37 protein-coding genes (2 of these 37 only partly in view) are annotated in these 57,671 nt (G+C 66.6%); 16 read left to right on the forward strand and 21 right to left on the reverse strand.

Annotated features, from left to right (window positions below; translation table 11 throughout):
• The 11 genes from ACOAPY_RS11180 to fhuB form a co-directional block, all read left to right on the forward strand.
• Window positions 1-19 carry the final stretch of a phage baseplate assembly protein V gene (locus ACOAPY_RS11180; RefSeq protein WP_203792225.1) on the forward strand. The gene continues 494 nt to the left of window position 1, outside the view, so only the last 19 of its 513 coding nucleotides appear in the window; the start codon falls outside the window, past its left edge; the stop codon is at window positions 17-19.
• Between the two features lie 113 nt (window positions 20-132).
• Window positions 133-453 carry a hypothetical protein gene (locus ACOAPY_RS11185; protein WP_465153313.1) on the forward strand — a complete coding sequence of 107 codons (321 nt, stop codon included), beginning with the start codon at window positions 133-135 and terminating at the stop codon, window positions 451-453.
• A 2-nt stretch (window positions 454-455) separates the two neighbouring features.
• Window positions 456-824, forward strand: a complete 369-nt coding sequence (locus tag ACOAPY_RS11190; RefSeq protein ID WP_203792224.1) for a GPW/gp25 family protein — start codon at window positions 456-458, stop codon at window positions 822-824.
• A complete protein-coding gene (locus ACOAPY_RS11195) occupies window positions 821-3,391 on the forward strand; it encodes a putative baseplate assembly protein (protein ID WP_465153314.1) in 2,571 nt (856 codons plus the stop codon). The genes ACOAPY_RS11190 and ACOAPY_RS11195 overlap by 4 nt, the downstream gene beginning before the upstream one ends.
• Entirely contained in the window at window positions 3,391-6,174 is a 2,784-nt protein-coding gene (locus ACOAPY_RS11200) for a putative baseplate assembly protein (protein ID WP_465153315.1), read from the forward strand. The genes ACOAPY_RS11195 and ACOAPY_RS11200 overlap by 1 nt, the downstream gene beginning before the upstream one ends.
• A complete protein-coding gene (locus ACOAPY_RS11205) occupies window positions 6,171-8,249 on the forward strand; it encodes a hypothetical protein (RefSeq protein WP_465153316.1) in 2,079 nt (692 codons plus the stop codon). Before ACOAPY_RS11200 ends, ACOAPY_RS11205 begins: the two co-directional genes overlap by 4 nt.
• Window positions 8,250-8,258: 9 nt before the next feature.
• Window positions 8,259-11,423 (forward strand): DUF6519 domain-containing protein, encoded by a 3,165-nt coding sequence (locus tag ACOAPY_RS11210; protein WP_465153317.1) that lies wholly within the window; start codon window positions 8,259-8,261, stop codon window positions 11,421-11,423.
• 11 nt (window positions 11,424-11,434) lie between these two features.
• Window positions 11,435-11,929 carry a hypothetical protein gene (locus ACOAPY_RS11215; protein ID WP_465153318.1) on the forward strand — a complete coding sequence of 165 codons (495 nt, stop codon included), beginning with the start codon at window positions 11,435-11,437 and terminating at the stop codon, window positions 11,927-11,929.
• Window positions 11,930-12,033: 104 nt separating this feature from the next.
• The gene (locus ACOAPY_RS11220) at window positions 12,034-12,801 is read left to right on the forward strand and encodes an ATP-binding cassette domain-containing protein (RefSeq protein ID WP_169919953.1); all 768 of its coding nucleotides are present in this window, start codon (window positions 12,034-12,036) and stop codon (window positions 12,799-12,801) included.
• Window positions 12,801-13,658 carry an ABC transporter substrate-binding protein gene (locus tag ACOAPY_RS11225; RefSeq protein ID WP_465153319.1) on the forward strand — a complete coding sequence of 286 codons (858 nt, stop codon included), beginning with the start codon at window positions 12,801-12,803 and terminating at the stop codon, window positions 13,656-13,658. The genes ACOAPY_RS11220 and ACOAPY_RS11225 overlap by 1 nt, the downstream gene beginning before the upstream one ends.
• Complete coding sequence (gene fhuB / locus ACOAPY_RS11230; RefSeq protein WP_465153321.1) at window positions 13,655-15,670, forward strand: Fe(3+)-hydroxamate ABC transporter permease FhuB; 2,016 nt, start codon at window positions 13,655-13,657, stop codon at window positions 15,668-15,670. The genes ACOAPY_RS11225 and fhuB overlap by 4 nt, the downstream gene beginning before the upstream one ends.
• A 109-nt stretch (window positions 15,671-15,779) precedes the next feature.
• Here the strand turns inward: fhuB and fhuF are convergent, their stop codons facing one another.
• The 11 genes from fhuF to ACOAPY_RS11285 form a co-directional block, all read right to left on the reverse strand.
• The gene (fhuF, locus tag ACOAPY_RS11235) at window positions 15,780-16,529 is read right to left on the reverse strand and encodes a siderophore-iron reductase FhuF (protein WP_465153322.1); all 750 of its coding nucleotides are present in this window, start codon (window positions 16,527-16,529) and stop codon (window positions 15,780-15,782) included.
• Between the two features lie 16 nt (window positions 16,530-16,545).
• Window positions 16,546-17,841: a lysine N(6)-hydroxylase/L-ornithine N(5)-oxygenase family protein gene (locus ACOAPY_RS11240; protein WP_465153323.1), complete on the reverse strand. Its 1,296-nt coding sequence runs from the start codon at window positions 17,839-17,841 to the stop codon at window positions 16,546-16,548.
• Window positions 17,842-17,989: 148 nt separating this feature from the next.
• Window positions 17,990-18,988: a GNAT family N-acetyltransferase gene (locus tag ACOAPY_RS11245; RefSeq protein ID WP_142134096.1), complete on the reverse strand. Its 999-nt coding sequence runs from the start codon at window positions 18,986-18,988 to the stop codon at window positions 17,990-17,992.
• Entirely contained in the window at window positions 18,978-21,161 is a 2,184-nt protein-coding gene (locus ACOAPY_RS11250) for a TonB-dependent siderophore receptor (protein ID WP_465153324.1), read from the reverse strand. The genes ACOAPY_RS11245 and ACOAPY_RS11250 overlap by 11 nt, the downstream gene beginning before the upstream one ends.
• Window positions 21,162-21,269: 108 nt before the next feature.
• Window positions 21,270-26,651: an amino acid adenylation domain-containing protein gene (locus ACOAPY_RS11255; RefSeq protein ID WP_465153325.1), complete on the reverse strand. Its 5,382-nt coding sequence runs from the start codon at window positions 26,649-26,651 to the stop codon at window positions 21,270-21,272.
• Complete coding sequence (locus tag ACOAPY_RS11260; RefSeq protein ID WP_465153326.1) at window positions 26,648-37,435, reverse strand: amino acid adenylation domain-containing protein; 10,788 nt, start codon at window positions 37,433-37,435, stop codon at window positions 26,648-26,650. Before ACOAPY_RS11260 ends, ACOAPY_RS11255 begins: the two co-directional genes overlap by 4 nt.
• A gap of 23 nt (window positions 37,436-37,458) precedes the next feature.
• Window positions 37,459-38,184, reverse strand: a complete 726-nt coding sequence (locus ACOAPY_RS11265) for a thioesterase II family protein (protein WP_465153327.1) — start codon at window positions 38,182-38,184, stop codon at window positions 37,459-37,461.
• On the reverse strand, window positions 38,184-38,387 hold the full coding sequence (locus ACOAPY_RS11270) for an MbtH family protein (protein WP_076426670.1): 204 nt from the start codon (window positions 38,385-38,387) through the stop codon (window positions 38,184-38,186). The genes ACOAPY_RS11265 and ACOAPY_RS11270 overlap by 1 nt, the downstream gene beginning before the upstream one ends.
• Window positions 38,388-38,513: 126 nt before the next feature.
• A complete protein-coding gene (locus tag ACOAPY_RS11275; RefSeq protein WP_465153328.1) occupies window positions 38,514-40,184 on the reverse strand; it encodes a multidrug ABC transporter permease/ATP-binding protein in 1,671 nt (556 codons plus the stop codon).
• 22 nt (window positions 40,185-40,206) lie between these two features.
• Window positions 40,207-40,773, reverse strand: coding sequence for a sigma-70 family RNA polymerase sigma factor (locus tag ACOAPY_RS11280; RefSeq protein WP_465153329.1), 567 nt, complete (start codon window positions 40,771-40,773; stop codon window positions 40,207-40,209).
• Window positions 40,774-40,904: 131 nt separating this feature from the next.
• Window positions 40,905-41,927: a zinc-dependent alcohol dehydrogenase family protein gene (locus ACOAPY_RS11285; RefSeq protein WP_076578678.1), complete on the reverse strand. Its 1,023-nt coding sequence runs from the start codon at window positions 41,925-41,927 to the stop codon at window positions 40,905-40,907.
• A 184-nt stretch (window positions 41,928-42,111) separates the two neighbouring features.
• Between ACOAPY_RS11285 and ACOAPY_RS11290 the strand changes: the two genes are divergently transcribed.
• The 4 genes from ACOAPY_RS11290 (at window position 42,112) to ACOAPY_RS11305 (ending at window position 49,006) form a co-directional block, all read left to right on the forward strand.
• Window positions 42,112-43,029: a LysR family transcriptional regulator gene (locus ACOAPY_RS11290; RefSeq protein WP_076578676.1), complete on the forward strand. Its 918-nt coding sequence runs from the start codon at window positions 42,112-42,114 to the stop codon at window positions 43,027-43,029.
• 159 nt (window positions 43,030-43,188) lie between these two features.
• On the forward strand, window positions 43,189-44,430 hold the full coding sequence (mexE, locus tag ACOAPY_RS11295) for a multidrug efflux RND transporter periplasmic adaptor subunit MexE (RefSeq protein ID WP_465153330.1): 1,242 nt from the start codon (window positions 43,189-43,191) through the stop codon (window positions 44,428-44,430).
• A gap of 11 nt (window positions 44,431-44,441) precedes the next feature.
• On the forward strand, window positions 44,442-47,621 hold the full coding sequence (locus ACOAPY_RS11300) for an efflux RND transporter permease subunit (protein WP_465153331.1): 3,180 nt from the start codon (window positions 44,442-44,444) through the stop codon (window positions 47,619-47,621).
• Window positions 47,618-49,006 carry an efflux transporter outer membrane subunit gene (locus ACOAPY_RS11305; RefSeq protein WP_465153332.1) on the forward strand — a complete coding sequence of 463 codons (1,389 nt, stop codon included), beginning with the start codon at window positions 47,618-47,620 and terminating at the stop codon, window positions 49,004-49,006. The genes ACOAPY_RS11300 and ACOAPY_RS11305 overlap by 4 nt, the downstream gene beginning before the upstream one ends.
• Window positions 49,007-49,091: 85 nt before the next feature.
• Here the strand turns inward: ACOAPY_RS11305 and ACOAPY_RS11310 are convergent, their stop codons facing one another.
• The 4 genes from ACOAPY_RS11310 to gorA are packed head-to-tail and all read right to left on the reverse strand — an operon-like array spanning window position 49,092 to window position 52,396.
• Entirely contained in the window at window positions 49,092-49,745 is a 654-nt protein-coding gene (locus ACOAPY_RS11310) for a paraquat-inducible protein A (RefSeq protein WP_465153333.1), read from the reverse strand.
• On the reverse strand, window positions 49,732-50,391 hold the full coding sequence (locus ACOAPY_RS11315; protein ID WP_465153334.1) for a paraquat-inducible protein A: 660 nt from the start codon (window positions 50,389-50,391) through the stop codon (window positions 49,732-49,734). The genes ACOAPY_RS11310 and ACOAPY_RS11315 overlap by 14 nt, the downstream gene beginning before the upstream one ends.
• A gap of 15 nt (window positions 50,392-50,406) precedes the next feature.
• Window positions 50,407-51,030, reverse strand: a complete 624-nt coding sequence (locus ACOAPY_RS11320) for a trimeric intracellular cation channel family protein (RefSeq protein ID WP_076426661.1) — start codon at window positions 51,028-51,030, stop codon at window positions 50,407-50,409.
• 7 nt (window positions 51,031-51,037) lie between these two features.
• Entirely contained in the window at window positions 51,038-52,396 is a 1,359-nt protein-coding gene (gorA, locus tag ACOAPY_RS11325; RefSeq protein ID WP_465153335.1) for a glutathione-disulfide reductase, read from the reverse strand.
• A 78-nt stretch (window positions 52,397-52,474) separates the two neighbouring features.
• Between gorA and ACOAPY_RS11330 the strand changes: the two genes are divergently transcribed.
• Entirely contained in the window at window positions 52,475-52,897 is a 423-nt protein-coding gene (locus ACOAPY_RS11330) for a VOC family protein (protein WP_465153336.1), read from the forward strand.
• Window positions 52,898-52,942: 45 nt separating this feature from the next.
• Here ACOAPY_RS11330 and galU read toward each other — a convergent pair whose 3' ends face one another.
• The 6 genes from galU to ACOAPY_RS11360 all read right to left on the reverse strand — a co-directional run.
• On the reverse strand, window positions 52,943-53,782 hold the full coding sequence (gene galU, locus ACOAPY_RS11335; protein ID WP_076426659.1) for a UTP--glucose-1-phosphate uridylyltransferase GalU: 840 nt from the start codon (window positions 53,780-53,782) through the stop codon (window positions 52,943-52,945).
• Between the two features lie 132 nt (window positions 53,783-53,914).
• The gene (locus tag ACOAPY_RS11340) at window positions 53,915-54,880 is read right to left on the reverse strand and encodes an OmpA family protein (protein WP_076426658.1); all 966 of its coding nucleotides are present in this window, start codon (window positions 54,878-54,880) and stop codon (window positions 53,915-53,917) included.
• A gap of 115 nt (window positions 54,881-54,995) precedes the next feature.
• Window positions 54,996-55,586, reverse strand: a complete 591-nt coding sequence (sigX, locus tag ACOAPY_RS11345) for an RNA polymerase sigma factor SigX (protein WP_021699863.1) — start codon at window positions 55,584-55,586, stop codon at window positions 54,996-54,998.
• Between the two features lie 84 nt (window positions 55,587-55,670).
• Window positions 55,671-56,495: a mechanosensitive ion channel family protein gene (locus ACOAPY_RS11350; RefSeq protein WP_021699862.1), complete on the reverse strand. Its 825-nt coding sequence runs from the start codon at window positions 56,493-56,495 to the stop codon at window positions 55,671-55,673.
• A 2-nt stretch (window positions 56,496-56,497) separates the two neighbouring features.
• Window positions 56,498-56,734, reverse strand: a complete 237-nt coding sequence (locus ACOAPY_RS11355) for a CrfX protein (RefSeq protein ID WP_076578662.1) — start codon at window positions 56,732-56,734, stop codon at window positions 56,498-56,500.
• A 55-nt stretch (window positions 56,735-56,789) separates the two neighbouring features.
• Window positions 56,790-57,671: the 3' portion of a zinc transporter ZntB gene (locus ACOAPY_RS11360; RefSeq protein WP_465153337.1), read on the reverse strand. 99 nt of this gene lie beyond the right edge of the window; 882 of the gene's 981 nt are visible here — the last part of the coding sequence; its start codon lies beyond the right edge, outside the window; its stop codon occupies window positions 56,790-56,792.

The following is a 57,671-nucleotide window of genomic DNA, read 5'->3' on the forward strand; positions in this document are numbered from 1 at the left end:
CGCGCTGACGGTGATCTAGGCCGCCCATGCGGGCGGTCGATTGCAGTTCCCGTGGAATGTGGAACAAGGAGGCAGATATGGACAGACACGCAACGCAGCAGCATGCCCCGTGGCTCACGGAGGCTTGCTGAGATGCCCGGCCCCCTCCTGCATGTCGGCGCCAGCGTGCTCTGCGCCCACGGCGGCACCGCCACCCCCACCGCGCCCAACCCGCGGGTACTGGTCAGCGGCCAGCCGACCGTGCTGATGAGCGCGCTCTACCTGGTCGCCGGTTGCCCGTTCAATGTCTCCGGCAGCCCGGTGCCCTGCATCACCGGGCAATGGGTGGTGGCGGCGCTGCGGGTCATGTCCAACGGCCAGCCGCTGGTGCTGATGGACAGCCAGGCGGTCTGCGCGCCCAACGGCACGCCGCTGCTGCAGGTAGCGGCGCAGACCCGCGTGATAGGGAGCTGAGCATGACCCAGCGACTGCACTTTCCCTATTGCTTCGATGGCCATGGCCGCAGCCGCGAGGCGGACGAAGCCAGCTGGATTCGCGGGCTGATCGAACAGGTGCTGTTCACCACACCCGGCGAGCGGGTGATGCGTCCGGACTTTGGCAGTGGCCTGCGCGAACTGGTGTTCGCGCCTAACAGCCCAGAACTGGCGGCCACCGTGCAATTTCTCGTGCAGGGTGCCCTGCAGCAGTGGCTGGCCGACCTGATCCAGGTCGAATCGGTCGAGGTCAGCGCTGTGGATGCACGTCTGATGGTTCAGGTGCAGTACCGCATCCTGCGCACCAATCAGCGCCGTGCGGACAGCTTCGTGCAGGGAGTACCGGCATGATCTACCACTGCTGCGAGGAAAACCGCCGGGCTCTGGTGGACGCCCACCCGAGCCTCAACGGTATCGACCATCTGGAGGTACTCGACCTCGACGCGCCATTAGGCAGCCCGCGCCAGCGCACCCTGCTGGTACGTCTGCTGAAGCCGGTGCCGGCCGGGCTCAGCCCGGACAATCTGAGCATCACCGGCGGCGAGCGTATCCGCCAGGTCAACGTCGAATGGGTCGGCATCGCCGGCACGCCACCGGCCCAGGCCAGCGCCGCAGAGCAGGCACTGTTGCTGGCGCTGGATGAGCCCGACCATGTGCTGGTAGTGCGCACTGACAGCGACGGCGATCACTCCACCTACAGCCTGCGCCTGCGCCAGGCCGGCTCACTGGACACCCCGCTGGCAGACTTCGACCCGCGCCTGTCGGCGGTGGATTTCGCCTTCAAGGTCGAGTGCCCCAGCGACTTCGACTGCAAGCCGCAACACGACTGCCCCGAGCCGGTCACCCCGGCGGCCGACATCAACTACCTGGCCCGCGACTACGCCAGCCTGCGCCGCCTGGTGATGGACCGCCTGGCCCGGCAGATGCCGGGCTGGCGCGACCGCAGCCCGGCGGACCTGGCCACCACCCTGGGCGAGCTGATTGCCTATGTCGGCGACCTGCAGCACTATCAACTCGATGCCGTCGCCACCGAGGCCTACCTGCACACGGCGCGCCGGCGCAGCAGTCTGCGCCGCCACGCGCTGCTGGTGGACTACCAGCTACACGAAGGCTGCAACGCCCGCGCCTGGCTGCACCTGCAGGTCAGCGGCGGCCCCTTCCCGCTGCCCGCCGGGCTGCGCTTCTACACCAAGGTGCCCGGCGTGCCGGCGCGCATCCTCGCCGACTCGCCACAGGAGCGTCAGGCGCTGCAGGCCACGCCACTGGTGTTCGAGCCGATGCACGAGATCAGCCTGCGCGAGGCGCACAACCAACTGTTCTTCCATACCTGGAGCGACGCCCGCTGCTGTCTGCCACAGGGCGCCACCGCCGCCACCCTGCGCGGCCACCTGCCCGACCTGGCCGTGGGCGATGTGCTGCTGCTGCAGGAAGTCATGGGGCCGCTCACCGGCGAGGCGGCCGATGCCGACCCGCAGCGCCGCCACGCGGTGCGCCTGACCCGGGTACGCGCCTTCGACGGCAGCGACCCGCTGCTCGACCCGCTGGACGACAGCGAGATCACCGAGATCGCCTGGCATGCCAGCGACGCCCTGCCCTTCGCCCTGTGCATCTCCAGCGAGACGGACGAGGCCCACGGCCAGGTGCAGCTGGCCGATGTCAGCGTTGCCCTGGGCAACATGCTGCTGGTCGACCACGGCCGCAGCGTGCTCGACGAGGTGCTGGCCGAGGTGCCGCAGCCACGCCTGCAGTACCCTGCCAGTGGTGGCGGCTGCCAGCTGCAGGCTGCCGAGCCGCTGCCGCCGCGCTACCGACCGCTGCTGGCCGAGGGGCCGGTGACCCACCGGGGCCGGGTCCAGCGTCGGGTGCTGGACGGCGGCCTGCTGCGCCGCGAATGGGTACTGTTCGACCCGGAAGCCGCTGCCAGCGCGGCCCTGCACTGGCGCAGCGCCGACGCGCTACCCGCCCTGCGTCTGGAAAGCGGTCCGCAGGGCAGCCCGGACCACTGGGGCGTGCAGCGCAACCTGCTGGACAGCAAGGCCGAGGATCGCCACTTCGTGCTCGAAGCGGAGAACGACGGCAGCGCCCGCCTGCGCTTCGGCGACGACCGCCATGGCCGCCGGCCCAATGTCGGCGACGACTTCCGGGCCTACTACCGGGTCGGCAACGGCCCAGCCGGCAATGTCGGTGCCGCCAGCATTGCCCATGTGGTCAGCGCCGAAGCGCGCATCGTCGCGGTGAGCAACCCGCTGCCGGCCACCGGCGGGCTCGCCGCCGAGCACCCCGCCGAGCTACGCCGTGCCGCGCCCCAGGCCTTCCGTACCCAGGAGCGAGCCGTCACCCCCGAGGACTACGCCGAGGTCACCGAGCGCATGGCAGGCGTGCAGCGCGCCGCTGCCGGCCTGCGCTGGACCGGCAGCTGGCACACGGTGTTCGTCACCGTCGATCGCAACGGCGGCGCCGCGGTCGACCCGCCCTTCGCCATGGCCGTGGTGGAGCACCTGGACCGCTACCGCATGGCTGGCCACGACCTGCGGGTCAACCAGCCGGTGCAGGTGTCGCTGGAGATCGACCTGCTGGTCTGCGTCAGGGCAGGCTACTTCCGCAGCGACGTGCGCAGTGGCCTGCTCGACGTGCTTGGCAATCGCCGACGCGCCAACGGTACCCGCGGCCTGTTCCACCCGGACAACTTCAGCTTCGGCCAAACCTTCTACCTCAGCCCCCTATACGCCGCAGCACGTAACGTGCCTGGCGTGGCTTCGGTGCAGGTGACGCGCCTGCAACGCCAGGGCCAGACCGATCCCAAGCCGCTGGCCGACGGTTTCATCCGCCTCGGTCGCCTGGAAATCGCCCGCCTGGACAACGACCCCAACTTCCCCGAGCACGGTGTGCTGCGGCTCAATCTGCATGGAGGCAAGTGATGACCCGCCAACCCGACTGCGACTGCTGCGCCGGCGTCGACGCCGACACCCCGCGGCGTATTGCCAACCCGCCCGGCCTGCCGGCCATCGACTACCGCATCGGCCGCTACGCGGACTTCTACGACAGCCTGCGCGCGCGCCTGTCCAGCGCCGATTACCCCGCCCTGGCCGCCCTCACCAGCCGTGAGGCCAGCGACTTCACCCTGGCCCTGAGCGACGCCCTGGCCTGCAGCCTGGACGTGCTCGGTTTCTACACCGAGCGCTACGCCCAGGAGCATTACCTGCGCACCGCCACCGAGCCGCTCTCGGTACGCCAGATGGCGCGCCTGATCGGCTACCGCCCGGCGCCCGGGGTGGCCGCCTCCACCCACCTGGCCTTCACCCTGCAGAGCGCGCCAGGCATGCCGGTGGAGCCCATCGTCATCCCGGTGGGCACCAAGGTGCAGAGCGTGCCCGGCCAGGACGAGCAGGCGCAGACCTTCGAGACCCTGGCCCCGGCGCCGGCCCGCGCCGAGTGGAATGCCGTGCCGGCCCTGGCCAGCCGTGCCTGGCGGCCGCGCAAGGGCGACACCGAACTGTGGCTGGACGGCCTCGCCACCCAGCTGCAGCCCGGCGACGCCATCCTCATCGTCGGCGCCGAGCGCGAGCAGGACCCCGGCAGCGAGCGCTGGGACGTGCGCGTGCTGGCCCGGGTCGAGCCGGACAACGACAACGGCCGCACCCGCCTGTCCTGGAACCACCCGCTGGGCAGCGGCTTTCCGGCGATGAACCCGAGCGGCGCGGGGGCCAAGGTGTTCGCCCTGCGCCAGCGCACCGCGCTGTTCGGCCACAACGCGCCCGACCCCAACCTGCTCGGCGAGGACAACGCGCAGATCGGTAATCAGATCGACAAGAGCACCAGCAGCGACTGGCGCTGGAAGAACTTCGTCATCAGCCCGACGGCCGTCGACCTGGATACCGACAATGCCAAGATAGTGGCAGGCAGCTGGTTCGCCCTGGTATCCAACGACCCCGCCTACGGCAGCGCCGACCTGCCGGGCTATGTCGAGCTGTTCCGCGCGGTACGGGTGATCCACCGCAGCCGCAGCGCCTTCGCCCTGTCCGGCAAGATCACCCGGCTCACCCCGGACACCGACGAGAACCTCAGCAGCAGCCTGTTCCCGCTGCGCCAGACCCTGGTGCTGGCACAGAGCGAGGCGCTGACGACCCGTGCCACGCCGCTGTTCCACCCGGTGTATGGCGACCTGCTTGACCTCGACCTGCGCGTCGACGGCCTGCAACCCGGCCAGCCCCTGGCCCTGAGCGGCCGGCGCCAGCGCATCGCCCTGCAGGCCAGCGGCCTGGCCCTGCAGCTCGACGAGGGTGGCAGCCTGGCCCTGGAGCATGGCGACCAGTTGTTCATGCTGGCCCCGGCCGAGCGCCTGTTCGGCAGCAGCCCGGTGGCGCTCGGCGCCGAGGAGTTCGCCGGCCTGCTCGGCAATGCTTCGGTCACCCTGCGCCTGCACCTGCTCGATCGCGACGGCCGCAGCGGCCTGCTGCAGGCCAAGGGCAAGCAGCTGCGCCTGGCGCCCGGGCAGAAAGCCGACCCATTGGTGCGCCAGATCGCCTTCATCGCCGACGGCGAGGACGCGCTGAGCCACGACCGCGACCACACCAGCCTCAAACTCGGCGCGGCGCTGGAGCATGTCTACGAGCGGGCCACGCTGCGCATCAACGGCAACGTCGCCCCGGCCAGTCACGGCGAGACGGTGGAGACCATACTCGGTGACGGCAATGCGGCCCTGGCCAATCAGCGCTTCCTGCTCAACCAGGCGCCGCTCACCTACACCAGCGCCAGCACGCCGAGCGGACGCCTCTCCAGCCTGGAGCTGCGGGTCAACGACGTGCTGTGGAGCGAGCTGCCCACCCTCTATGGCGCCGCGGTCAACGCACGCAGCTACGAGACCAGCCAGGACGAGGCCGGCCTCGCCACCCTGCAGTTCGGCGACGGCCGCGAGGGCGCGCGCCTGCCCAGCGGCCACAGCAACGTGCGGGCGCGCTACCGCAAGGGCCTGGGCGTGGCCGGCAACCTGGCCGCCGGCAAGCTCACCACCCTGCTGTCGCGCCCGCTGGGCGTCGGCGAAGTGGTCAACCCGGTGCCGGCCAGCGGCGGCGAGGATGGCGAGTCCCTGGAGCAGGCGCGCGGCAACGCGCCGCTGACGGTGCTGACCCTGGACCGCGCCGTGTCCATCACCGACTACGCCAACTTCGCCCGCGCCTTCGCCGGTATCGACAAGGCCCATGCGCTATGGATTCCCAGCGGCCCGGCGCGCGGCGTGTTCCTCACCCTGGCCGGGGTCGCCGGCGCGCCGGTGAACCAGGGCGAGGCCACCCATGCCGCGCTGCTCGGCGCCCTGCTGGCCTATGGCGACCCGCTGATGCCGCTGCGCATGGTCAGCTACGTCGATGCGCGCTTCCGCTGCCGCCTGGCGGTCAAGGTGCTGGCGGACCACGACGGCGAAGTGGTGCTGCAACAGGTCGAGGCCGGCCTGCGTGAGCACTTCGGTTTCGCCCGCCGCGACTTCGGCCAGACCGTCTCGGTGGACGAGCTGGCCGCCGTGGCCCACCGCATCGCCGGGGTGCAGGCGGTGCAGATCACCCGCCTGTATCGCCAGGGCCAGCCGCCGGGTCTGGTACCGCGCCTGTATGCGGCACTGCCGGTGGCCGCGCCCAGCGGCCTGCCGCAGCCCGCCGAGCTGCTGACCCTGGCCGCCGCGCCCGTCGAGCTGGAGGTGCTGCCATGAGCCTGGACGCGCAATCCCTGTTCGCGCTGCTGCCAGCCATCCACCGCGTCCGCGACGCCGAACTGGCGCAGGCCGAGGGGCTGGCCCGGGGCCCGCTGGAGGAGCTGGTGGCGTTGCTGGCCGAGCAGCTGGGCGTGGCCGAGGAAGGCCTGGAGCAGCTGCACGACGACCTGTTCATCGAGACCTGCGCCGACTGGGTGGTGCCCTATATCGGCGACCTGATCGGCTACCAAAGCCTGCACCAGAGCGTGCCCGGCATCGCCAGCCCGCGCGCCGAGGTGGCCCACACCATCGCCCTACGTCGGCGCAAGGGCACGGCCACCGTGCTGGAGCAGCTGGCGCGCGACGTGACCGGCTGGGACGCCCGCGCTGTTGAGTACTTCCAGCGCCTGTGTGCCACCCAATACATGAACCATCCCCGCCCGCACGCCCTGCAGACGCCGGACCTGCGCCAGGGCCAGGCCCTGGAGTGGCTTGGCACAGCCTTCGAGACGGCCCAGCGCAGCGTCGACGTGCGCCGCATCGAATCCGGACGCGGTCGCCACAACATCCCCAACGTCGGCCTGCACCTGTGGCGCATCCAGGCCTACCCGCGCAGCCAGGCCCCCTGTCTGCGCGCCGGCCCGCGGCGCTACCGGGCCAGCCCGCTGGGTCACGATCTGGCGCTGTACAACAAGCCACAGGTGGAGGACGACATCGGCCACCTGGCCGAGCCGGACAACGTGCCCTGGCCGCTGTCGCGGCGGCGCCTCGAAGCACACCTGGCCCGCCACTACGGTGTGCGTGCCAACGCCACGGCAGCGCTCGACAACCCGGCGCCGAGCCTGCGGCTGTGGGTCGACGGCGTGCCGATCGAACGCGAGCAGGTCTGCGTCTGCCACCTGGGCGACGACGGCGCCGGCTGGGCCCATACGCCGCCGGCCGACGGCACCTATGCCATCGACCCGCTGCTGGGGCGCATCGCCCTGCCCGGCGATGCCCCGGACCCAGCCGATGTGCAGCTGACCTGGCACGAAGGCTTCTCGGCCGACATCGGTGGTGGCGAATACGAACGTGGGGCCGACTTGCCCGTGGTGCCAGCCGGCCGCGCGTTGGTGCGGGTGCCGGACGATCAGCCGAGCATCAGCGCCGCACTGAACGAGATCGCCGGCGATGGCGTGGTGGAGATCACCGACAATGGCCGTTACGAGGAGGCACTGGACATTCTCGTGGTGGTCGACGGCGCGGTGGAAATCCGCGCCAGCAATGGCCGCCGTCCGACCCTGGTACTGAGCGGCCTGAGCATTGCCGGCGCGGCGGACAGCGCCTGCCTGCTCAACGGCCTGCTGATGGCCGGCGCGCCGCTGCAGGTACCGACCGGGGCCGGCAATGCGCTGGCACGCCTGGAGCTGAGCCACTGCACCCTGGTGCCCGGCATCACCCTGGATGCCGCCGGCCAGCCCCAGCAACCGAACGCGGCCAGCCTGGTGCTGGGGATCCCGGGGCTGGCCGTGCAGATCGACCGCTGCCTGCTCGGTGCCATCCGTGCCCATGAGCACGCGCAGGTTTCGGCCCGCGACAGCCTGATCGACGCCACCGCCCGCGACGCCGTGGCCTTCGCCGCCATCGATGGCGCAGCTCCCGGCGCGGCGCTGTCACTCAGCGCCTGCACCCTGATTGGCAAGGTGCATACCGCCGAGGTTGGGCTGATCTCCAACAGCATTCTGTTCGCCGCCCTGGCCCCCGGCGACAGCTGGGCGGTGCCGGTGCGTGCGGCGCGCAAGCAGGTCGGCTGCGTGCGCTTCAGCTGGCTGCCGTTCAACTCCAGGGTGCCCAAGCGTCATCGCTGCCAGCCGGACTCCAGCAACAGCGCCCGGCACATCGCGCCACGTTTCACCTCGCTACGCTACGGCACCCCGGCCTACGGCCAGCTGGCCGCGTCCACCGCGCTGGAGATTCTCCAGGGCGCCGACGATGAGAGCGAAATGGGCGTCTTCCACCAGTTGTACGGCGCGCAGCGGGTCACCAACCTGCGCATCCGTCTCGCGGAATATCTGCGAGTCGGGCTGCGCGCCGGCATCTTTCACGAATCCTGAGGGCGCATCATGAGCTTCGATCTGAGTCGAATCCGCTTCGACGTCCGCCGCGACTTCCTCGGCGTGGTCATGCAGCAAGGACGGGTCCAGCTGGACGCCGACTGGAACGAGTGGGTGGCGCAACTGGCACGGCGCATCCAGGCGGGCGCGCTGGATACCTACGGCGGCAACGTGGTGCCGCGCATCACCCCGGATGGTTTTCGCATCCAGGCCGGCGGCGGCAGCTTCAGCATCGGCGTCGGACGCATCTATGTCGACGGCCTACTGGCGGAGAACCACGGCGCCGCGCCCAACGTCTGGGAGCCACGGCTGGCCGAGCCGGTCGGCAGCAACCCGTTGAACTACGCCAGCCAGCCCTATTACCCCAACCCGCCACCGCTGCCCCAGGGCGGCCCGCACCTGGTCTACGTCGATGTCTGGCAGCGCGAGGTGACGGCGGTACAGGCCCCCGACCTGGTGGAGAAGGCCGTGGGCGTGGACAGCACCGGCCGCCTGCAGACGGTGTGGCAGGTCAAGGTGCTGGCCAATGTCGGCAACAGCACCTGCGCCACCGAGGATGAAGACGTGCCCGGTTGGCTGGCCCTGACCGCTCCCTCGGCGGCGCGCCTCTCCACCAGTACCGGAGTACCGAACTTCGAGCCCGATCCCTGCCAGGTGCCGCCGGCCGCCGGCTATCGCGGCCTGGAAAACCAGTTGTACCGGGTCGAGGTGCACCGCGGCGGCGCGTTCGGCACGGCCACCTTCAAGTGGTCGCGGGACAACGCCACGGTGGCCTCGCGGGTCAGCCACATCAACCCGGCGCGCGACCGCATCACGGTCGAGAGCATCGGCCGCGACGATGTGCTGCGCTTCCACGACGGCGACTGGGTGGAGGTGACCGACGACTGGCGCGAACTGCACAACCTGCCCGGCGAGCTGCGCCGCATCCGCGTGGCCGGCGGTGTTGACGAAGGCGCGCGGACCCTGCAGTTCGACCTGGCCTTGCCCGTCGGCATGTTCCCCGCCAACGCCCAGCAGGCCACCGACCCGGCGCGCAACACCCGGGTGCGGCGCTGGGATCAGGCCGGCCTGGTACGCCGCGAGAACGGTAGCCAGGTAGCGGACCTCAACGCCCCCGGCGCGGCCGGCGATATTCAGATTCCCGCGGCCGGCACCCGCCTGTTCCTCGAGCACGGCATCCTGGTGGAGTTCGGCCTGGCGCCGGCCGGCGGCCAGTTCAAGAGCGGCGACCATTGGGTGTTCGCCGCACGCACCGTGGACGCCAGCATCGAGCTGCTCAACCAGGCGCCACCGCTGGGCATCCACCACCACTATGCGCGCCTGGCCATGGTCAACTTCCCCGACCAGGAGACCGACTGCCGCGTGCTCTGGCCGCCGATCGCCGAGGGCGAAGGCTGCGACTGCACCGTCTGCGTCAGTGCCGAGGGCCACAACAGCGGCGCCGCCACCGTCCAGCAGGCCATCGATTCGATCAAGGACGTCGGCGGCACCATCTGCCTCGGCATCGGCACCTACAACCTCCGTGAGCCGCTCGCGGTCGAGGGCGCCAACTCGCTGCGCTTTCGCGGCCAGGGCTGGGCCACGCTGCTGGTCGGCAGCGCGCCCGGCGCCATCATCGACATCAGCACCAGCAACGGCGTGGCCCTGGAGAACCTCAGCCTGGTCGCCTCGGCCACCAGCGCCAGCACCACGGCGGCACTGCGAGTGCGCAACACCATTGACCTGCGTGCCGAGCACATCAATGTGCTGTGCCTGGCAACGGGCGATGGCGCCAGCGCGGCCATCGGCCTGGGCGGCAATATGCTCGGCGTCAGCATCAGCGACTGTGCGCTGGTGGCCGAGCGCGGCATCGTGCGTATCGGCGAACACCTGCTCAGCGCCGAGCTGCGGGTAACGCGCAATCTGTTCTTCTGCAGCCAGCGGGCCGTCAATCTGGACGGCATCAGCCTGCACTACGGCAATACCCGCATCGACGGCAACCTGATGATCAACGGCAACCAGCCGGCGCTGTTAGCCAGCGGCGCCGTACTGCCGGGGTCACCGTTCAGCATCGAGGGCAACATCATCTACACCCAGGGCGATGGCATACGCGCCGGGGTAGACGGCTTACGCATCCGCGACAACGAAATCAGCGGTGGCGAACGTAGCGGCGAAGGCATAGTTCTGGAGGAAGGCCTGGACCCCGAGGGCATCCGCGATGCACGCATCGAGGGTAACCGCCTGCGTGGGCTGCAGGGCAATGCCATCGCCATCCAGCAGCCGCTGGAGCATGCTGCCATCGACGGCAACCTGATCGAGGACATCGGTCTGGGCGCGCTGGTGATGGGTGAAGATGGCGCGGTGCAGCACCTGAGCATGAACGGCAACCGCTGTCGCAACCTGGGCCTGCAGGCCAATGACCAGGGCAAGGCCTTCGCCGCCGTGCAGCTGCTGCGCGTGGCGCGTGGCGACTTCAGCGACAACCTGGTCGCCGAGGTGGCGCGCGACGCCCTGCTCTCGCCGGCCATCGCCGGCCTGCGCGCCTTGGCCGTCGGCCAGCTGCGCGTCGAAGGCAACCGCTTCTTCGGCATCGGGCCGGACCGCAGCAGCGGCGAGCTGGTGGCGATGCAGATAGTGCCGCCCTTCGACAGCGCCATGCTCGAAGGCAACCAGGTCGACCGGGTCGGCGAGGATCCGCAGCAGAAGCCGGAACCCGCCATCTGGCGCGCGATCCTAATTGCTCCGGCGGGGTTGCGTAGCCCCGGCAACTTCACCACCGGCTATCTGGTCGCCGCCCCGGACAACGCCTACCTGCTCACCGCCAGCCGTGCCTTTGCCATACCGCGTCGACCGGCTGATCTGGCAATCCAGAACAACCGCCTGCGGGCCATGTTGAGCAGCGTGTCGCTCAATCTGTGCGCAGGGCTCGACCACTGCCTGTTCGCCGGCAACCGCTGCGAAAGCCTGGGGGAAGCCAATGAAGGCGTACAGTCCGGCGAGTTGCAGGCGCGTACGCTCAATGCCAGCAACAACCGCCTGATCGGGCTGGGCGACAACGATACGCTGCACCTGACGCCCGATGAACAGATCGAGCAGGCCATCGTTATCGGCAACACCAGCACCGGAAACATCCGTGTCACCAACGGCAGCTCCATTCCTGCGGACATGGCACTGACCAATCTCATCGGTTTCTAGGAGTACACGACATGGCCGTCACCCCCTTTCGTGGCGAAAAGAATCTCGGCGAGCTGGCCGACAAGCTATTCAACCGTCTCACCCCGCGCCAGCGCGAGAAGGTCGAGGATGCCTTGCTCAAGGCCAACCCGCAGCTGGACCAGATCACCAGCCTGCGCGCCGGCACCTTGCTCAAGGTGCCCGATCTGCCGGAGCTGCGGGCCAAGGCCAAGCGCGCCGGCGATGGACCTGACGACCAGCTTGCGGCCCACCTGGCAGCCGAGTTGGAGGCTTTCGGCAAGCACCTGACTCAGCGCTTCGCCACGGCCCAGGAGACCGTGGCCAAGACCGAATCCGTGCTCAACGAAGCCGAGCTAAAGCGGGTGATCGCCAAGGAGCCGGCGCTGCGCGACCTGGCCAAGCAGATCGGCACACTCAATGGGGAGCGCAAGAAGCAGCTGGAGCAGCGCCAGGAGAAGCTCGCCGCGGCGCTGAAGCAAATGCAGGGTGATCTGCGCAAGGCGTAGGAGGCACTGGCAAAGGCATAAGCGAATCCATTGCGTTTGCCAGGGATTATCATTTTGGCTAAAGTCGCCGCCTTCGCGCATGTCCGGCTTGCCAAGGATTGTCCATGTTCCGACTCGATGCGGTCAGCTTCAGCCTGGCGGAGCGTACGCTCCTGCATCCGCTGTCACTCGATATCCCCCAGGGTCAGATGGTCGGCCTGATCGGCCATAACGGCTCCGGCAAATCCACCCTCCTGAAGATGCTGGCCCGCCAGCAGCCGGCGAGCGCCGGCCGCATACTGCTGGACGAGCAGCCGCTGGATGCCTGGAAGGACCGCGATTTTGCCCGTCAGGTCGCCTACCTGCCGCAGCAGCTGCCAGCCGCCGAGAGCCTGACGGTACGTGAGCTGGTGGGCTTCGGCCGCTATCCCTGGCACGGCCTGCTCGGCCGTTTCGGCAGGGAAGACCACGCCAAGGTGCAAGAGGCCCTGGAGCTCACCGACACCGCGCGCTTCGCCGAGCGTATGGTCGACAGCCTCTCCGGCGGCGAGCGCCAGCGCGTCTGGCTGGCCATGCTGCTGGCACAGGACAGCCGCTTCCTGCTATTGGACGAGCCAACCTCGGCGCTGGACATTGCCCACCAGGTCGATGTGCTGGGCCTGGTGCACAAGCTCAGCCAGCAACTCGGCCTGAGCGTCATCGTGGTGCTGCACGACATCAATATGGCGGCGCGTTACTGCGACCGCCTGATCGCCCTGCACAGCGGTCGCCTGCTCCTGGACGGCAGCCCGGCCGAACTGATGACGGATAGCAATCTGGAGGCCATCTATGGCCTGCCCATGCAGGTGCTCCGTCACCCGCAAGGCCAGCAACCCATCGCCGTGGTGGTGTGATGCGCTGGCTGCTCTGTGTGCTCGCGCTGCTGGCGGGCCTGGTCCGGGCCGATGTTCCCCAGCCGCGCATCGCAGTGATCGACTGGGGCCTGACCGAAACCCTGCTGGGCCTGGGCGTGACACCGATTGCCGTGGCCCAGACCGAAGGTTATCGGCGCTGGGTGCAAGCGCCCGAGCTGCCGACTTCGGTGGTCGACCTGGGCCTGCGGGTGGAGCCAAACCTGGAGCTGCTCAGCCAGCTCAAACCCGACATGATCCTGATCACCCCGCAGTTCGCCGCCAGCCGTCCGCAGCTGGAGCGCATCGCGCCGGTGCATATGCTGGCCATCTACACCCCGGAAGCCGAGGCCTATGCCGGCGCTCAGCGGGTGACTCGCGAGCTGGCCGAACTGCTCGGCCGTGAGGCGCAGGGTGAGGCGATGATCGCGCGCATCGACGCCGCGATGGCGCGGGTCAAACAGCGCCTGACCACGCGAGCATTGCCGCCTTTTTATGTACTGACCTTCCTCGACGAACGTCATGTGCGCCTGTTCGGCAAGCAGAGCATCTATCAGGGCGTGTTCGACCGCGTCGGCCTGCGTAATGCCTGGAACGGTCCGACCAACTACTGGGGCTTCAGCCAGCAGGGTATCGAACGCCTGGCCGAAGAGCCCGGCGCCGCCTTGCTCTACCTGGAGCCGATGCCGCCCGGCACCGTCGAGGGCCTGGCAGCCAGCGCCTTGTGGCAGCAGTTGCCGGCCGTGCGTGAGCAGCGCCTGTATGGCCTGCCGCCGGTATGGAGTTTCAACGGCCTGATGGCCGCCGAGCGTTTTGCCAACCTGCTGGAGGCGCGCCTGGCGCCGGAGATCGCGCCATGACCGACTTGCTGGCCCAGGGGCCACTGCCTACCCGCGCGCGTTTCAGCTTCTCCCGCCACCCTGGCTGGCTGTGTGGTCTGCTGTTGCTGCTGTGCCTCGGCCTGGCGCTGAGCGATCTCGGCCGCCGCTTGCCCCTTGGCGAGTGGCTGGCGGCCATCGCTCGCCCTGCCGAGGGCGATATGGCGCAGCTGATCCTGCACTTCAGCTGGCTGCCGCGCCTGTGCATGGCCCTGCTCTGCGGCGCGGCACTGGCCCTGGCCGGCACCCTGATGCAGCAGGTATTGCGTAACCCGCTGGCGTCGCCAACCACGCTGGGCGTATCCAGCGGCGCCCAGCTCGGCCTGCTGATCGCCACGCTGTGGGCCCCCTGGGCGCTGGACTACGGCCGCGAATGGGTGGCCCTGGCCGGTGGCGGCCTGGCGTCCCTGCTGGTGTTCGCCCTGGCCTGGCGCCGCGCCCTGGCACCGCTGACGCTGATCCTCGCCGGCCTGGTGGTGACCCTCTACCTGAGCGCACTGAACGTCACCCTGATGCTGGTCCAGCAGCAGGATCTGAATGCCGTATTCATCTGGGGCTCAGGTTCGCTGAGCCAGAACAGTTGGAGCGGCCTGCAGTTCCTGTTGCCACGCCTGGCCATCGGCCTGCTGCTCCTGCTGCCGTTGCTGCGCCCGCTGGCCCTGCTGGAACTGGACGACAGCGGGGTGAAGAGCCTGGGTGTGCCACTGCGCTTTCTGCGCATCGTCAGCCTGACCCTGTCCGTGTACCTAGCCGCCTGCGTGGTCAGCGTGGTCGGCGTGATCGGCTTCATTGGTCTGGCCGCGCCTGCCCTGGTGCGCCTGCTCGGCGCGCGCAGCTTTGCCCAGCGCCTGATCTGGGCGCCGCTGCTCGGTGGCCTGCTGCTGTGCGTCACCGACCTGGGCATCCAGCGCCTGGCTGGCAACCTGGCCGAGCTGGTGCCGACCGGTGCCGCCACCGCCCTGCTCGGCGCGCCGCTACTGCTCTGGCTGCTGCCGCGCCTGCACCTGCCCGGCGGCCAGCCCCACAGCGCTGCGGAGCACAGCTTCGCTCGCCATCCGTTCCCGGCCCGGCGCCTGCTGCCACTGCTGCTGGCATTGGCCACCGGCATCGTCCTGGCACTGGGCCTGGGGCGCGGACTGGAAGGATGGAGCTGGAACCTCAGCGATGCCGCGCTGCTCGACTGGCGCTGGCCACGGGTAATGGCCGCAGCATCCGCGGGCTGCATGCTGGCGCTGGCCGGCTGCATGATCCAGCGCCTGACCGGCAACCCCATGTCCAGCCCCGAGGTGCTCGGCATCAGTGCCGGTGCCGCGTTGGGCCTGATCGCCCTGCTGTTCCTGCTGCCGTACTCCGGCCCGCTGGCGCAGCTGGCACTGGGCGGCCTGGGCGCCGGACTGACGCTGCTCCTGCTGCTCGGCCTGTCGCGCCGCTCCGGGTTCGCTCCGGAGAAGGTGCTGCTGATTGGCATCAGCATCACCGCGCTGTTCGATGCCCTGCAGGTCATCCTGCTGGCGGGTGGTGACCCGCGCGGGCAGAACCTGCTCAGCTGGATGTCCGGCTCCACCTATTTCGTCGGTCCGCAGATGGCGCTGTGGGTACTGGTCTGTAGCCTGGTTCTGCTGGCTGCTGCCCTGCCCTTCGGCCGCTGGCTGGAGCTGCTGCCGTTGGGTGAAGGTACGCCACGCGCCCTGGGGGTGCCGCTGGGCCGTGGCCGCCTGGTGCTGCTTCTGCTGGCGGCACTGCTGACCGCCGGCGCCACGCTGATCGTCGGGCCGCTGAGTTTTATCGGCCTGTTGGCGCCGCACCTGGCGCGCCTGCTTGGCCTGGCCCGCGCCGTACCGCAATTGCTCGGTGCGGCGCTGCTCGGTGCGCTGGTGATGGTGGCGGCGGACTGGCTGGGACGTACCCTGCTATTCCCCGCGCAGTTGCCGGCTGGGCTGCTGGCCTCTCTGCTGGGGGGCGCCTACTTCATGCTGTGCCTGTATCGGCGCTGAAGACACCGGGCGCTATCGCGCCCGAATGTCTGTAGCCGGATGCAATGCGGGAAGCGAGCCGCCTGCATCCCGGATTGCGTCCGGGCTGCCTTTTAACTCGCTTACCTGATCAATCCAGTACAGCCACACCTTCCGCAGGAGGCTCTTCCAGCAGCGGGCAGTTGTCGCACATCACCATGCCCAGCTCGTTGCGGATGCAGCACAGCTTGCGCTGGCGCCAGGGCGCGCAGCCCTCGCCCTGCGGCACGTAGCTGACCGGCTCGAACAGCGGGTTGCGGCTGCCGTCCGGGCGCAGTTTGCTTTCCAGTATCTCGAAGCCCTGGGCCAGCATGGGCTTGGGGAACGGCAGGCCGCCGAGCGTCGACATGAACCACTCGAAGTAGTTGCCAGCGTTGCTCCACAGTACCCGGGCGGCAATCTTGCGATGGGCGCGCAGGCCATCGATGAAGGGCAGCAGGTTGTCGTCCAGCAGCCCCGAGAAACGCTCGAAACCGTTGGCCGGCGCCGCACTCCAGCGCTCACCGGCATGCGGCAGCTTGAAGGCTTCGGGCAGGCCGTCGGCACCGACCACCACCTGGATTTCGTCGAACGCCAGCGGCAGGCGCCAGTTGAGGATCAGGCCGGCAGCCAGTACCGGCGGGATCAGGCGCAGGAAATAGTACTTCGACCACAGTGACAGAAGCGCCCGCCGGTCACCCTCGGCATGCTCCGGGGCGAAACGCAGCATCTGCTCTTCCAGACGTCCGGCGCTGACGAACTCACGCCCGGACAGTGCCGGGCGTGGGTCATCCGCAAGGGTGAGGACATCGCGGTAATGGGCGAAAGGCCCTTGGAACAGCGGGGCAATGGCCGGGATCATCGGCCCCCCGCCTGGGTCAGGCACATGCGCTGGCGACTCCTGTCGATTGGCGGCGACGACTGTTGTCCAGCAGGGCGTCGACCACTTCCTGCGAGCGAATGGCAAGTACCGACAGCAGCGTGTCGCTCAGGCCGTGACTGGCCTCGCAGCAGCCCTGCAGGTAGATGCCTGCGCTCATCTGCGGTTGGCAGCACAGACGATAATCGCGTTCCACGCCCTCGCCAAGGTGCGCCTGCAAGCCGCCGAGCAGACGTTTGTAGCCATCACGGCGATAGCCGGTGGCCAGAACAACCGCGTCGAACAGGCGATCCTCGCGGCCTTCCGGGCCCTGCAGGGTCAGGCGCACACCTTCGGCCCCCGCCTGCACCGCCTCGATGCTGCGCTGCGGCAGCAAGCTGTGCGGCGCATGGCCGGTGACTTTCTGCTGGTACAGGCGATGGTAGATGCTCTCGATCAGGTCCAGGTTGACCACCGAATAGTTGGTCTGGGCATTGGCCTGCAGGAAGGCTTCACGCTCTTCCGGCGCCTGGCCGAAGACCACGTCGGTGTAGGCCGGATCGAAGATCTCGTTGACGAAGGGGCTGTCGTCGGCCGGGCGCATGGCCTGGCTGCGCATCACCATGCTCACCTCGGCGGTCGGGAAGCGCCCACACAGATCGGTGAAGATCTCCGCGGCACTCTGCCCGGAGCCGATCACGGCGATCCGCCGCGGCTCGGACACCCCCTGGATACGCTCCAGGTATTGGGCCGAGTGGATCACCCGGCCATCCTCGCGCAGCGGGCGGAACATTTCCGGCACCGCCGGCTCACCGCCGATGCTGACTACCAGGTTGCGGGTGATGCGCGCGCGGGTGCGGCCATCGGCCAGGCGAGAGATCACCTTGACCCGACTGACCTCACCACCGTCCATCACCGGCTCGACGGCAATCACTTCCTCGCCGTAGTGCACGCGGTCGGCAAAGTGGCCGGCGGCCCAGCCCAGGTAGTCGTTGTACTCCAGGCGCGAGGGCGTGAAGGTGCTGATGTTGATGAAGGCTTCCAGCCGGCGCTTCTGATGCAGGTAATTGACGAAGGTGTAGCGGCTGGACGGATTGCGCAGCGTCGCGAGGTCCTTGAGGAAGGAAATCTGCATGCGACTGTCGTCCAGCAGCATGCCGCCATGCCACTCGAAAGCCTGTTTCTTCTCCAGGAAGCAATAGCGCAGGCCGTTCTCACGCACGCGGCGATCTTCTTCCAGGGCCACCGCGATGGCCAGGTTGGCGGGCCCGAAGCCCAGTCCGATGACGTCGTATTCCAGTGTTTCTATGCTCATGTCAGGCCCCGATCCTGTGGAGTGGCTCGTGTCTGGGGCGGACGCAGTACGCATCCGCCTGCCCAACCTCATCAGTGGTTCACGGCCGCGCTCGGGCGCGGCTCTGTTGTTCTGTGGTCTCGCGGCAGATTGCCGCGAGCCGTGTTGCTCATGCCAGGCGGCAACGCTCGAAGAACACTTCGCGCGACTGCACCATGAGTGCCGCGCGCTTGTGCGGGAAATCGAACTCCTTGGCCTTGTGATAACCCTGCGCCTGCATGTGGCCGATCATCCGGGCGTTGTCCGCGCGGGGTTCGGCAACCACACGCTGAGTGCGTGGATCATCGAGAAACAGGTAGTGGGTCAGTGCGCTCAGCCAGCTCGCCACCTTGTGCGGACCACGATGACTCTCCTCACCCACCAGCATATGAATGCCGCGATCGTAGTCGCCAACCTCGTAGAACGGCGCGATGCGGTCTTCCTTGGCCCAATAGGCCTCGTAGTAGGCGAAGGGCTGGTCGTCAAAACAACCGATCAGGGTCAGCACACGTGGGTCGCAAGCCAGCTCCTCGAGGTAACGACGATGCTTGGCCAGATCGCCCTCCTCCTGCCAGAACGCCGCCACGCGGGCACTGTTCTGCCAACGGTTGAAGCGCTCCAGGTCTTCGTCGATGTCCAGGGTGCGCAGGGATATCCAGGCACCCAGCGTGGCATCGAAACGCCGGTAGACCTCGCCCACCGGCTTGGGCGCGCGGCGAGGGTGACGACGGCCCGTCGGGTGCATGACCATCTGCTGCGGGTAGCCGGCACTGCTGGCAGTGCGCAGAAAAGGGCCCGGCAGCTGCCAGAACGACGAGCGCTCGATGCGCAGCTCGCTGCCCTCGCCAACCAGCAGACCGCTGGCCAGCAGGGACGGCTCGGCCGAGCCCAGCTGCAGGCGCACGGCCTGCAGCTGGGTGTCGTTGGCGAAGCACCAGTAGGCCAGCGCCCACAGCGCCTCGGCCTGCTCCTCGGCAGCCAGCTCCAACGGCACCAGCAGCCCATCCTGACGACGGGCGCGCAGCAGCGCGCGCTCGTCCAGGTGCAGGGCCAGGCTGGCGCCGTCGTCGCGACCGAGCAGGCGCTGCCCGGTGGGCAGCGGCAGTTGTTGCAGCGGATTAGAAGTCATAACTCACACTGGCAATGACGTTGCGACGGTTGCCGTACCAGCAGTAGTAGTCACAGGCGGTGACGTACTCTTTGTCGGTCAGGTTGTTGGCGTTGAGCTGCAGGCGCACGTCCTGGATGCGATAGCTGATCATGGCGTCCAGCAGGGTGTAGGACGGCACTTCCAGGGTCTCGGTGTTGTCGCCATAGCTGGAGCTGGTGTGGCGTACGCCGGCACCGAATTCCAGGCCGTCCAGCGCACCGCCGATGAACTGGTACTTGCCCCACAGGGAAGCCATTTCGTCGGCGACGTTGGCCGGCTTCTTGCCCTTCTCCGCCTCGACGGTGCTGTTGGTGGTCTCCGGGTCCAGCTTGGTATAGCTGGCAATCAGGCTGATGTTCTCAGTGACATTGGCCTGGGCTTCCAGCTCGATGCCACGGCTACGAACCTCGCCCAACTGTGTGGGAACTCCATTGCGGTTTTTAGTGACGTTTTCCTGAGTCAGTTCAAAAGCGGCAGCGGTAAACATCGCATCCAGACCTTCCGGCTGGTACTTGATACCGATTTCCTTTTGATCGCCTTCCTGCGGTTCGAACGGCTTACCGGTGACACGATTGATGTCGGTGACCGGCAGGAAGAACTCGGAGTAGCTGATGTAGGGCGTCAGGCCGTTGTCGAACACGTAGGCCACACCACCGCTCCAGGTGAAGTCCTCGTCACGTACGTTGTGGCTGGCGCCGGTGGTGCGGTTGTCGAAGTCGGTGCGCGAGGTGTCGTAGCGACCGCCGAGCAGGAACACCCAGTTGTCGTACTTGAACTGTTCCTGCAGGTAGTAGCCCATCTGGTCGGCGCGGGTATCCTTGTCCTCAACGGCGAAATCACCAATAGGGGCGTCATTACCGACCGGGACAAAGCCGAACAGAGGTGCATTGTTGCTTGGATTGAAGATATCCAGCGGGGGGATTACGCCAAAGTTCGGGTAGCCGTTGGGGCTGCGGTCGTTGATCTTCAGCTGCTGGTAGTCGGCACCCAGCAGCAGGGTGTTTTCCCAGCGGTCACCGAACCAGTTGCCGAGCAGGCGGTTGTCCACCGACAGGTTGTCGGCCTTGCCGTCGTTGTAGGTCAGGCCACGGTTGATCACGCGATCAGTGAGGTTGCCGTAGTAGAACAGCTGGCGCAGTTCCAGCTCCATGTGGCCGTAGCGCAGGTTCTGCTGGAAGTCCCAGTTGTCGTTCAGACGGTGGTTCAGCTCGTAGCCCAGGGTGTACTGGTCGCGCTCGAAGGTCTCGTAGCTCGGGTCGCCCACGGCGGTGTCGGTGTCGATCTTGCCGTTCGGGTTGTGCTCGATGGTGCCGCTGGACGGCAGGAACTGCAGCTGGGGATCGGAACGATCCTTCTGCATGCTGGCCAGCAGCGTCAGCGAAGTGTCCTCGTTGAAGTTGATGGTCATCGAGGGGGCCAGCAGGATGCGCGCGGCATCCACGTCATCGACCTGGGTGCCGGTATCGCGACTCAGGGCCACCACGCGGTACAGCAGGTTGCCCTCTTCATCCAGCTTGCCGCCGACATCGGCATTGATCTGCTTGCGGTCGAAACTGCCGAACTGCACACCCACTTCGTTACGGGCGTCGGCGGTCGGGCGCTTGCTCTGCAGGTTGATCAGGCCGCCGGGCGGCGTCTGGCCGTACAGCACCGAGGCCGCCCCCTTGAGCACCTCGATGCGCTCGAGCATGTAGGGGTCGATCTGCCAGCTGTAGAACGCACTGGAGTAAATGCGCGAGCCGTCCATGAACAGGCCGTTGTTGGCCTGCTTGAAGCCGCGGATGATGAACCAGTCCTGCTTGTTGTCCTCACCGTAGAAACCGGCCTGCACGCCACCGGAGTAGCGCAGCGCCTCGCTGATGGTCTGGACGTTGCGGTCCTTCATCTGCTCTTCGGTGACGACCGAGACCGAACGCGGGGTTTCACTGAGCGGAGTATTGATCTTGGTGGCGCTGCGGCTGTTCTTGGCCACGTAGCCCTGGTCCTCACCGACCGGGCTGTCCAGTTCGCCACTGATATTGGTGGTTTCCAGCTGGATCGCTTCTTCAGCCTGCAGCCCCATGCTGAATGCACCCAGTGCGCAGGCCATGGCCAACGGCAGACGCGCCTTGGCGAACGGAATTCGGGCCAGGCTCTTCGCTTGCTGTTCCATCAATACTCCCCAATGAAATCAAATTAGAAGGATTCGCATTTGTGTAACTTGCCTGTACTAGACGTACGGGCCCGCAGAAAATTTACGAACCCCTGACACTTTTTGTTTTCAGCCCACCAAGGATGAGAGCTCGGCCAGCACCTGTGGATGGCGGACGATGCCCTGGTGATCGGTATCCACCAGGCGATGGCTGGCTGCACGGCCTTGCACCTGCTCCAGGCCACGCTCCAGCAGCGCCGCGCGCCCGGCCGGCTGCGCCGCCCACCAGCAGTGCGGACGTACCTTCACCGAGGGCAGTGCGTAGCCGGCACACAAGCGGCGCATATGCTGTTCCAGCGCCCAGGCGAACAGCAGCTCCTCCAGGCTCTGGCGGGTCATGCCGTCCAGCGCCTGGCCGGCGAACCAGGCGTTGGCAACCTGCGGCCAGTCCAGCGGCTCCAGCAGTAGCAACCGTTCGAACAGGCCATCCCAGGCCTTGGCGGGAAGCTCCGGCGCCAACAGCTGCAGATGCTCGACCAGCTTGGCTCGCGCCTGCGGATGGCGGGCGTCGTCGCCAGCGATCTCGGTGCCCGGCACATAGCAGTCGAGCAGGCCGAGGAAGGCCACCTCTGCGCCCCGAGCCTCCAGCCGCGCCGCCAGCTCCAGGGCCAGGCTGCCGCCCAGCGACCAGCCGACCAAGTGATACGGACCCTGCGGCTGCTGCTGGAGCAGCGCGGCCAAGTAGGCATCGGCCATCTCGGCCAGCGAAGCATCGCGCCAGCTCGGGTCGAGGAAGCTGCGGCACTGCAGGCCGAAGACCTCGCGCACGCCGTCCAGACGTGCCGCCAGCGGCTGGTAGCCCGTGACCCGTCCGGTGACCGGGTGCGGGCAGAACAGCGGGGCTTTGTCAGCCTGCTGACGGGTCAGGCGCAGCAAGGGCGACGGGCCCTGCACGAACTGGCCGCGCGCCAGCTCCAGCAGGCCAAGCAGCTCCCGGCGATAGTCCGCAGCCAGGGATTCGATGGTCTCGCCGCGATACTGATTGGTCGCGTACTCCCAGGACAGCTGCAACTGGCCGTCGAACACCTGGCCATTGACCGCCAGACGCGCCGCCAGTGGGTTGTCCACCGCCACCGCCGCACCACCGCCGCTGGCCGGGCGAAACCAGTCCGCCGCCGCGCCGGCCTGATACTGGCCGAGGTAGTTGAAGATCACTTCGGCGCTCGGCAGCTCGGCAAGTGAAGCCTGCGCCTGCGTATCGCCCAACCAACGCAGCACGCCATAGCCCTGGCCGCCATGCTCGACCTGCTGCAGATGCTGCTGCACGCGCTGCAGTTGCAGCTGTGGATCGTCCAGGTGCGGCAGCTGCAGCGGATACAGGCTGGTGAACCAGCCGACCGTTCGCGTCAGATCATGGTCGCCGGCCAGCGCATCGCGGCCGTGGCCTTCGAGGTTGACCCGCAAGCCGGAGTGGCCGCTCCAACGGCACAGGGCGCGTGTCAGCGCGGTAAGCAACAACGCATCGATACGCACGCCCAGCTGCGCCGGAGCCTGCAGCAGGCGCTTGGTCTCGCCTGCGTCCAGGGCCAAGCGCACTTCGCGCTTGTCACCATGGCTGGCGCTGATGCCGTCGAGCTCGCGTGGCAGGGCAAGCGCCGGGCCGCTCAGGCGGCTGCACCAGGCGTCCAGCTCGACCTGCGCCGCCGCGCCGCGCGCCCACTGCTGCAGGGATTCGCTCCAGCCTTTGTAGGACAGGCTCTTGCCCGGCAGGCGCACGGTCTGCCCCGCTTCCAGCTGGCGATAGGCCGCCAACAGGTCTTCCAGCAGGATGCGCCAGGAGACGCCATCCACCACCAGGTGATGGACGGCGAGTAACAAACGGTTCGCCTTACCCGCCTGGCGCAGGTGCAAGCCGCGTAGCAGTGGCCCTCGGGCCAGGTCCAGGCTGCGCTGCGCCTCGTTGCACAGCGCTTCGGCCTGCGCGTCGTCAGCCGCCTCGCGCTGCCAGAGCAGCGGCTGATCGGCTTGTATCTCGCCGTAGTGCTGGGTCCAGCGACCGTCGCGCTGCTCGAAACGCAGGCGCAGGCCATCGTGATGCGCCACCAGCGCCTGCAGAGCCTGTTCCAGCAGCTCTGGATCAAGCGGACGCAGCAGCTCCAGATTCAGCGCCTGGTTCCAGTGCGCCGGCTCCGCCTGATTCATGTCGAAGAAATGCGCCTGGATCGGCGCCAGCGGCAGTTCGCCGGTGACCGGCGCCTGCGCGATTTCCTCACCGGCAGCGCGGGCGGCCTGGGCCAGCTCGGTCAGGCGGGGGAACTGGAACAGCTCGCGCGGCGACAGCTGCAGCCCCTGTTGGCGCACGCGGCTGACCACCTGCAGGGCGACGATGGAGTCGCCGCCCAGCTCGAAGAAGTGATCCTGGCGCCCTACCCGCTCCACACCCAGTACGTCGGCCCAGATGGCGGCGAGGATGCGCTCGTTATCGGTTTGCGGGGCCTCGTAGTCCTGGCTCTGCCAGGTCGGTTCCGGCAGCGCGGCGCGATCCAGCTTGCCGGCCGGGGTCAGCGGCAGCTTGTCCAGGGCAATGATCTGCGCGGGGACCATATAGTCCGGCAGGACTTTGGCCAGCTCGCCGCGTAGAGCATTGGTATCAGTGTTGTCGCGAGCGACGACATAGCCCACCAGCTGCTTGCCGGTCGGCGTCTCACGGGCGATCACCGCCGCTTCCTGTACGCCTTCGACGGCCAACAGCTGGCTCTCGATCTCGCCCAGTTCGATACGGAAGCCGCGAATCTTCACCTGATGGTCGACGCGGCCCAGGTAATCCAGGGTGCCGTCTTCGCGCCAGCGCACCAGGTCGCCGGTGCGGTACATGCGCTCGCCAGCGGCGCCGAACGGATCAGGCAGGAAGCGTTCGGCGGTCAGTTCCGGACGCTGGAAGTAGCCACGAGCCAGGCCGACTTCGCCGCCGATATACAGCTCACCGGCCACGCCGATGGGCAGCAGATTCAGCTCGGCATCCAGCACATACAGGCTGCGCGGACCGACCGGATTGCCGATGGGCGCGTAGGCCGCCTCGAAACTGTCGCCCGGATAGGCTTCCCAGATCAGTGGAGTGACCACCGTCTCGGTCGGGCCGTAGCCGTTGATGACCCGTTGCGGCTGCAGCACCTTCTGCAGGCGCTCGTAGGTTTCTCGGGTAAAAGCTTCGCCACCCAGGGTCCAGGAACGTACAGGCAGCTTCAGGTTCTGACTTTCCACCCAATCCAGCAGTTGTTGGGCATAGCTCGGCGGCAGGCAGGAAATGGTCACGCACTCGTCGGCGATCACCTGGCAGGTCTTCTCCGCGCTCCACAGTTCCTGGTCGCGAATCACCAGGCGGCTGCCGAAGGCCAGCGGAACGGTCCAGCGCTCCAGGGCGCCGTCGAAGCTGATCGAGGCGAAGTGCAGCTCGACATCATCCGGTGTCATGCCGTAGCGCTTACCGATGGTCTGCACATGCATGGTCAGACCGAGGTGGTTCACCGCCACGCCCTTGGGCTGGCCGGTGGAGCCGGAGGTGTAGATCAGGTAGGCCAGATTCAGCGGGTGCAGCTGTACCTCAGGCGCTGAGGAATCAAACGCGGACAGATCCAGCTGATCCAGATACAGCGGTTCAACCGCAGAGGACAGCGGCAGACGCTCGGCCAGATTAGAACTGGTGATCAGCCACTTCAGCCCCGAATCATCGACCATGTAGCTCAGGCGCTCACGCGGATAGTCCGGATCGAGCGGCACAAAGGCGCCGCCGGCCTTCAGCACCGCCAGCATCGCCACGATCATCGCATTGCCGCGCTCAAGGGATACGCCGACACGCGACTCCGGCTGCACGCCGTGGGAAACCAGCAGATTGGCCAGGAGATTGGCACGCGCCTCCAACTCGGAGAACGAAATACGTTCGGCACCATGCACCAAGGCGATAGCCTCGGGACGCAGGCGGGCCTGTTCGGCGATCAGCGCGGGCAGCAGGCGGGCGGCATCGAAGGACTGGCGCGGAGTGTTCCACTCGGCCAGGCGTGCCTGATCGCCGGCATCCAGCAGTGGCAGGCTCACCAGCGGCTGATCCGGCGTAGTGCTGACCTGCTCCAGCAGGCCCAGCAGATGGTTGGTCATCTGCTGCATTTGCGCATCGTCCAGCCGCTCGCGGGCCCAGGTTAGGGTCAGGCGCAGCTGGCCGGCGCTGTCTTCCAGGCTGTCCAGGGCCAGGTCGAACAGGGCATGCGGTACGCCCTGCGCCAGCGGCTCCAGGCGCAGGCCGGGCAGTTGCAGGGCGCCAAGGTCGCGCTTCTGGTGGTTGAACAACACCTGGAACAGCGGCGTCTGGCCCAGACTGCGTTCCGGCGCCAGGGCCTCCACCAGTTGGTCGAACGGCAGGTCCTGCTGGTCCTGGGCGTCCAACGCGTGACGGCGCACCTCGGCCAGCAGCTGACGGAAACTCATGCCGGCATCGAACTCGGCGCGCAGCACCTGGGTATTGACGAAGAAGCCCACCAGCGGCGCGGTCTCGGCGCGCTGGCGATTGGCTACCGGCACGCCGACGCGGATATCACGCTGGTTGCTGTAGCGCGCCAAGAGCAGCTGGAAGGCGGCCAGCAGCAGCATGAACAGGGTAGCGCCCTCGCCCTGGGCCAGCTGGCGCAGGCGTTCGGCCAATGCCTGCGGCACAGCGATGGCCTGGCGCGCGGCATGGCGCTGGCCGGAGGCATCCAGCTTGTAGGGCAAGGCCAGCACCGGCTGCTCGCTACCCAGGCGCTCGCGCCAGTAGCCGAGCTGGCGCTCGCGCTCGCCGGCCTCCAGCCAGGCGCGCTGCCACTGGGCGTAATCGGCGTACTGGATCGGCAGCTCGGCCAGTTGCGGCGCCTGCCCCTGGCGCAGCGCGGCATAGGCGCGGCCCAGTTCCTCGGCGAACACGCCGATCGACCAGCCGTCGGAGACGATGTGGTGGCAGACGATCTGCAAGCGCCAGCGCTGCTCGTCCAGACGCAGCAACTGCACGCGCAGCAGCGGCCCTTCGATCAAGTCGAAGGCCCGCGCCGCATGGGCATCGGCCAGGGTCTGCACGGTCTCGGTCTCGCCGCGCAGGTCGCGCTCCTCCAGGGCCAGCGGGCCTGGCGGGTCAATGCGCTGGCATAGCTGGCCGTCGTGTTCGTAGAAACGGGTGCGCAGCGCCTCGTGGCGCTCGACAATCAGCTCCAGAGCCGCCATCAGCGCGGCACGATCCAGCTCACCCTCCAGGGCGAAGGCGCCGACCATGTGGCAGGCGCTGCTGTCTGGCTCCAGCTGCGCCACCAGCCACAGGCGCTGCTGGGCATGCGAGGCTGACAGATGCTCGCCACGAGGCGCCGGCACCAGCGGCAGACGGTCGAAGCGGATGCCCTTGCTGGCCAGCAGTTCGAGGAAACGCTTCTGTTCTGCTGGCCCTAAGGCGAGGAAACGCCGCGCCAGGGCGGCCTTGTCGATGGGCGCGGTCACAGGGCCTCCAGTTCGTCGAGCAGCGCGGCCATGTCGCGCAGGTCTTGGTCTTCTTCCTCGGCAGCGGCCGGAGCCTGACCATCGAGGTTGGCGGCCAGGGCCGCCAGGTTCTCCGCCTCGAAGAAGGCGCGCAGCGGCAGTTCCAGCCCCAGGCGCTGGCGCAGCAGGGCCACGGCCTGAGTAGCCAGCAGTGAATGCCCGCCGAGTTCGAAGAAGTTGTCGTCGAGGCCGACCTGGGCCACCTCCAGCACCTCCTGCCAGATAGCCGCCAGGGCGATCTCCCGTTCGCTCTGTGGCGCCCGGTAAACCCGTGCCTGCCAAACCGGCTCGGGCAGCGCACGGCGCTCCAGCTTGCCGTTGGGCGACAGCGGCATGCGCTCCAGGCGCATCAGGATCGAGGGCACCATGTGCTCGGGCAGCTCGACCTTCAGCGCGGCCTTGATCCCGGCCAGCCAGGCGGACTCATCCGCCGGCAGCGGATCGGCCACCACATAGCCGACCAGCTGCTTGCCGATCTGGCTGTCGCGGGCTACCACCACGGCCTCGGCGACGCCCGGCTGGGCACCGAGCTGGGCTTCGATCTCGCCCAGTTCGACGCGGAAGCCGCGGATCTTCACCTGATGGTCGATGCGCCCCAGATAGTCGATGGCGCCGTCGGCACGCCAGCGCACCAGGTCGCCGGTGCGGTACATGCGTCCGCCCTCGCTGCTGAACGGATCGGGCAGGAAGCGCTCGGCGGTCAGTTCCGGACGGCGGTGGTAGCCGCGCGCCAGGCCGATGCCGGCGATGTACAGCTCGCCGGGCACACCCTGCGGCACCGGGTTGAGCTGGGCATCAAGGATATGCAGGCGCAGGTTGGCGATCGGCCGGCCGATTGGCACGGCGTGGCGCCCTTCCTCTACGCAGGTCCAGTGGCTGACGTCGATGGCCGCCTCGGTCGGACCGTACAGGTTGTACAGGCCCGCCTGTGGCAGGCGCTGGAAAGTGCGCACCTGCAGCTCCGCCGGCAGCGCCTCGCCGCTGCAGATGACGCGGGTCAGGCTCTGGCACTGCTCGACATCCGGGTGCAGGAGGAAGGCCTGCAGCATGGAGGGTACGAAGTGCAGCGTACTGACCTTGTGGCGCTGGATAAGCTCCACCAGCTTCTGCGGATCACGGTGGTCGCCCGGCGCGGCAATGGCCAGGCAGGCGCCGGTGACCAGCGGCCAGAAGAACTCCCATACCGAGACGTCGAAGCTGAACGGAGTTTTCTGCAGCACCACGTCGCCAGCGCCCAGCTGATAGGCCTCCTGCATCCACAGAATGCGGTTGGCCAGGGCCTCGTGGCTGTTGCCGGCGCCCTTGGGCTTGCCGGTGGAGCCGGAGGTGTAGATGACGTAGGCCAGATCGTTGCCCTGCAGGCTGACTGCCGGTGGCGTAACCGGCTCGGCACTGCAGTCTTCGCGATCCAGGCCCAGGGCCTTGAGCCCGGCCGGCAGCGGCAGGCGCTCGACCAGCGCGCTGTGCGACAACAGCAGGTCGACGCCGGAATCCTCCAGCAGATAGGCCAGGCGTTCCAGCGGGTATTCCGGGTCGAGCGGCACGTAAGCACCGCCGGCGCGGACGATGGCATGCAGGCCGATCACCAGCTCCAACGAGCGCTCCAGGCTGATACCGACCAGACTGCCGCGCTGCACGCCAAGGCTGCGCAGACGGTTGGCCAGCTGGTTGATACGTTGCTCCAGCTCGACGTAGCTCAGCGTTTGTTCGCCGAACACCAGGGCCGGTGCCTGCGGCGTGCGCGCGGCCTGCTGGCTGATGCGCTCACTGAGATTGACCTGCGGCCCGTAGTCCTTGGCCGTGTCGTTCCAGGTGGCGAGCTGCGCCTGCTCGTCTTCCTCCAGCAACGGCAGCAGGCCGATGGGCTGACTCGGGTCGGCGCAGATGCCTTCCAGCAGCCGAACAAAATGCCGTGCCAGGCGGGCGACGGTGCGCGCCTCGAACAGCTCGGCGGCGTAGCTGACGAAACCGCTGAGGCTGCCATCGGCCGCCTCCTCGGTATCCAGCGCCAGGTCGAACTGCGCGCCGGCGGCGCCCGGGTCATGCGGTTGCACGCGCAGGCCCGGCAGGCTGCCGAGGGCGCTGAAGTCCACCTGCTGATGGTTGAATGCCACTTGGAACAGCGGGTGATGACTCAGGCTGCGGGTCGGTTGCAGGGCCTCCACCAACTGGTCGAAGGGCAATTCCTGGTTGGCCAGGGCATCACGGCTGGCCTGGGCCAGTTCGCCGAGCAGCTCGCGGAAGGGTTTAAGCCCCGCCGGCTCGCCGCGCAGCACCAGAGTGTTGATGAAGCAACCGAGCACGCCGTCCATTTCCGCCAGGCTACGCCCGGCCACCGGTACGCCGACGCGGATATCTTCCTGGCCGCTGTAGCGGTGCAGCAAGGTCTGCCAGGCCGCCAGCAACAGGCTGAACAGTGTGCTGCCCTCACGCTGGGCCAAAGCGCGCAGTTGCGCGGTGAGCAACGGCGACAGCTCGAAGCGCCAACGCATACCCTGGCGCGCCCCCTGAGCCGGGCGTGGATGGTCGGTGGGCAACTCTAGCAGCGGCTGGTGTTCACCCAGGCGCGCCTTCCAGTAATCCAGTTGGCGCGTGGCTTCGTTGGATTTCAGCCAGTCGCGCTGCCACTGGGCATAGTCGGCGTACTGCAGCGGCAGCGGCGCGAACTGCGCGGTACGACCCTCGGCGAACGCCGCGTAGGCGGCGGCGAACTCGCCGATGAAACGCTGCATCGACCAGCCATCGGAGACGATGTGGTGCTGGACCAGCAGCAGGCGGTACTCCTGATCGGCCAGGCGCAGCACGCTCACCCGCAGTAGCGGCTCGGAAGCCAGGTTGAACGGGCGCGTGAGCAGCTTCTGCGCATAATCGCGCGCCTCGATTTCACGCTCACTGGCCGGCAGTTCACGCAGGTCGAACCAGTCGATGCGCTGGCCCTGCGGCGCCAGAATGCGCTGGCGCGCCTCGCCACCCACCTCGACAAAGCGCGTACGCAGCGCCTCGTGGCGCGCTTCCAACTGGTCGAAAGCGGCCTGCAGCGCCTGGCGGTCCAGACGCCCCTGCAGGTCGAGGCCTGCCGGCATGTGGTAGGCGCCGTTGCTCGGGTCCAGACGGTTGAGGAACCACAGGCGCTGCTGGGCATGCGAGAGCGGCAGGTCGCCGCCCCGCGGCAGCGCGCGCAGCACCGGTGCATCGACGGCTTCGCGTTGCAGGGCAGCCGCACAGTCGGCCAGGCGGCTCTGCTCGAACAAGGCCTTGAGCGGCAACTGCAGGCCCTGATGGCGGATGCGGCTGACCACCTTGAGCGCGACGATGGAGTCGCCGCCCAGCTCGAAGAAATGGTCCTGGCGCCCTACCCGCTCCGCACCCAGCACCTCGGCCCAGATGGCGGCAAGGATGCGTTCGTTGTCGGTCTGCGGGGCTTCGTAGCTCTGGCTTTGCCAGGTCGGTTCCGGCAGCGCGGCGCGATCCAGCTTGCCGGCCGGGGTCAGCGGCAGTTTTTCCAGGGCGATGATCTGCGCGGGGACCATATAGTCCGGCAGGATCTTGGCCAGCTTGCTGCGCAGAGCGTTGGCGTCGGTGTTATCACGAGCCACCACGTAACCAACCAACTGTTTCCCGGTCGGCGTCTCGCGGGCGATGACTGCCGCTTCCTGCACGCCATCCAGTGCCAGCAACTGGCTCTCGATCTCGCCCAGCTCGATGCGGAAGCCACGGATCTTCACCTGGTGATCGACGCGACCCAGGTAATCCAGGGTGCCGTCTTCGCGCCAGCGCACTAGGTCGCCGGTGCGGTACATGCGCTCCCCTGCCTTGCCGAACGGGTCGGGCAGGAAGCGCTCGGCAGTCAGCTCGGGGCGCTGGAAGTAGCCACGGGCCAGACCGACTTCGCCGCCGATATACAGCTCGCCGGCCACGCCGATGGGCAGCAGGTTCAGCTCGGCATCCAGCACATACAGGCAGCGCGGGCCGACCGGGTTACCGATGGGGGCATAGGCTGCCTCGAAACTGTCGCCCGGATAGGCTTCCCAGATCAGCGGGGTCACCACCGTCTCGGTCGGGCCATAGCCGTTGATGATCCGTTGCGGCTGCAGCACCTTCTGCAGGCGCTCGTAGGTTTCGCGAGTAAAGGCCTCACCGCCCAGGGTCCAGGAGCGGACTGGCAGTTTCAGGCCTTGCGATTCCACCCAGTCCAGCAGCTGCTGGGCATAGCTCGGCGGCAGGCAGGAAATGGTCACGCCTTCGGCGGCGATCACCTGGCAGGTCTTCTCCGCGCTCCACAGTTCCTGGTCGCGAATCACCAGGCGGCTGCCGAAGGCCAGCGGCACCGTCCAGCGCTCCAGGGCGCCGTCGAAGCTGATCGAGGCGAAGTGCAGCTCCACATCGTCCGGGGTCATGCCGTAGCGCTGGCCGATGGTCTGCACATGCATGCTCAGGCCGAGGTGGTTCACCGCCACGCCTTTCGGCTGGCCAGTGGAGCCGGAGGTGTAGATCAGGTAGGCCAGATTCAGCGGATGGAGCTGTACCGCAGGCGCTGACGAATCAAACGCGGACAGATCCAGCTGATCCAGATACAGCGGTTCAACCGAAGAGGACAGCGGCAGGCGCTCGGTCAGATCGGACGCAGTAATCAGCCACTGCAGGCCCGAATCCTCGACCATGTAGCTCAGGCGCTCACGCGGATAGTCCGGATCGAGCGGCACAAAGGCGCCGCCGGCTTTAAGTACCGCCAGCATCGCCACGATCATCGCGTTGCCCCGCTCCAGCGAGACACCGACACGGGACTCCGGCTGTACGCCGTGGGAAACCAAAAGATTGGCCAGTTGGTTGGCGCGAGACTCCAGCTCGGCGAAGGCAATCCGCTCACCGCCATGCACCAGGGCGATGGCCTCAGGACGCAGACGCGCCTGTTCGGCGATCAGCTCGGGCAGCAGGCGAGCGGCATCGAAGACCTGGCGCGGAGTGTTCCACTCGGCCAGACGTGCCTGCTCATCGACGGAACTCAGCTGCAGGCTGCCCAGCGTCCGCGCCGGATCGCCACACACCTGATCCAGCGCCTGGCGCAGCAGTGCTTCGACCTGGGCGATGCCGTCGGCGTCGAAGTGCGCGCGGTCGTAGGCCAGCAGCAGCTCCAGGCGGCTGCCCGGCAGCACGGCCAGGGTCATCGGGTAATGGGTGAACTCGTGGCTCTGCGGCAGGCCCAAGCGCAGCTCGCCACGCTCGGCCTGCTTGAGCGCCTCGCCCAGCGGGTAGTTCTCGAATACCAACAGGCTGTCGAACAGCGCCTCGCCGGCGCTGCCGACCCAGCGCTGGATATCGTGCAGCGGGCTGTGCTCGTGCTCGCGCAGCTGCAGGTTCTGCACCTGCAGCGCGGCCAGCCAGTCGCCCAGCGGCTGCTCGGCCGGCAGCTGCACGGCAACGGGAAGGCTGTTGATAAACAGGCCAAGCATCTGCTCGCTGCCGGCCAGCTCGGTCGGGCGACCGGCCACGGTGGCGCCGAAGCACAGGCTGCGCTTGCCGGTCAGGCGCGCCAGCAGCAAGGCCCAGGCGGCCTGTACCAGGGTGTTGAGGGTCAGGCCGTGACGTTGGGCGAAGCTGCGAATCCGTTGTTCGGTGGCGCTATCGAGTGGCAGCGGATGACGAGCATGGCCCTGCCCCGGTGTGCGGCACGGCAGGCAGCCGGCGATGCGGGTGGCGCCGTCCAGCGGCGCCAGCTGTTCACGCCAGAAGGCCTGCTCGGTCGCCGCATCCTGGCCACCGAGCCAGTGGATATAGTCACCGAACTGGCCGCCCGGCGCCGGCAGGCGGTCGCCGTGGTAGAGGGCCAGCACTTCGGCGAACAGCAGGCCGTTGCTCCAGCCGTCCAGCAGCAGGTGGTGCAGGGTCCAGACCAGCACGAAGTCGCCGGCGCCGCGCTGGATCAGCGCCAGGCGCAGTAGCGGCGCCTGGTCGAGGGCAAAGCCGCGCTCACGCTCGGCGCTGCAGAAGGCCTGCAGCTGCGCCTCGAAATCGGCAACGCCGCGCCAGTCGAGATCCTGCCAGTCCAGCTCGACCTCGGCCTGCACCAGTTGCAGCGGGCGCTCGCCCAACAGGAAGCGGCTGCGCAGCACGCCGTGGCGCGCCAGCACCTGGCGCCAGGCATTCTGCAGACGCTGCGGATCGAGGCCGGTGAACGGCAGCAGCAGCTGGCTGACATAGCTGCCGGCACCTTCCAGCTGGCTGTGGAACAGCAGGCCCTGCTGCAGCGGTGACAGCGGGTGGATGTCTTCCACGCCGGCCAGTGCATCCAGTTCGACCTGACTCAGACCGGCCAGCGGCACATCGCTGGGCGTCAGCCGTGGCGAGACCTTGGCACAGTGCTGGGCGATGCTGTGCAACTCATCCTGCAGGCGTGCGACCAGGCCCTCCAGGGTGGTGCGCGCCAGCTGCGCAGGGTTGAAGTCGATGTGCAGCTGCAGGGCACCGCCACGCTGCTCGGCGTTGATGACCAATGGAGCATCCATGGGCGCATCGGCTTCGCGCCACAGGCCGCCTTCGCGCAGACGCAAGCCGCCCTCGCCCTCGTCGAACTGGCCCAGGTAGTTGAACAGCAGTTGCGGGGCGCGCTCGGTCAACTGGCCTTGCTGGGCCAGTTGACCAAAGCCCAGGCCCAGATCGGGCACGGCGCGCAGCTGCTCCTTGATCGCCTTGAGGCTGGCAGACAGCTCGGTCTCGGGCTGCAGGCGCACGGGGTAGAGGCTGGTGAACCAGCCGACGCTTCGCGACAGGTCGACATCCTCGAACAGCGGCGCGCGGCCATGGCTCTCCAGGTGCAGGGTCAGCGCCGGCTGCTCGCTCCAGCTGCACAGCGCGCGGCTCAGGGCGGTCAGCAGCAGTTCGTCGGCACGCAGGCGATAGGCCCGCTGGCCGGCCTGCAGCAGCTCGCGGGTGAAGGCGGCGTCCAGGCTCAGCTCGATGCGCTCGCAAGTGCCTTCGCTGCCGGATTCCTGGCTCAGCAACGGCAGCTCGCCACCAGCGTCCTGCTGGGCCTGCCAGTACGGCAGCTGGGCCTCGGCTTTCCAGTCCGCCAGGCGCTCGCCCCAGGTCTTGAAGGCGCTGGTCTTGGCCGGCAGCTGCACCGCCAGGCCACTGGCCAGTTGCAGGCAGGCGCGCTGCAGGTCTTCCAGCAGCACGCGCCAGGACACGCCATCGACCACCAGGTGGTGGATGGACAGCAGCAGGCGATCGGCCTGTCCTGGCTGGGTCAGATACAGACCACGCAGGTGTGAACCGCTGGCCGGATCAATGCTGCGCTGCGCGGCGTCATAGTGCGGCTGCGGGTCCTCGCCGGCGGCCAGCTCGACCCGTTGCAGCAGAGGACCCGCCACTTCGGCGGCATGTACTTGCTGCCACTGGCCATCGAGCCGCTCAAAGCGCAGGCGCAAGGCGTCGTGGTGCTGAACCAGGGCTTGCAGCGCCTGTTCCAGCTGGGCAGCCGACAGCGGCTCGGCCAGCTCCAGCAGCAGGTACTGGTTGCACGGCGCCAGGCCTTCACGTGCCAACAGGCGGGCCTGGATTGGCAGCAGCGGCGCTGTGCCAGTTACCGGTCCCTGATCGGCCAGCGGTGCGCTGACGCTGCGGGCAACACCAGCCAGCTGCGCCAGGGTCTGCTGCTGGAACAGGTCCTTGGGCGTCAGGCCCAAGCCCTTTTGGCGAGCACGACTGACCACCTGCAAGGCGACGATGGAGTCGCCGCCCAGCTCGAAGAAGTGATCCTGGCGCCCTACCCGCTCCACACCCAGTACGTCGGCCCAGATGGCGGCGAGGATGCGCTCATTGTCGGTTTGCGGGGCCTCGTAGTCCTGGCTCTGCCAGGTCGGTTCCGGCAGCGCGGCGCGATCCAGCTTGCCGGCCGGGGTCAGCGGCAGTTTTTCCAGGGCGATGATCTGCGCGGGGACCATATAGTCCGGCAGGATCTTGGCCAGCTCGGCGCGTAGAGCATTGGTATCAGTGTTGTCGCGAGCGACGACATAGCCCACCAGTTGCTTGCCAGTTGGCGTCTCGCGGGCGATCACCGCCGCTTCCTGCACGCCTTCGAGGGCCAACAGCTGGCTCTCGATCTCGCCCAGCTCTATACGGAAGCCACGGATCTTCACCTGATGGTCGACGCGACCCAGGTAATCCAGGGTGCCATCCGCACGCCAGCGCACCAAGTCGCCGGTGCGGTACATGCGCTCACCAGCGGCGCCGAACGGATCAGGCAGGAAGCGCTCGGCGGTCAACTCGGGACGCTGGAAGTAGCCACGAGCCAGGCCCACTTCGCCGCCGATATACAGCTCACCGGCCACGCCGATGGGCAGCAGGTTCAGCTCGGCATCCAGCACATACAGGCTGCGCGGGCCGACCGGGTTTCCGATAGGCGCATAGGCCGCCTCGAAGGAGTCGCCGGGGAAGGCTTCCCAGATCAGTGGGGTCACCACCGTCTCGGTCGGGCCATAGCCGTTGATGATGCGCTGCGGCTGCAGCACTTTCTGCAGGCGCTCGTAGGTTTCGCGGGTAAAGGCCTCGCCACCTAGGGTCCAGGAGCGCACCGGTAGTTGCAGGCCTTGCGACTCAACCCAATCCAGCAGCTGCTGGGCATAGCTCGGCGGCAGGCAGGAAATGGTCACGCCTTCGTCGGCAATCACCTGGCAGGTCCTCTCCGCGCTCCACAGTTCCTGGTCACGAATCACCAGGCGGCTGCCGAAGGCCAGCGGAACGGTCCAGCGCTCCAGGGCACCGTCGAAGCTGATCGAGGCGAAATGCAGCTCCACATCGTCCGGGGTCATGCCGTAGCGCTGGCCGATGGTCTGCACATGCATGGTCAGACCGAGGTGGTTCACCGCCACGCCCTTGGGCTGGCCGGTGGAGCCGGAGGTGTAGATCAGGTAGGCCAGATTTAGCGGATGCAGGTCGACGCTTGGTGCAGACGACTCAAATGCCAGCAGGTCGAGTTGATCCAGATACAGCGGTTCCACGGCCGAAGACAGCGGCAGACGCTTGGCCAGATCAGAACTGGTGATCAGCCACTTCAGCCCCGAATCCTCGACCATGTAGCTGAGGCGCTCACGCGGATAGTCCGGATCGAGCGGCACAAAGGCGCCGCCGGCCTTCAGCACCGCCAGCATGGCCACGATCATCGCATTGCCGCGCTCAAGGGATACGCCGACACGCGACTCCGGCTGTACGCCGTGGGAAACCAAAAGATTGGCCAGTTGGTTGGAGCGAGACTCCAGCTCGGCAAAGGCAATCCGCTCGGCGCCATGCACCAGGGCAATGGCCTCAGGACGCAGACGCGCCTGCTCGGCGATCAGCGCGGGCAGCAGGCGCGCAGCATCGAAGGTCTGGCGCGGCTTGTTCCACTCGGCCAGCAAGCGGCGCTCACCACTGCTAACCAGCCCAAGCTCGCCCAGCGCGGCCTGCGGCGAGGTGGCGAAGCCGTCGAGCACCTCAAGGAAGCCGCTGATCAGACGCTCGATGCTGCTTTCGGCGAACAGGTCGGCGGCGTAGGCGAAGTTGATCGACAACTGGTCGCCCTTGTCGCGCACCGCATCCAGGGCCAGGTCAAAGGGAATCTGGCTGGACGGCACCTCGTCCAGCGCGGTTTCGATGCCCGGCAGCCAGTTGGCTGCCAGCGGATGCTGGCGTCGGTAGTTGAACGCGACCTGGAACAGCGGCTGCTGGCCCAGGCTACGGCTGGGCGCGAGCTCTTCCACCAGGCGCTCGAAGGGCATTTCCTGATTGGCCTGGGCCACTTTCAGGCCGGCACGGGTTTGCGTCAGCCACTCAGCCACCGACAGTTCAGGGCGCGGTTCGGCCTTGAGTACCAGGGTGTTGACGAAGAAACCCACCAGGCGCTCGAAACCCTTGACACGGCCGGCCACCGGCACGCCGATGCGCACTTCGCGCTGGCCGGACAGGCGCGCCAGCTGCAGCTGCAGGGCCGCCAGCAGAACGGTGAACAGCGTCGCGCCATTGGCCTTGGCCAGGTCGCTGAGACGCGCCACCAGAGCCGGTTCGACCTGCAGCGTGCGATAGGCGGCGCGGCGCGCGGCCTGGGCGTCGTGGGGGAAGTCCGGAGCCAGGCTGAGCGGCGGCTGCTCGCTGCCCAGGCGCTCGCGCCAAAAGGTCATCTGACGGGTGCCCGCCTCGCTATCCAGCCACTCGCGCTGGCCCACGGCGTACTCGCTGTATTGCACCGGTTGTGGCGTCATGAACGGCTGACGCTTCTGCAGGCGGGCACGATAGAACTCGGCCATTTCCTCGACCATCACCCGTACCGACCAGGCGTCGGAGATGATGTGGTGCATACCCACCGCCAGGGCATGCCTGTTCTCGCCGAGGCGATACAGGGCGCAGCGCACCAGCGGGCCACGGGTCAGGTCGTAGTCGGCCTCGATGAAACCACGCGCCATCGCCTCAAGGTGCTCGTCGCCGCATTCCAGGTCGATGATCTGCAGCGGCATCGAGCCGGGCGGCAGCACGGCTTGCTGAGCCAGGCCATCCTGCTCGCGGAACAGGGTGCGCAGTGCCGCATGGCGGGCGTAGACCTGATCCAGTCCATGACGCAGGCTGTCCAGGTCCAGGGCCCCCTCGAAGCGCAGCAGGCCGCCAATGTTGTAGGCGGTGCTGCCGCTTTCCAGGCGGCTGAAGAACCACAGCCGCTGCTGGGCGAAGGACAGCGGAGTCCATTGCAGGGCAATGTTGGTCGTGACAGGTGCGTTCATGGCAGAACCTCGCAAAGAGTGGCCTAGGCGCCCAGGGGCAAGCCGGCCGCCTCGTGCCGCAGCAGGCGCGAGGCATGGAATTCGATCAGGGACAACAGTTCTTCTTCCTGGGGGCGCAGGTAGGCGTGATCGCCATCCAACCACTCCAGGGTGAAGGTGCCGCGGGTCTCGCGGCGCCAGGCGCGCAGGTCGTCTTCGCTCAGGCTGTCACGCCGCGCGCCGAGCACATGCAGGGCGCAGGGCAAGGGCGCACGGCGCTGGTAGCGGTAGCTCTCGGCCAAGGCAAAGTCGCTGCGCAACACCGGCAGCAGCTCGCGGCGGAACAGCGGGTCGGCCAGCAGTTCGCGCGGCAGACGAGCAAAGCCATCGAGGCTGGCGAACAGCTCACCGTCGCTGCGCGCAGTCAGACGCGGCGCCTGGAGGCGTCGCGAGGGCGCGCGCGAGGCCGAGGCGAACAGCGCCAGCGGTGCTTCATGCCCCTCGCCGATGAGTGCCTGGGCCAGCTCGAAGGCGAGCATGGCGCCCAGGCTGTGCCCCCACAGCAGGTAGAGCCCCTGGCACTCGCGGCGCCAGGCCTGCTTCAGGTCAGCCAGCAGCGCCGGCAACTCCTGGCACAGGGGCTCGCCCTCGCGAGCACCGCGACCCGGCAACTCCAGCGGGCAGACTTCCAGCCAACGCGGCAGGCGCTTGCGCCAGCGTGCATAGGGCATGGCGCTGGCGCCGGCATGAGCCAGGCAGAACAGCTGCATCAGGCGTCCATGGCCTCGCGCAGGCTGCGCGGACGCATATCGGTCCAGACACTGGATATGTGCGCCAGGCAGGTCGCCTTGTCGCCGCGCACGCCGTCTTCCTTCCAACCGGCCGGCACGGCCTTGTAGGCCGGCCAGATGGCGTACTGCTGCTCGTCATTGACCACGACCAGGAAGGTGGTTTGCGGGTTGTCCAGGCTCATGGGGTATCCCTCGTTAGAAATGGCACGCTTTAAAGACGCACGAAGATGCGAATAATTTTCACTTAATTCGATTTCGCGAACATGACAGCACCAGGCCCCTGCATCGGGACCTGGCACAGCGGGGAATCAGGCCGGGAGGGTGCCGCCGATCTCACGCACCGCGTCCTGGGTGGCGCGGTCGCGGGCTTCGCCGGTGAGTTCGCTGAGGCGACCGCCATCCATCTTCAGCAGGCGGTCGGCCTGGTCGAAATAGTGGTCGTCATGGGTGATGGCCAGTACGGTCTTGCCGGCGGCCTTTAGCTGCGGCAACAGCTCGCGGTAGAACAGGCGACGGAACAACGGGTCCTGGTCCGCGGCCCATTCGTCGAGGATCAGGATGTCGCGCCCTTCCAGCATCGCCAGCATCAGCGCCAGGCGCTTGCGCTGGCCCTGGGAGAAGCGCGTGTCGGCCAGCCGACCGTTGGCGAAGCGCACCTTGTGACGCAGACGCAGGCGCTCCAGCCATTGCCCCACCAGCGACTCCTCGACCTCGGTACCGGCCGGGTCGAGCAGACGCGCAAACAGATGGAAGTCGGTGTAGACGCTGGCGAACAGCTGTCGATACGCCTGCCACTCATGGGGCTGCAGCACGCGTCCATCCAGGCGAATTTCACCGGCAGCCGGGCGATGCAGGCCGGTGAGCAAGCGCGCCAGAGTCGACTTGCCGCTACCGTTGCCGCCCACCAGGAACACCAGTTCACCACGACGCAGCTCCAGGTTGACGGGGCCGACATCGAAGCCGGCCTCGTCAACCTCGCCTGGGTAGCGGTATTCGACACCGACCAGTTGCAGGCTCTGCCACTCGCCGAGGCTTTCGACCACCGCGATTTCGGCGGTTTCCGGCGCCAGCTCCAGGGTTTCCAGCTTGTCCAGCGAGATGCGCGCGGCCAGCAGGCTGGGCAGCGCCGCCACGGCGGCAACCATGGGCGCACGCAGGAACAACACGGTCAGGGCAAAGGTCGCGGCGACCTCAGCCGGAGCCCAGCCCAGGCCGCTGGCGCAGAAGAACACCAGGCCGATGCTACCCAGCACCATGGCGTTGGCCCAGTTGCCGGCCAGGCCGTTGAAGATGTCGGCACGGGTGACGTTATCACGGTAGGCACGGGCGTCACGGTCGAACTCCTCGTCGTAGAGCAGGCGCGCACGGTCGCGGTTGAGCGCCAGCTCTTTGCGTCCGTCGATGATCGCCTGGTAGTCCTGGTAGAGATGATCCTCGGCTTCGCGCAACAGGCGAATGTGATGATTGACCTTGCCGACGAAAAACCAGCCCACCAACAGGGTCAGACCCAGCCAGCCGACGGTGACGCCGAACAGCGCCGGCGATAGCCAGGCCAGGTAGGCAAAGGCAGCGATGCTGAGAATCAGCCCGTAGGTCAGTTCCGGCAGGTAGACGAAAGCGATGGTGATGTTGCGAATGTCGCTGGACAGGCTGGCAAGGATGCGCGCGCCGCCAATTTGCTCCAGGCGTTCGATATCGGTGTCCAGCACACGCCTTACCAGGCTGCGCCGCAGCCGATAGACGAAGCGGTGACCGAGGGTGTGCAGGGCCACCTGCCCTGCCCCGGAACACAGCAGCAGTGCCGCCAGCAGACCGAGGAAGCTCAGCAGCGTGGTCGCCAGCGCGCCGTCGATGCGGATCAGTTTCAGGTTGATGAAGGCGATCACGCCGACGCTGAGCATGGCACTGCACAGGCTGAGCAGGACGATGCCGGAGAGCGGCAGACGGTTGTCGCGGAACAGCAGCTTGAGCAGTTTCATAGCAGGTCCAGAACGGCAGGAATCAGGCCGCCTCGGGTTCGAGGCGGCTGCGGCAGTGACTCAGGGCGTCACGCAGGAGGAAATGCACCAGCGTCGGCGAGGCGCTGAGATGGCTGGCCACCTCACGCTGGCTATAGCCTTCCAGCTGGCTCATGGTGAAGACGGTGCGGGTGCGCTCGGGCAACTCGCCCAGCGCGTGTTGCAGGCGCTGCCACTCGAGCTGGCCGATAGCCCGCTGCTCGGGCCCGGACTGCGGTGCCGGCAATTCGTCGAGCATATCGTCATCAACGCTGTAGCGACCTTCCAGGTTCTGCCGGCGCAGACGGTCGATGGCTAGGTTTCGCACCATGCGGAACAGGTAGCGCAGCGGGTCGGCGATCGTATGACGATCGCCGCTCTCCCAGAGTTTGAGGAAGGCGTCATGCACCACGTCTTCGGCGCGTGCGCGGCAGCCGAGCACGCCCTGGGCCGCGTCGATCAGTACCCGCCGATGTCCGGCATACAGGCGCTCCAGCCCATGATCCGTTCGATGGGCAGCCAAGCGCAGCGGCGTAGCGCCCTGCTCATCCCAACTTTGCAGCATCCCCATGGCCTGATCCTCGGCTTCGACGTGATGCGCATCTTAATGATAATCCTTATCAATACAAGCATTCCGAGCAGGAGATTTACCGATAAATGAAAACGCCGCCCGCAGGCGGCGCTCTGCAAGCGCTAGGCGGCTCAGGGTTGCAGCGTCATCACCACCCGTCCGCCAGCAGGACAGGTCTCCATGAACTGGTTGGCCGCGACGAAGTCCTCGAAGGCAAACGTCCTGGCGATGCTCGGTTTGAGCAGGCGGTCAGCGGTCATCTGGTTGATCCGCTGCAGGGCACGCTGCACTGCAGCCTCGTCGCGCTCCAGGCCCAGTTCGGGCTGGCCGGTGAAATCGAGCACGCAGTGGCGGAAGAACTGCAGGTGCTTCTTGAACGCCGCGCAGGCCGGGAATGCCGCGTCGTTGCCGCCGTTGACACCATAGAGGATCAGCTTGCCGCGGGTCGCCGCGACATCGCCGAGCAGTTTCATCTGCGGCCCGGCGCACTGGTCCAGCACCACCTCGACCCCCTTGCCGTCGGTGAAACGCTCCACTTCAAGCACCAGGTCCTGCTCCTCGGTGTCGATCACCTTGTCGGCACCCAGCTCGCGCAGGTAGGCACGGGTATCGCCCTCGCTGGTGGCGGCAATCACCACGGCGCCCAGCGCCTTCGCCATCTGCACCGCCTGCGGCGCCAGGCAGTGGGCCGCCTCGGTGATCAGCACGCGCTGGCCCGGCTGCACCTCGGCCAGTTCGACCAGGGCAAAGTACGCGAGCATGTAGGGGGTGTAGTGCACGGCGGCTTCGGTCGGGCTGAGTACATCCGGATACCGAGCCAGGGCGCGGCGCGGCATCAGCACCAGGTCGCCCCAGGCCGGATACTGGTTGGGACTGAAGGACGGGAAGCTGGCGACCGCCATGCCGGGTGCGAAATCATCAACGCCGGGGCCGACGGCCTCGACCACCCCGGCCAGCTCGAAGCCAACGCCAGCGGGCAGCTGAGCGGCCTGATCGGGTGCCAGGTTCTGCCGCCACAGCACGTCGCGCCAGCTCACCCCAAGCGCACGGGTGCGCACCAGCACCTCATCGTGCCCTGGCTTCGGGGTCGGCACATCCTCCAGGCGCAGCACGCTGGCATCGCCGAACTGGTGGAAACGGATCATGCGGGACATCACACACCTCGCCTTCATATCTCTATGGCCACGGACTCTATACGGGCTTATCCGGCAAAACTACCCGCGCCCATTGATAGTCACCATAAATCGCGATGATCCACCATCGCTCCTGTTCCGTCACGGGCTTGACGGCAGCGCGCTGCGCCCGCACCTTTCACGGACTCCCGGATGGAAGCTGAGCATGAACCGCAACGACCTGCGCCGTGTCGACCTCAACCTGCTGATCGTGTTCGAGACCCTGATGCACGAGCGCAGCGTGACTCGTGCGGCAGAGAAGCTGTTCCTCGGCCAGCCAGCCATCAGCGCCGCCCTCGCCCGCCTGCGCAGCCTGTTCGACGATCCGCTGTTCGTGCGTACCGGACGCAGCATGGAGCCCACTGCGCGGGCCAACGAGATATTCGCCCTGCTCTCCCCGGCGCTGGACTCCATCTCCACTGCCGTCAGCCGTGCCACCGACTTCGACCCCGCCACCAGCAACCAGGTGTTTCGCATCGGCCTGTCCGATGACGTCGAGTTCGCCCTGTTGCCCCCGCTGCTCCGTCGCCTGCGTGCCGAGGCACCTGGCGTGGTGCTGGTGGTGCGCCGCGCCAACTACCTGCTGATGCCGGGGTTGCTGGCTTCTGGGGAGATCTCGGTGGGCGTCGGCTACACCGAGGAGCTGCCGGCCAATGCCAAGCGCAAGGTGCTGCGGCGCAGCAAACCGAAGCTGCTGCGCGCGGACAGCGTGCCAGGGACAATCACCCTGGATGACTTCTGTGCTCGTCCGCACGCCCTGGTGTCTTTTGCCGGCGACACAACCGGTTTCATCGACGACGAGCTGGAAAAGCTGGAGCGCAAGCGCCGTGTGGTCCTGGCGGTACCCCAGTTCAACGGCCTTGGCACCCTGCTGGCCGGCACCGACATCGTCGCCACCGTACCGGATTACACGGCCGCAGCGCTCACCGCCGCCGGTGGCTTGCGTGCCGAGGACCTGCCACTGCCCTCGCGCACCTTCGAGCTGCACATGGCCTGGCGCGGCGCGCAGGACAATGACCCGGCCGAACGCTGGCTGCGTTCGCGCATCCAGATGTTCTGTGGCGACCCGGACAGCCTTGCCTGAGGCTTCGCGGCGCTCTGCCACGGGCGCCTCGTCCATTATCAACGCAAGCGCATGAATCATCATTCCGCATGATAGTCATCTTCGGAGGGTTCGATTCGTGCCTTCAAACTCCGCCGAGCACACTCCGCCCATTCAAAAATCCGACTGGCGGAGTCAAGCATGGAACAGTCATTCAATCTCTCCTGGCGCCTGCCCCTGGCCATTGCCACGGCCCTGGTACTGAGCGCCTGCGGCAAGGGCGAGGAAGCGAGCCAGCCGATGCCGGCCGCCAAGGTCAGCGTCGCCGAAGTGATCGAGCAGCCGATCAACGAATGGGACGAGTTCACCGGCCGCCTGGAGGCGCCTGAGTCGGTCGAAGTACGCCCGCGAGTCTCCGGCTACATCGACAAGGTGGCCTTCGACGAAGGCAGCCTGGTGAAGAAAGGCGACCTGCTGTTCCAGATCGACCCGCGCCCGTTCCAGGCCGAGGTCAAGCGCCTGCAGGCGCAGCTGCAACAGGCCCGCGCCAGCCAGACCCGTGCTGCCAACGAGGCCCGCCGTGGCGAGCGCCTGCGCCAGAGCAACGCCATCTCCGCTGAACTGGCCGACGCCCGCGCCAGCGCCGCCACCGAGGCCCAGGCCGCGGTCGCCGCGACCCAGGCCGAGCTGGACAACGCCCTGCTAAACCTCAGCTTCACCCGCATCACCTCGCCGATCGACGGCCGCGTCAGCCGCGCCGAGATCACCGAGGGCAACCTGGTCGGCGCCGGTCAGTCGCTGCTGACCACCGTGGTTTCCACCGACAAGGTCTACGCCTACTTCGACGCCGACGAGCGCGTGTTCCTCAAGTACGTCGAGCTGGCACGCCGGGCCGGCAGCGACGCCCGCGGCGCCAGCCCGGTGTATCTCGGCCTGTCCAGCGAAACCGGCCACCCGCATGAGGGCCAGCTGGACTTCCTCGACAACCAGGTCAATCCGCGCACCGGCACCATCCGCGGCCGCGCCGTGTTCGACAACCGTGACGGACGCTTCACCCCCGGCCTCTATGCGCGCCTCAAGCTGGTCGGCAGCGGCACCTACCCGGCCGCGCTGATCAAGGACGAAGCGGTCGGTACCGACCTGGGCAAGAAATTCGTCCTGGTCCTCGACAAGGACAACGCCGTGCAGTACCGCGCCATCGAGCTGGGCCCGAAGCTGGAGGGCCTGCGTATCGTGCGCCAGGGCCTGGCCAGGGGCGAGAAGATCGTGGTCAACGGCCTGCAGCGTGCCATGCCCGGCGCCATCGTCGACCCACAGGCCGTGCCGATGGCCGACGAAGCCACCCTCGCCCAGCTGGCGCGTCTGCGCCAGGCCGTGGATGGCCGCGACGCGCCACGCGTGGCCGAACAGCACGCCAAGTCCAGCAACGCACCGCGCGGCTGAGGTAGAACGCCATGAACTTCTCCCAGTTCTTCATCAAGCGGCCGATCTTCGCCGCCGTGCTGTCCCTGCTGGTGCTGATCGCCGGTGCGATCTCGCTGTTCCAGCTGCCGATCAGCGAGTACCCGGAAGTGGTGCCGCCCACCGTGGTGGTGCGCGCCAACTTCCCTGGCGCCAACCCCAAGGTGATCGGCGAGACCGTCGCCTCGCCGCTGGAGCAGGCCATCACCGGCGTGGAGGGCATGCTCTACATGTCGTCGCAGTCCACCGCCGACGGCAAGCTGACCCTGACCATCACCTTCGCCCTCGGCACCGACCTGGACAACGCCCAGGTGCAGGTGCAGAACCGCGTGACCCGCACCATGCCGACCCTGCCCACCGAGGTGCAGCGCCTCGGCGTGACCGTGGACAAGGCCTCCCCCGACCTGACCATGGTGGTGCACCTGACCTCGCCGGATCAGCGCTACGACATGCTCTACCTGTCCAACTACGCCGCGCTCAACGTCAAGGACGAGCTGGCGCGTCTGGACGGCGTGGGTGACGTGCAGCTGTTCGGTATGGGCAACTACTCGCTGCGCGTGTGGCTCGACCCGAACAAGGTGGCCTCACGCAACCTCACCGCCACCGATGTAGTCAACGCCATTCGCGAGCAGAACCGCCAGGTCGCCGCCGGCGCCCTCGGCGCGCCGCCCTCGGATGCCGGCAACAGCTTCCAGCTGTCGATCAACACCCAGGGCCGTCTGGTCAGCGAGGAAGAGTTCGAGAACATCATCATCCGCGCTGGCGACGACGGCGAGATCACCCGCCTCAAGGACATCGCGCGCATCGAACTGGGTTCCAGCCAGTACGCCCTGCGCTCGCTGCTGAACAACCAGCCGGCCGTGGCCATCCCGGTGTTCCAGCGCCCCGGCTCGAATGCCATCGAGATCTCCGACTCGGTGCGTGCACGCATGGCCGAACTGAAGCAGAGCTTCCCGCAGGGCGTGGACTACGAGATCGTCTACGACCCGACCATCTTCGTGCGTGGTTCCATCGAGGCGGTGGTGCATACCCTGCTCGAAGCCATCGTGCTGGTGGTGCTGGTGGTGGTGCTGTTCCTGCAGACCTGGCGCGCCTCGATCATTCCGCTGGCCGCCGTGCCGGTGTCGCTGATCGGTACCTTCGCGGTGATGCACCTGTTCGGCTTCTCGCTCAACGCCCTGTCGCTGTTCGGCCTGGTGCTGGCCATCGGCATCGTGGTGGACGACGCCATCGTGGTGGTGGAGAACGTCGAGCGTAATATCGGCCTCGGCAAGTCGCCGGTGGAAGCCACTCGCCAGGCCATGAAGGAAGTGACCGGGCCGATCGTCGCCACAGCGCTCGTTCTTTGCGCCGTGTTTGTGCCAACCGCGTTCATCTCCGGCCTTACCGGGCAGTTCTACCAGCAGTTCGCGCTGACCATCGCCATCTCCACGGTGATCTCGGCGTTCAACTCGCTGACCCTGTCGCCGGCCCTGGCCGCCGTGCTGCTGAAGGATCACCACGCGCCCAAGGACCGCTTCTCCCGCGTGCTCGACAAGCTGTTCGGTGGCTGGCTGTTCAACCCGTTCAACCGCTTCTTCGACCGCGCCAGCCATGGCTACGTCAGCACCGTGAAGCGCGTGTTGCGCGGAAGCGGAATCGCCCTGTTCGTCTACGGCGGCCTGCTGGTGCTCGGCTACCTGGGGTTCTCCAGCACGCCGACCGGTTTCGTGCCGCAGCAGGACAAGCAGTACCTGGTCGCCTTCGCCCAGCTGCCGGACGCCGCCACCCTCGACCGCACCGAGGCGGTGATCAAGCGCATGTCGGAAATCGCCGGCAAGCACCCGGGCGTGGAGAACACCGTGGCCTTCCCGGGCCTGTCGATCAATGGCTTCACCAACAGCCCGAACAGCGGCATCGTGTTCACCCCGCTCAAGCCGTTCGATGAGCGCACGGACCCGAGCATGTCCGCCGGGGCTATCGCCGCCGAGCTGAATGCCCAGTTCGCGGGTATCCAGGACGCCTACATCGCCATCTTCCCGCCGCCGCCCGTGCAGGGCCTCGGCACCATCGGTGGCTTCCGCCTGCAGGTGGAGGATCGCGGCAGCCTGGGTTACGAGGAACTGTACAAGCAGACCCAGAACATCCTGGCCAAGGCCCGTGCATTGCCGGAACTGGACCCGATGTCGGTGTTCACCAGCTACCAGGTCAATGTGCCGCAGATCGATGCCAACATCGACCGCGAGAAGGCCAAGACCCACGGCGTGGCCATCAGCGACATCTTCGACACCCTGCAGGTGTACCTGGGCTCGCTGTACGCCAACGACTTCAACCGTTTCGGTCGCACTTATCAGGTCAACGTCCAGGCCGACCAGCAGTTCCGCCTGGAGCCGGAGCAGATCGGCCAGCTCAAGGTGCGCAACAACCGTGGCGAGATGATCCCGCTGTCCACCTTCGTCAAATTCGACAGTGCCTCGGGCCCGGATCGGGTGATGCACTACAACGGCTTCCTCACCGCCGAGATCAACGGCGCGGCGGCGCCGGGCTACAGCTCCGGCCAGGCCGAGGCGGCGATCGCCAAGCTGCTGGACGAAGAGCTGCCCAATGGCATGACCTACGAATGGACCGAGCTGACCTACCAGCAGATCCTCGCCGGCAACACCGCGATCTTCATCTTCCCGCTTTGCGTGCTGCTGGCCTTCCTGGTGCTGGCTGCGCAGTACGAGAGCTGGAGCCTGCCGCTGGCGGTGATCCTGATCGTACCGACCGTGCTGTTCTCCGCCATCACCGGGGTGATCCTGGCCGGCGGCGACAACAACGTGTTCACCCAGATCGGCCTGATCGTGCTGGTGGGCCTGGCGTGCAAGAACGCCATCCTCATCGTCGAGTTCGCCAAGGAGAAACAGGAAGAGGGCCTCGACCGCATGACGGCGGTGCTGGAGGCCTGCCGCCTGCGTCTGCGGCCGATCCTGATGACTTCCATCGCCTTCATCATGGGCGTGGTGCCGCTGGTGCTGTCTTCCGGCGCGGGTGCCGAGATGCGCCATGCCATGGGCGTGGCGGTGTTCAGCGGGATGATCGGTGTGACCTTCTTCGGCCTGCTGCTGACCCCGGTTTTCTACGTGCTGATTCGCGCCTTTGTGGAGAAACGCGAAGCGAAGAAAGCCGCTCGCCTGCAGGAGGTGCATGCATGAAGCCTTTTATCCCCGCCCTGCTGGCCCTCGCCGTCAGCGCCTGCGCCGTCGGCCCGGACTATCAGGCGCCGGAAACCCAGCCGGCGCGGATCACCGCGCTGGAGGCCGGCGATTACGACCGCACCGACTTCGAGGCGGCCTGGTGGCAGCAGTTCGACGACCCGACCCTGAGCCAGCTGGTGCAACAGTCGCTCAAGGAAAACCGCGAGCTGCGCGTGGCCTTCGCCCGCCTGCGCGCGGCCCGGGCCATCCGCGACGATGTCGGCAACGACCAGCTGCCGGTGATCACCAGCCGTGCCAGCGGCGAGTTCGGCAAGGCCCAGCAGCCACCGACCAGCGAAGAGCGTATCCGCCAGGAGCGCTACGACCTGGGCCTGGACATGGCCTGGGAGCTGGACCTGTTCGGCCGCATCCAGCGCAGCATCGAGGCCAGCGAGGCACAGAGCGAGGCCGCCGAGGCCGAGCTGTACCAGCTGCAGGTGAGCCTGATCGCCGAGTTGGTGGATGCCTACGGCAACCTGCGTGGCGCGCAGCTACGCGAACGCATCGCCCGCGAAAACCTGAAGAACCAGAGCCAGTCGCGCGCTCTCACCGAGCAGCTGCGCGACGCCGGCATCGGCAGCGAGCTGGACGTGCTGCGTGCCGATGCCCGCCTGGCCGCCACCGAGGCCAGCCTGCCGCAGCTGCAGGCCGAGGAAGCGCGTGCCCGTCACCGTATCGCCACCCTCCTCGGCCAGCGCCCGGAACAGCTGAGCGTCAACCTGTCGCCCAGGCCGCTGCCGGTGATCGCCAAGGCCCTGCCGATTGGCGATCCCGCCGAGCTGCTGCGCCGCCGTCCGGACGTGCGCATCGCCGAACGCCAACTGGCTGCGGCCACCGCCAATGTCGGGGTGGCCACCGCCGAGCTGTTCCCCAGGGTCAGCATGAGCGGCTTCCTCGGCTTTACCGCCGGGCGCGGCTCGCAACTGGGCGCGGCGGCGGCCAATGCCTGGGGCGTGGCGCCGAGCATCAGCTGGGCAGCCTTTGACCTGGGCAGCGTGCGCGCCCGCCTGCGCGGCGCCGAGGCCGACGCCGACGGCGCCCTGGCCAACTACGAGCAGCAGGTGCTGCTGGCCCTGGAAGAGTCGGAGAACGCCTTCAGCGACTACGCCAAGCGCCAGCAACGCCTGGTCTCGCTGGTGCGCCAGGTCGAGGCCAGCCGCGCCGCGGCCGAGCAGGCGGCGGTGCGCTACCGCGAAGGCACCGAGGACTTCCTGGTGCTGCTTGATGCCGAGCGCGAGCGCCTGGCCGCCGAGGATGCCCAGGCCCAGGCCGAGATCGAGCTGTACCGCGGCATAGTCGCCATCTACAAGGCGCTCGGCGGAGGCTGGCAGCCCAACGTCTGAGCCATGAGCACGGGGGACGCCCGCCTCGTCACCCTTTCCTCCTGGGCCGACCCTGCCCTTTGTCGGCCATTGCGCTCCCCGCGGATCAGCTCCTGTCCGCGGGGATTTTTTTGTCGGTGCTCAGCTCGTCTTCCGCAACGAAGATGTTGTCCCAGATGAGTCGCGGGTCGAAGGTCACCGCAGCCAGCATCGTGAGTATCACCACCAGACAAAAGGCGGTTGCGCCCATCCCTGCCTCGATCGTCGCCAGGTTTCCAAAGTTCACCAGGGCTACCAGGATGGCGATGACGAAGACATCCAACATTGACCAGCGACCGATCCATTCGATGAAGCGGTACATCAGGATGCGCTGGCGGGCGGACATCGGCTGGTGACGCTGCACCGAGTAGAGCAGCAGGGCGATGCCCACCAGCTTGAAGGTCGGCACGAGAATACTGGCGACAAATACGACGAGAGCGATCGGCAGCATATCGGCCTGTACCAGCTCGATGACGCCTCCCATGATGGTCGCCGGCATGCCCTGCCCCAGCATGCTGACCGTCATGATCGGCAGCAGATTGGCCGGGATGTAAAGAATGGCTGCGGTTATCAGCAAAGCCCAGGTGCGGGCAATGCTGTCAGGGCGCCGCGCGTGCAGGCGAGCGCCGCAGCGGCTGCAATGCTGGACTTCACCTTCGCGCAGATACTCCAGCTGATGGCATTCGTCACAGACGATGATCCCGGCATCAAGTGCGCGCATGCTCATCCTCCTCGCTCAGCGCATCCCAGACCTGGTGCGGGGACATGGTCACTTCCAGCCACACCTGCGCCAGCATCAGCGCCACGAAACAGGCCAGGCCGATCCCGAGGTGCAGCTCGGCCAGGTCAATGAGCTTGACGATGGAAACCAGGATGCCAAACAGATAGACCTCCAACATGCCCCACTCGCGCAGATGGTGGTAGGCCCGGTAGCAGCGGCAAGCCGCACGCCGCCATGCCGGCCTGGGCATGGCCAGCAGTACGAACAACTGGCAGAGCAGCTTGAGCAACGGCACCAGCATGCTGCACATGAACACCACGGCGGCAACACCCTGCATACCAGAGTGGTAAAGCCCCAGGACACCGCTCCAGACGGTATCCACCGCGCTCTGTCCGAGCAGCCCCAGGCTCATGATAGGAAGGAAATTGGCCGGTACGAAAAGCAGCAGCGCGGTGATCACCAGGGCCAGTGCCCGTTTGCGCATCTGCGTGCGGCGCACCACCATCTCGTAGCCACAGCGCGGGCAACTGGCCTTCTGCTCCTCGTCGAGATGTGGGTGGAGCATCAGCAGATCGCATTCATGACAGGCGATGAGCTTGTCCAGCGGTGGCAACCGGCCTTCGACCAGTTCGTATCCTTGGGTCATGTGTTCCTGTCCGTTTCAGTCACGGTTGAGCAGATGGAAACGTGGTAACGCCAGATGCCAACGAATCGCCGCCAGGCGCGCCAGCAGCACGCACAACATCGCCACGCCGGTGTCCAGCCAGTGAGGCGTCCCCAGCTCGCGCATGCCGATGAACACCAGCGAACCCAGCAGGCAGGCGGTAGCGTAGATCTCCTTCTGAAAGATCAGCGGGATCTCGTTGCAAATCACATCGCGCATCACGCCGCCCGCCACACCGGTCATCACCCCCATGATCAGCGCGGTGCTGTAGGGCATGTTGTGCTGCAGCGCCACCTCGGTGCCGATCACGGTGAACACGGCCAGACCGAAGGCATCGGCGATCAGCAGGCCGCGCTCGTGAATCGGCTGCGTCATGCGTACCCAGAGCACGGTGCCGACGGCGGCCAGCGACGCCACCCAGATATACGTGTCGTTACGAATCCAGCTCACCGGGTGGTTGTCGAGGATGAGGTCACGCAGGGTCCCACCCCCCAGGGCGGTGACGATGGCGATGACCAGCACGCCGAACAGGTCCATTGACTTGCGGCCGGCCATCAGCGCGCCGGTGATGGCGAATACCGCCACTCCGAACAGGTCGGCCAGGTAGAACAGGCGATCCATGGCGGCTTCAGCCTCCGACCGGCGTGCGCAGCGTGACGAACTCTTCTGCGGCCGTGGGGTGGATGCCCAGGGTGTCGTCGAAGACCTGCTTGGTCGCCCCTGCCTTGATGGCTACCGCCAGGCCCTGGATGATCTCGCCGGCCTCCGGACCGACCATGTGGCAGCCGAGCACGCGATCGCTGTCAGCATCGACCACCAGCTTCATCAGCGTGCGCTCCTGGCTATCGGTAAGGGTCAGTTTCATCGGGCGGAAGCGGCTCTCGAAGATCTTCACCTGACGCCCCTCGGCGCGCGCCTGCTCCTCACTGAGGCCGACGGTGGCGATGTTGGGCAGGCTGAACACGGCAGTGGGGATGTTGCCGTAGTCTACCGGACGGTACTCCTCGGGGCGGAACAGCCGCCGTGCCACCGCCATGCCTTCGGCGAGCGCAACGGGGGTCAGCTGTACCCGGCCGATCACATCGCCCAGCGCCAGGATGGACGGTTCGCCGGTCTGGTACTGCTCGTCGACCCGAATGAAGCCGCGCTCGTCCAGTTCGACTGCGGTGTTTTCTAGGCCCAGGTTATCCAGCATCGGCCGCCGGCCTGTGGCGTAGAACACGCAGTCGGTTGGCAGCGTGCGTCCATCGCGCAGCGTGGCCAGCAGGCTGCCGTCGGCCAGCTGTTCAATCCGCTCGATGTCGCTGTTGAATTGCAGGTCGAGGCCCTTCTTGTCCAGCTCTTCCCTGAGGTGGCGACGCACTGCACCATCGAAACCGCGCAGGAACAGCTCGCCGCGATAGAGCAACGAGGTTTGCGCACCGAGGCCCTGGAAGATCGAGGCGAACTCGACGGCGATGTAGCCGCCGCCAACCACCAGTACACGGCGCGGCAACTGCTGCAGGTGGAACGCCTCGTTGGAGCTTATCGCCAGCTCCTTGCCGGGAATGTCCGGCAACTGCGGCCAGCCCCCGGTGGCAATAAGGATGTGCCCGGCACTGTAGGCCTGGCCGTTCACCTCGACCTGGTGTGGGCCGAGAATGCGGGCGTGGCCCTCCAGCAGGCTGACGCCGCTGTTGACCAGCAGATTGCGGTAGATACCGTTCAGTCGCTGGATTTCACGGTTCTTGTTGGCAATCAGGGTCGCCCAATCGAAATTCGCCTCGCCCAGGTTCCAGCCGAACCCGGCGGCCTGCTCGAACTCTTCGGAAAAGTGGGCGCCGTAGACCAGCAGCTTCTTCGGCACACAGCCGACATTGACGCAGGTGCCGCCCAGGTAGCGGCTCTCGGCCACCGCCACGCGGGCACCGAAACCGGCGGCGAAGCGCGCCGCACGAACGCCGCCGGAGCCGGCGCCGATTACGAACAGGTCGAAGTCATAAGACATGGATAGTTCTCCTTGCAGACGCCAAGCATACCGGAGATGCCCTGCGTGTATGCTGAACCTCCACGAGGAGGATTTGCCATGCGCCCTACTCTCACCCATATCGCCCTGCATGTGCCGGACCTGAGCGCCTGTATCGACTTCTACCAGCGTTTCTGCGGCATGCGGGTGATCCACGAACGCACCGGCAAGGGCTCGAAGATCGTCTGGATGGCCGAGCCCGGAAAAGAGCATGAGTTCATCTTCGTCATCATGCCCGGCGGAAGCGATCGCCAGCTGGCCGCCGACGACTATAGCCACTTCGGTTTCGCGGTCGAGAGTCGTGCGGCGGTCGAGCGCATCGCCGAGCAGGCGGCGCAGGCCGGCTGCCTGATCTGGGCGCCACGCGACGAGCCCTATCCAGTGGGGTATTACTGCGGCCTGCGCGACCCAGCCGGCAACTATGTCGAGTTCAGTTATGGCCAGCCGCTGGGGCCTGGTTCGCAAGCGATGCCGATCCCCTGAAACGACGAAGCCACCCGCAGGTGGCTTCGTGACAACTCGGCAGCCTTAATAGGCCTTGCCGGTCTTGTACAGGTTCTCGAAGCAGAAATTGGTGGCGTCGATGTAGCCTTCGGCGCCGCCGCAATCAAAACGCTTGCCCTTGAACTTGTAGGCAATCACGCAACCATCCTGAGCCTGCTTCATCAGCGCATCGGTGATCTGGATCTCGCCACCCTTGCCCGGCTCGGTGTTCTCGATCAGGTCGAAGATGTCCGGAGTGAGGATGTAACGGCCGATAATGGCCAGGTTCGACGGCGCGTCTTCCGGCTTCGGCTTCTCGACCATGCTGTTCACACGGTAGATGTCGTCACGGATCATCTCACCGGCGATCACACCGTACTTGGAGGTTTCTTCCGGCGGCACTTCCTGAATGGCGACGATGGAGCAGCGGAACTGGTTGTACAGCTTGACCATCTGCTGCAGCACACCGTCGCCACCGAGGTTGAAGCACAGGTCGTCGGCCAGCACTACGGCGAACGGCTCATCACCGATCAGCGGACGGCCGCTGAGGATGGCATGGCCCAAACCCTTCATTTCGACCTGACGGGTGTAGGAGAACGTGCACTCGTCGATCAGGCGACGGATGCAGGTCAGATACTTCTCCTTGTCCGTCCCCTGAATCTGGTGTTCCAGCTCGTAGCTGATATCGAAGTGGTCTTCCAGCGCGCGCTTGCCACGCCCGGTGACCATGGCAATTTCCTTCAGGCCGGCCTCCAGGGCCTCCTCTACGCCGTACTGGATCAGCGGCTTGTTGACCACCGGCAGCATTTCCTTGGGCATGGCCTTGGTGGCTGGCAGGAAGCGGGTGCCGTATCCGGCCGCCGGGAATAGACATTTCTTGATCATGGCAATCCTTGGAACTGCGAGGGGCTGAATTGCCGCGCAGTCTAATCAGCCTGCATCGGCCTTACAATCACTATGAAGTCGCTCACAAAAAACCCGGCCTAAGCCGGGTTTTCTGCAACGCTCAGCGCCAGATTACTTGGCCTGAGCTTCTACTTCAGCTTCTACGCGACGGTTGACCGCGCGACCGGCTTCGGTGGCATTGTCGGCAACCGGACGGGACTCGCCGTAGCCAACCGAACCCACGCGCTCAGCACCTACGCCGTACTGGTTGACCAGTACTTCACGAACGGCGTTGGCACGACGCTCGGACAGCTTCTGGTTGTAGGCATCGGTACCGACGGAGTCGGTGTGACCTTCAACGGTGGTGCTGGTTTGAGGATACTGGTTCATGAAGTCAGCCAGGTTCTTGATGTCGCCGTAGCTTTCTTCCTTGACCTTGGACTTGTCGAAGTCGAACTTCACGTCCAGTTCGACGCGCACGGTCTCGGCAGGCTCGGGAGTGACCGGAGCTTCTTCGACAACCGGGGCCGGCTCGACAACCGGAGCCGGGGCCGGAGCGGAGGAGCCACCGAAGTTCAGGCCGATACCGACGCTCGGGGCCCACTCGGTGTCGCCCTGGTCGATGTTGTACTGAGCTTCAACGCCAGCACGGGCGTAGAAGTTCTCGGTGAAGTAGTACTTGGCACCGCCGCCCAGGTTGGCGAAGGTGGAACCGTTACGCTCACCACGGCCGTTCTGGCCGAGGCTCTGGTCGGAGAAACCGGCGGAAACGTAGGGACGCAGCGCGTCACCGGCGTTGTTGAAGTGGTACAGGGCGTCCAGGGCGGTGTTGGAGCCCTTGATGTTGCGGCCGTCCTCGGCACGAGCGTTGTGCACTTCGTCGTAGCTCAGGCGCAGCTCGACATCGTCGGTCAGGTAGTAGCCGACAGAGCCACCGAACAGGTTGCCGTTGTTTTTGAAGTCGCGAGCGCTGTCGAAGAATTCTTTCTTGGCGAAGCCTTCAACTTCAACAGCGCCTTGGCCTTGGGCCAGTACGTTCAACGAGGTGGCTGCGATCAGCGAACCGATGACAGCGCCCAAGGTGTTTTTCAGTTTCATCCGTAAATCCCCATCATTTAACGATTAATAGCTGACCTGCCAGGCAGCAGGAAACAACTTGGCCGGCATTGTAACAAAAATACCCAAAGCCGTGCGTGAGATTGTTTGTTGCAGATTAAGTTTCGAGGGCGCCGCCGAATTTCTCGCGCAAACGGTCAAGTGCACGCTTATAACGCATCTTGGTTGCGCTCAGGCCCATGTGCATGATGTCGGCAATTTCCTGGAACTCCAGTTCCGCCACGAAACGCAGCACCAGAATTTCCCGGTCGATTGGATTGACATGCACCAGCCAGCGATCCAGCCCGCCCTTCTCCTCCAGCTTCGGCGCCTTCTCGTCCGAGGCTTCCTCCAGCGGGTCTAGGCTGAGCGCATCGAGCAGACGACGCTTGCGCCGCTCCTTGCGGTACTGGGTAATGCACTCGTTGTAGGTGATGCTATACAGCCATGTCTTGAACTTCGATTTGCCCTCGAAGTTCTTCAGCCCATATAGAACTTTCAACATCACTTCCTGGCACACATCGTCGGCATCGCGCTCATTGCCCAGGTAACGGGCACACACGTTGAACAGTGTACGCTGGTAACGTCGCATCAGCTCTTCATATGCCCGGGTAACATGGAACAGCTCGACATGAGCCCGCTGCACCAGCTCTTCGTCCGAGAGCTCGCGCGGGTCATACCGAGTGGGAAGCGATTGGGCCTTGTTCAAAACGACTCGTGCCAGTCAGGTAAATGACAGCGCCAGAGCGCAACGCGGGCGCGCTGGTCGCATACATTAGCAGGGATTGGCGCGTCAGCGGCTGCTGACGCGCTGTTCGAGCAGGGTACGGTTGGCGACCGAAACCAGTTCACCGTCTTCGGTGAGCAGGACGGTCTTCACCGTGCCGATCTCCTCGATCTGCCCTTCGACATCGCCGAGTTTCACTTGTTGCCCGACCTCGTAGAGCTCGCGCACATAAATACCCGCCAGGATCTGACCGGCGATCTCACGACTACCCAGGCCCAGCGCCAGAGCCATGGCCAGGCCGACGGAGATCAGCACGATGGCGATCACGTTGTTCAGCAGATCGGTCTTCACTTCCAGCTGGCCAATGGCCACCGAGATGCTGATGATGATCACCAGACCCTGGCCGATGCGGCCGAGGCCGGCGGCGTAATCCAGACCGACGCCTTCGGCGGCGCCACGCACAATGCCACTGACCAGCTGCGCCAGCAGTACGCCGATCAACAGGATGGCGGCGGCACCCAGCACCTTCGGCAGGTACAGCGCCAGCAGATCGAGGGTGGCGGAAACGCGGTCGAGCCCCAGCGACTCGGCGGCGGTCACCAGGAAGATCAGCAGCACGAACCAGTAGATGATCTTGCCGATCAGCGTCGAAACCGGGACCTGGATGCCCACGCGTGACAGCATCTTGTTCAATCCGGTACCCGCCATCAGGCGATCCAGACCGAGCTTGGCGAGCAGCTTGGACAGCAGGGTGTCGAGCAGCTTGGCCACCACGAAACCGAGCAGCACCACCACCAGCGAGCCGAACAGGCGAGGAATGAAGCCTGCAATCGGAGCCCATACCGAGCTCATGGCGTTAACGAGACTTTGAGTCCAGGGATCGAATTCCATATTCAGTCAGCCTTGTCTGCAGAGCGGGTACGACGGGATACCGGAGCCAGGTGTGCGGAACCATTGTTGAGGGCGATCATCGCCGCCTCCAGGCCACGACCGAGCAGCACGAACAAATCACCCACGCCAACCTGGCGATTGGCGGTCTTGAGGACGCGGCCGAGGGCTGCATCGTCATCGTGCTCCGCGGGCGACGACTTCAGCAGGTCGCGCAGAGATTCTTCAAAGGGATCGTACATGCGTACCTCGCACGGGTTTGTTGCCTAGACGTGACACCTTGGGAACAAGTCACATCTAGAGCCAGCGCCAGCGACGGAAAAGCCACCATTGCAGGGCGCCGACACTGGCCAGAATGGCGCAGATCAGCAGGAAGCCATATTCGCTGTCCGCCCCCGGTATGCCGCCGACGTTGATGCCGAGCAGACCGGTCAGGAAGCTCATGGGCAGGAAGAAGACTGTTGTGACGCCAAGCAGGTACATGGCGCGGTTCATCTTCTCGTTCATCCGCCGGTGCTCGGACTCCAGCAACAGTCCCACCCGCTCGCGGACCATCTCCAGCTCTTCCAGGTAACGGGTCAGGCGGTTGTTCAGCTCGTTCCACTGGTTGCCATCACCGAAACCGTTGCGCGTCAGCTGGGCGAAAATGTCGCGCTGGGGCGCCAGGAAGCGGCGCAACCCGGCGGCGCGGCGACGAACGTGCAGCACCAGGCCATGGTCGGGCATGAAGCGCGAGTCGCCGTCGAGGCGTTCTTCCTGGCCTTCGAGCTGCTCGGAAAGCTCCTCGATCAGCCCGTCGACCCTGTCAGTCAGGTGATACGCCAGCTGCAGCACCAACTCGGCGCCATCGCGCGGGCCCTGTCCTTTCTCCAGCAGGGCGATCAGTTCCTCGGTGGCGCGCAGCGGGCGCAGCCGCAGGGAAATGACGCGGTGCGCATCTGCGAATATGCGCACCGAAACCATGTCCTCGGGCTCGGCGCCCGGGTTGAGATTCACACCGCGCAGGAACAGCAGCAGTTCATGCTCCAGCAAGGTCAGCAGGCGCGGGCGGGTGTTCTCCTCCAGCAGCAGGTCACAGCTGAACTCGCTGAGGCCGCTGTGCTCGCGCAACCAGTCATGGGTCTGCGGGTGACCGCGATCCCAATGCAGCCACAGGCTTTCCCGCTCCGCCAGCTGCAA

This window comes from Pseudomonas stagnisoli (genome assembly GCF_048595745.1).
Classification (GTDB): Bacteria; Pseudomonadota; Gammaproteobacteria; order Pseudomonadales; family Pseudomonadaceae; genus Aquipseudomonas; species Aquipseudomonas alcaligenes_A.

What these genes read in the sequence shown, in the direction of transcription:
- ACOAPY_RS11185 (WP_465153313.1), top strand. Translation starts at nt 133, where the DNA reads ATGCCCGGCCCCCTCCTGCATGTCGGCGCCAGCGTGCTCTGCGCCCAC.
- ACOAPY_RS11190 (WP_203792224.1), top strand. Translation starts at nt 456, where the DNA reads ATGACCCAGCGACTGCACTTTCCCTATTGCTTCGATGGCCATGGCCGC.
- ACOAPY_RS11195 (WP_465153314.1), top strand. Translation starts at nt 821, where the DNA reads ATGATCTACCACTGCTGCGAGGAAAACCGCCGGGCTCTGGTGGACGCC.
- ACOAPY_RS11200 (WP_465153315.1), top strand. Translation starts at nt 3,391, where the DNA reads ATGACCCGCCAACCCGACTGCGACTGCTGCGCCGGCGTCGACGCCGAC.
- ACOAPY_RS11205 (WP_465153316.1), top strand. Translation starts at nt 6,171, where the DNA reads ATGAGCCTGGACGCGCAATCCCTGTTCGCGCTGCTGCCAGCCATCCAC.
- ACOAPY_RS11210 (WP_465153317.1), top strand. Translation starts at nt 8,259, where the DNA reads ATGAGCTTCGATCTGAGTCGAATCCGCTTCGACGTCCGCCGCGACTTC.
- ACOAPY_RS11215 (WP_465153318.1), top strand. Translation starts at nt 11,435, where the DNA reads ATGGCCGTCACCCCCTTTCGTGGCGAAAAGAATCTCGGCGAGCTGGCC.
- ACOAPY_RS11220 (WP_169919953.1), top strand. Translation starts at nt 12,034, where the DNA reads ATGTTCCGACTCGATGCGGTCAGCTTCAGCCTGGCGGAGCGTACGCTC.
- ACOAPY_RS11225 (WP_465153319.1), top strand. Translation starts at nt 12,801, where the DNA reads ATGCGCTGGCTGCTCTGTGTGCTCGCGCTGCTGGCGGGCCTGGTCCGG.
- fhuB (WP_465153321.1), top strand. Translation starts at nt 13,655, where the DNA reads ATGACCGACTTGCTGGCCCAGGGGCCACTGCCTACCCGCGCGCGTTTC.
- fhuF (WP_465153322.1), bottom strand. Translation starts at nt 16,529, where the DNA reads ATGATCCCGGCCATTGCCCCGCTGTTCCAAGGGCCTTTCGCCCATTAC.
- ACOAPY_RS11240 (WP_465153323.1), bottom strand. Translation starts at nt 17,841, where the DNA reads ATGAGCATAGAAACACTGGAATACGACGTCATCGGACTGGGCTTCGGG.
- ACOAPY_RS11245 (WP_142134096.1), bottom strand. Translation starts at nt 18,988, where the DNA reads ATGACTTCTAATCCGCTGCAACAACTGCCGCTGCCCACCGGGCAGCGC.
- ACOAPY_RS11250 (WP_465153324.1), bottom strand. Translation starts at nt 21,161, where the DNA reads ATGGAACAGCAAGCGAAGAGCCTGGCCCGAATTCCGTTCGCCAAGGCG.
- ACOAPY_RS11260 (WP_465153326.1), bottom strand. Translation starts at nt 37,435, where the DNA reads ATGAACGCACCTGTCACGACCAACATTGCCCTGCAATGGACTCCGCTG.
- ACOAPY_RS11265 (WP_465153327.1), bottom strand. Translation starts at nt 38,184, where the DNA reads ATGCAGCTGTTCTGCCTGGCTCATGCCGGCGCCAGCGCCATGCCCTAT.
- ACOAPY_RS11270 (WP_076426670.1), bottom strand. Translation starts at nt 38,387, where the DNA reads ATGAGCCTGGACAACCCGCAAACCACCTTCCTGGTCGTGGTCAATGAC.
- ACOAPY_RS11275 (WP_465153328.1), bottom strand. Translation starts at nt 40,184, where the DNA reads ATGAAACTGCTCAAGCTGCTGTTCCGCGACAACCGTCTGCCGCTCTCC.
- ACOAPY_RS11280 (WP_465153329.1), bottom strand. Translation starts at nt 40,773, where the DNA reads ATGGGGATGCTGCAAAGTTGGGATGAGCAGGGCGCTACGCCGCTGCGC.
- ACOAPY_RS11285 (WP_076578678.1), bottom strand. Translation starts at nt 41,927, where the DNA reads ATGTCCCGCATGATCCGTTTCCACCAGTTCGGCGATGCCAGCGTGCTG.
- ACOAPY_RS11290 (WP_076578676.1), top strand. Translation starts at nt 42,112, where the DNA reads ATGAACCGCAACGACCTGCGCCGTGTCGACCTCAACCTGCTGATCGTG.
- mexE (WP_465153330.1), top strand. Translation starts at nt 43,189, where the DNA reads ATGGAACAGTCATTCAATCTCTCCTGGCGCCTGCCCCTGGCCATTGCC.
- ACOAPY_RS11300 (WP_465153331.1), top strand. Translation starts at nt 44,442, where the DNA reads ATGAACTTCTCCCAGTTCTTCATCAAGCGGCCGATCTTCGCCGCCGTG.
- ACOAPY_RS11305 (WP_465153332.1), top strand. Translation starts at nt 47,618, where the DNA reads ATGAAGCCTTTTATCCCCGCCCTGCTGGCCCTCGCCGTCAGCGCCTGC.
- ACOAPY_RS11310 (WP_465153333.1), bottom strand. Translation starts at nt 49,745, where the DNA reads ATGCGCGCACTTGATGCCGGGATCATCGTCTGTGACGAATGCCATCAG.
- ACOAPY_RS11315 (WP_465153334.1), bottom strand. Translation starts at nt 50,391, where the DNA reads ATGACCCAAGGATACGAACTGGTCGAAGGCCGGTTGCCACCGCTGGAC.
- ACOAPY_RS11320 (WP_076426661.1), bottom strand. Translation starts at nt 51,030, where the DNA reads ATGGATCGCCTGTTCTACCTGGCCGACCTGTTCGGAGTGGCGGTATTC.
- gorA (WP_465153335.1), bottom strand. Translation starts at nt 52,396, where the DNA reads ATGTCTTATGACTTCGACCTGTTCGTAATCGGCGCCGGCTCCGGCGGC.
- ACOAPY_RS11330 (WP_465153336.1), top strand. Translation starts at nt 52,475, where the DNA reads ATGCGCCCTACTCTCACCCATATCGCCCTGCATGTGCCGGACCTGAGC.
- galU (WP_076426659.1), bottom strand. Translation starts at nt 53,782, where the DNA reads ATGATCAAGAAATGTCTATTCCCGGCGGCCGGATACGGCACCCGCTTC.
- ACOAPY_RS11340 (WP_076426658.1), bottom strand. Translation starts at nt 54,880, where the DNA reads ATGAAACTGAAAAACACCTTGGGCGCTGTCATCGGTTCGCTGATCGCA.
- ACOAPY_RS11350 (WP_021699862.1), bottom strand. Translation starts at nt 56,495, where the DNA reads ATGGAATTCGATCCCTGGACTCAAAGTCTCGTTAACGCCATGAGCTCG.
- ACOAPY_RS11355 (WP_076578662.1), bottom strand. Translation starts at nt 56,734, where the DNA reads ATGTACGATCCCTTTGAAGAATCTCTGCGCGACCTGCTGAAGTCGTCG.